Origin of the sequence: Neisseria sp. HMSC061B04 (assembly GCF_001836705.1) — a bacterium.
Classification (GTDB): Bacteria; Pseudomonadota; Gammaproteobacteria; order Burkholderiales; family Neisseriaceae; genus Neisseria.
Map to the genome: position 1 here is coordinate 1 of NZ_KV830178.1, position 57,671 is coordinate 57,671.

Annotated in this window: 47 protein-coding genes and 1 other RNA gene; 33 read left to right on the plus strand and 15 right to left on the minus strand. The window is 48.2% G+C overall.

Going from position 1 to position 57,671, the window contains the following annotated elements; translation table 11 throughout:
* Positions 1-303 precede the first annotated feature (303 nt).
* Entirely contained in the window at positions 304-1,089 is a 786-nt protein-coding gene (gene ygiD / locus HMPREF2661_RS02350; RefSeq protein WP_049323256.1) for a 4,5-DOPA-extradiol-dioxygenase, read from the minus strand.
* A 243-nt stretch (positions 1,090-1,332) separates the two neighbouring features.
* Between ygiD and HMPREF2661_RS02355 the strand changes: the two genes are divergently transcribed.
* The 4 genes from HMPREF2661_RS02355 (at position 1,333) to HMPREF2661_RS02370 (ending at position 3,779) form a co-directional block, all read left to right on the plus strand.
* A complete protein-coding gene (locus HMPREF2661_RS02355) occupies positions 1,333-1,851 on the plus strand; it encodes a GbsR/MarR family transcriptional regulator (RefSeq protein ID WP_049323254.1) in 519 nt (172 codons plus the stop codon).
* Positions 1,852-2,030: 179 nt separating this feature from the next.
* A complete protein-coding gene (locus HMPREF2661_RS02360; RefSeq protein ID WP_070822250.1) occupies positions 2,031-2,420 on the plus strand; it encodes a DoxX-like family protein in 390 nt (129 codons plus the stop codon).
* Positions 2,417-2,899 carry a DUF2269 family protein gene (locus HMPREF2661_RS02365; protein WP_070822251.1) on the plus strand — a complete coding sequence of 161 codons (483 nt, stop codon included), beginning with the start codon at positions 2,417-2,419 and terminating at the stop codon, positions 2,897-2,899. Before HMPREF2661_RS02360 ends, HMPREF2661_RS02365 begins: the two co-directional genes overlap by 4 nt.
* Before the next feature lie 40 nt (positions 2,900-2,939).
* Positions 2,940-3,779, plus strand: coding sequence for an NAD-dependent epimerase/dehydratase family protein (locus HMPREF2661_RS02370; RefSeq protein ID WP_070822252.1), 840 nt, complete (start codon positions 2,940-2,942; stop codon positions 3,777-3,779).
* A 257-nt stretch (positions 3,780-4,036) separates the two neighbouring features.
* Here HMPREF2661_RS02370 and HMPREF2661_RS02375 read toward each other — a convergent pair whose 3' ends face one another.
* The gene (locus HMPREF2661_RS02375; RefSeq protein ID WP_070822253.1) at positions 4,037-4,615 is read right to left on the minus strand and encodes an NAD(P)H-dependent oxidoreductase; all 579 of its coding nucleotides are present in this window, start codon (positions 4,613-4,615) and stop codon (positions 4,037-4,039) included.
* A gap of 382 nt (positions 4,616-4,997) precedes the next feature.
* Entirely contained in the window at positions 4,998-5,579 is a 582-nt protein-coding gene (mobA, locus tag HMPREF2661_RS02380; RefSeq protein WP_049323245.1) for a molybdenum cofactor guanylyltransferase MobA, read from the minus strand.
* Between the two features lie 259 nt (positions 5,580-5,838).
* Between mobA and HMPREF2661_RS02385 the strand changes: the two genes are divergently transcribed.
* From HMPREF2661_RS02385 to trmB, 3 genes are all read left to right on the plus strand, one after another.
* Positions 5,839-7,599 carry a histidine kinase gene (locus HMPREF2661_RS02385; protein ID WP_070822254.1) on the plus strand — a complete coding sequence of 587 codons (1,761 nt, stop codon included), beginning with the start codon at positions 5,839-5,841 and terminating at the stop codon, positions 7,597-7,599.
* Positions 7,596-8,252, plus strand: a complete 657-nt coding sequence (locus HMPREF2661_RS02390; protein ID WP_003746785.1) for a response regulator — start codon at positions 7,596-7,598, stop codon at positions 8,250-8,252. Before HMPREF2661_RS02385 ends, HMPREF2661_RS02390 begins: the two co-directional genes overlap by 4 nt.
* A gap of 142 nt (positions 8,253-8,394) precedes the next feature.
* Positions 8,395-9,111 (plus strand): tRNA (guanosine(46)-N7)-methyltransferase TrmB, encoded by a 717-nt coding sequence (gene trmB / locus HMPREF2661_RS02395; RefSeq protein ID WP_070822255.1) that lies wholly within the window; start codon positions 8,395-8,397, stop codon positions 9,109-9,111.
* Positions 9,112-9,169: 58 nt separating this feature from the next.
* Here trmB and ilvA read toward each other — a convergent pair whose 3' ends face one another.
* On the minus strand, positions 9,170-10,693 hold the full coding sequence (gene ilvA, locus HMPREF2661_RS02400) for a threonine ammonia-lyase, biosynthetic (RefSeq protein ID WP_070822276.1): 1,524 nt from the start codon (positions 10,691-10,693) through the stop codon (positions 9,170-9,172).
* Between the two features lie 203 nt (positions 10,694-10,896).
* Here ilvA and HMPREF2661_RS02405 point away from each other — a divergent pair, with 203 nt between their 5' ends.
* Positions 10,897-12,114: a D-alanyl-D-alanine carboxypeptidase family protein gene (locus HMPREF2661_RS02405; protein WP_049323240.1), complete on the plus strand. Its 1,218-nt coding sequence runs from the start codon at positions 10,897-10,899 to the stop codon at positions 12,112-12,114.
* A gap of 104 nt (positions 12,115-12,218) precedes the next feature.
* Here the strand turns inward: HMPREF2661_RS02405 and HMPREF2661_RS02410 are convergent, their stop codons facing one another.
* Together HMPREF2661_RS02410 and HMPREF2661_RS02415 are read right to left on the minus strand one after the other, a co-directional pair.
* A complete protein-coding gene (locus HMPREF2661_RS02410; protein ID WP_070822256.1) occupies positions 12,219-14,684 on the minus strand; it encodes a calcium-binding protein in 2,466 nt (821 codons plus the stop codon).
* 183 nt (positions 14,685-14,867) lie between these two features.
* Positions 14,868-16,496 carry an ABC-F family ATPase gene (locus HMPREF2661_RS02415; RefSeq protein WP_049323238.1) on the minus strand — a complete coding sequence of 543 codons (1,629 nt, stop codon included), beginning with the start codon at positions 16,494-16,496 and terminating at the stop codon, positions 14,868-14,870.
* A 186-nt stretch (positions 16,497-16,682) separates the two neighbouring features.
* Here HMPREF2661_RS02415 and HMPREF2661_RS02420 point away from each other — a divergent pair, with 186 nt between their 5' ends.
* From HMPREF2661_RS02420 to HMPREF2661_RS02440, 5 genes are all read left to right on the plus strand, one after another.
* Complete coding sequence (locus tag HMPREF2661_RS02420; protein WP_049323277.1) at positions 16,683-16,877, plus strand: hypothetical protein; 195 nt, start codon at positions 16,683-16,685, stop codon at positions 16,875-16,877.
* 13 nt (positions 16,878-16,890) lie between these two features.
* Positions 16,891-17,340 (plus strand): DUF4124 domain-containing protein, encoded by a 450-nt coding sequence (locus HMPREF2661_RS02425; RefSeq protein ID WP_049323237.1) that lies wholly within the window; start codon positions 16,891-16,893, stop codon positions 17,338-17,340.
* A 160-nt stretch (positions 17,341-17,500) separates the two neighbouring features.
* Positions 17,501-18,337 carry a sulfate ABC transporter permease subunit CysT gene (gene cysT, locus HMPREF2661_RS02430; RefSeq protein WP_049323236.1) on the plus strand — a complete coding sequence of 279 codons (837 nt, stop codon included), beginning with the start codon at positions 17,501-17,503 and terminating at the stop codon, positions 18,335-18,337.
* 84 nt (positions 18,338-18,421) lie between these two features.
* On the plus strand, positions 18,422-19,282 hold the full coding sequence (gene cysW, locus HMPREF2661_RS02435) for a sulfate ABC transporter permease subunit CysW (protein ID WP_049323234.1): 861 nt from the start codon (positions 18,422-18,424) through the stop codon (positions 19,280-19,282).
* Entirely contained in the window at positions 19,279-20,352 is a 1,074-nt protein-coding gene (locus HMPREF2661_RS02440; RefSeq protein ID WP_049323233.1) for a sulfate/molybdate ABC transporter ATP-binding protein, read from the plus strand. The genes cysW and HMPREF2661_RS02440 overlap by 4 nt, the downstream gene beginning before the upstream one ends.
* A gap of 54 nt (positions 20,353-20,406) precedes the next feature.
* On the opposite strand, the gene ung is transcribed toward HMPREF2661_RS02440, so the two are convergent.
* Positions 20,407-21,066 carry a uracil-DNA glycosylase gene (gene ung / locus HMPREF2661_RS02445; protein WP_049323232.1) on the minus strand — a complete coding sequence of 220 codons (660 nt, stop codon included), beginning with the start codon at positions 21,064-21,066 and terminating at the stop codon, positions 20,407-20,409.
* A 207-nt stretch (positions 21,067-21,273) separates the two neighbouring features.
* Here ung and HMPREF2661_RS02450 point away from each other — a divergent pair, with 207 nt between their 5' ends.
* The 4 genes from HMPREF2661_RS02450 to HMPREF2661_RS02465 all read left to right on the plus strand — a co-directional run bounded on the left by HMPREF2661_RS02450 (position 21,274) and on the right by HMPREF2661_RS02465 (position 24,898).
* The gene (locus tag HMPREF2661_RS02450; protein WP_049323276.1) at positions 21,274-22,521 is read left to right on the plus strand and encodes a multifunctional CCA addition/repair protein; all 1,248 of its coding nucleotides are present in this window, start codon (positions 21,274-21,276) and stop codon (positions 22,519-22,521) included.
* A complete protein-coding gene (locus tag HMPREF2661_RS02455) occupies positions 22,521-23,138 on the plus strand; it encodes a hypothetical protein (protein ID WP_049323231.1) in 618 nt (205 codons plus the stop codon). Before HMPREF2661_RS02450 ends, HMPREF2661_RS02455 begins: the two co-directional genes overlap by 1 nt.
* A gap of 63 nt (positions 23,139-23,201) precedes the next feature.
* Positions 23,202-23,513: a hypothetical protein gene (locus tag HMPREF2661_RS02460; RefSeq protein ID WP_049323230.1), complete on the plus strand. Its 312-nt coding sequence runs from the start codon at positions 23,202-23,204 to the stop codon at positions 23,511-23,513.
* 167 nt (positions 23,514-23,680) lie between these two features.
* A complete protein-coding gene (locus HMPREF2661_RS02465; protein ID WP_049323229.1) occupies positions 23,681-24,898 on the plus strand; it encodes a uracil-xanthine permease family protein in 1,218 nt (405 codons plus the stop codon).
* Between the two features lie 120 nt (positions 24,899-25,018).
* On the opposite strand, the gene ffs is transcribed toward HMPREF2661_RS02465, so the two are convergent.
* Positions 25,019-25,115, minus strand: an RNA gene (gene ffs / locus HMPREF2661_RS02470) — signal recognition particle sRNA small type.
* 260 nt (positions 25,116-25,375) lie between these two features.
* Here ffs and HMPREF2661_RS02475 point away from each other — a divergent pair.
* Positions 25,376-29,209, plus strand: coding sequence for a DUF3683 domain-containing protein (locus HMPREF2661_RS02475; RefSeq protein ID WP_070822257.1), 3,834 nt, complete (start codon positions 25,376-25,378; stop codon positions 29,207-29,209).
* A 163-nt stretch (positions 29,210-29,372) separates the two neighbouring features.
* Here HMPREF2661_RS02475 and HMPREF2661_RS02480 read toward each other — a convergent pair whose 3' ends face one another.
* From HMPREF2661_RS02480 to HMPREF2661_RS02490, 3 genes are read right to left on the minus strand one after another with little or no spacing between them, the layout of a single operon-like run.
* Positions 29,373-30,827: a LutB/LldF family L-lactate oxidation iron-sulfur protein gene (locus HMPREF2661_RS02480; RefSeq protein WP_070822258.1), complete on the minus strand. Its 1,455-nt coding sequence runs from the start codon at positions 30,825-30,827 to the stop codon at positions 29,373-29,375.
* Complete coding sequence (locus HMPREF2661_RS02485; RefSeq protein WP_070822259.1) at positions 30,824-31,525, minus strand: LutC/YkgG family protein; 702 nt, start codon at positions 31,523-31,525, stop codon at positions 30,824-30,826. The genes HMPREF2661_RS02480 and HMPREF2661_RS02485 overlap by 4 nt, the downstream gene beginning before the upstream one ends.
* Positions 31,522-32,301, minus strand: coding sequence for a (Fe-S)-binding protein (locus HMPREF2661_RS02490; protein ID WP_070822260.1), 780 nt, complete (start codon positions 32,299-32,301; stop codon positions 31,522-31,524). Before HMPREF2661_RS02490 ends, HMPREF2661_RS02485 begins: the two co-directional genes overlap by 4 nt.
* 665 nt (positions 32,302-32,966) lie before the next feature.
* Between HMPREF2661_RS02490 and HMPREF2661_RS02495 the strand changes: the two genes are divergently transcribed.
* The 10 genes from HMPREF2661_RS02495 to clpP all read left to right on the plus strand — a co-directional run bounded on the left by HMPREF2661_RS02495 (position 32,967) and on the right by clpP (position 45,264).
* Entirely contained in the window at positions 32,967-34,877 is a 1,911-nt protein-coding gene (locus tag HMPREF2661_RS02495) for an alpha-amylase family protein (protein ID WP_049349784.1), read from the plus strand.
* A gap of 155 nt (positions 34,878-35,032) precedes the next feature.
* Positions 35,033-35,857 carry an amino acid ABC transporter substrate-binding protein gene (locus HMPREF2661_RS02500; RefSeq protein ID WP_049323223.1) on the plus strand — a complete coding sequence of 275 codons (825 nt, stop codon included), beginning with the start codon at positions 35,033-35,035 and terminating at the stop codon, positions 35,855-35,857.
* Positions 35,847-36,563 (plus strand): amino acid ABC transporter permease, encoded by a 717-nt coding sequence (locus tag HMPREF2661_RS02505; RefSeq protein WP_049323221.1) that lies wholly within the window; start codon positions 35,847-35,849, stop codon positions 36,561-36,563. Before HMPREF2661_RS02500 ends, HMPREF2661_RS02505 begins: the two co-directional genes overlap by 11 nt.
* A 9-nt stretch (positions 36,564-36,572) precedes the next feature.
* The gene (locus HMPREF2661_RS02510) at positions 36,573-37,334 is read left to right on the plus strand and encodes an amino acid ABC transporter ATP-binding protein (RefSeq protein ID WP_036490792.1); all 762 of its coding nucleotides are present in this window, start codon (positions 36,573-36,575) and stop codon (positions 37,332-37,334) included.
* Positions 37,335-37,510: 176 nt separating this feature from the next.
* On the plus strand, positions 37,511-39,430 hold the full coding sequence (locus tag HMPREF2661_RS02515) for an ATP-binding cassette domain-containing protein (RefSeq protein ID WP_049359069.1): 1,920 nt from the start codon (positions 37,511-37,513) through the stop codon (positions 39,428-39,430).
* 47 nt (positions 39,431-39,477) lie between these two features.
* Positions 39,478-39,831 carry a hypothetical protein gene (locus tag HMPREF2661_RS02520; RefSeq protein WP_049323219.1) on the plus strand — a complete coding sequence of 118 codons (354 nt, stop codon included), beginning with the start codon at positions 39,478-39,480 and terminating at the stop codon, positions 39,829-39,831.
* Positions 39,832-39,867: 36 nt separating this feature from the next.
* Positions 39,868-40,419, plus strand: coding sequence for a hypothetical protein (locus HMPREF2661_RS02525; RefSeq protein WP_049323218.1), 552 nt, complete (start codon positions 39,868-39,870; stop codon positions 40,417-40,419).
* Positions 40,420-40,607: 188 nt separating this feature from the next.
* The gene (locus tag HMPREF2661_RS02530; protein ID WP_070822261.1) at positions 40,608-43,052 is read left to right on the plus strand and encodes a DNA translocase FtsK; all 2,445 of its coding nucleotides are present in this window, start codon (positions 40,608-40,610) and stop codon (positions 43,050-43,052) included.
* 191 nt (positions 43,053-43,243) lie between these two features.
* Entirely contained in the window at positions 43,244-44,554 is a 1,311-nt protein-coding gene (gene tig / locus HMPREF2661_RS02535; RefSeq protein WP_070822262.1) for a trigger factor, read from the plus strand.
* A gap of 89 nt (positions 44,555-44,643) precedes the next feature.
* Positions 44,644-45,264 (plus strand): ATP-dependent Clp endopeptidase proteolytic subunit ClpP, encoded by a 621-nt coding sequence (gene clpP, locus HMPREF2661_RS02540; protein ID WP_003683589.1) that lies wholly within the window; start codon positions 44,644-44,646, stop codon positions 45,262-45,264.
* Between the two features lie 65 nt (positions 45,265-45,329).
* Here the strand turns inward: clpP and HMPREF2661_RS02545 are convergent, their stop codons facing one another.
* A complete protein-coding gene (locus HMPREF2661_RS02545) occupies positions 45,330-47,315 on the minus strand; it encodes a site-specific recombinase (protein WP_049323214.1) in 1,986 nt (661 codons plus the stop codon).
* A 226-nt stretch (positions 47,316-47,541) separates the two neighbouring features.
* On the minus strand, positions 47,542-50,115 hold the full coding sequence (clpB, locus tag HMPREF2661_RS02550; RefSeq protein ID WP_070822263.1) for an ATP-dependent chaperone ClpB: 2,574 nt from the start codon (positions 50,113-50,115) through the stop codon (positions 47,542-47,544).
* A 259-nt stretch (positions 50,116-50,374) separates the two neighbouring features.
* Between clpB and trpS the strand changes: the two genes are divergently transcribed.
* From trpS to tpx, 3 genes are all read left to right on the plus strand, one after another.
* Positions 50,375-51,385, plus strand: a complete 1,011-nt coding sequence (trpS, locus tag HMPREF2661_RS02555; RefSeq protein ID WP_004520609.1) for a tryptophan--tRNA ligase — start codon at positions 50,375-50,377, stop codon at positions 51,383-51,385.
* An 84-nt stretch (positions 51,386-51,469) separates the two neighbouring features.
* On the plus strand, positions 51,470-52,009 hold the full coding sequence (locus tag HMPREF2661_RS02560) for a hypothetical protein (protein ID WP_070822264.1): 540 nt from the start codon (positions 51,470-51,472) through the stop codon (positions 52,007-52,009).
* A gap of 43 nt (positions 52,010-52,052) precedes the next feature.
* Entirely contained in the window at positions 52,053-52,547 is a 495-nt protein-coding gene (tpx, locus tag HMPREF2661_RS02565) for a thiol peroxidase (protein ID WP_049323208.1), read from the plus strand.
* 103 nt (positions 52,548-52,650) lie between these two features.
* Here tpx and ftsH read toward each other — a convergent pair whose 3' ends face one another.
* Positions 52,651-54,612 carry an ATP-dependent zinc metalloprotease FtsH gene (gene ftsH / locus HMPREF2661_RS02570; RefSeq protein ID WP_049323207.1) on the minus strand — a complete coding sequence of 654 codons (1,962 nt, stop codon included), beginning with the start codon at positions 54,610-54,612 and terminating at the stop codon, positions 52,651-52,653.
* Between the two features lie 70 nt (positions 54,613-54,682).
* Positions 54,683-55,303 carry a 23S rRNA (uridine(2552)-2'-O)-methyltransferase RlmE gene (gene rlmE, locus HMPREF2661_RS02575; RefSeq protein ID WP_049323206.1) on the minus strand — a complete coding sequence of 207 codons (621 nt, stop codon included), beginning with the start codon at positions 55,301-55,303 and terminating at the stop codon, positions 54,683-54,685.
* A gap of 112 nt (positions 55,304-55,415) precedes the next feature.
* Between rlmE and yhbY the strand changes: the two genes are divergently transcribed.
* Both yhbY and HMPREF2661_RS02585 read left to right on the plus strand, forming a co-directional pair.
* Complete coding sequence (gene yhbY, locus HMPREF2661_RS02580; protein ID WP_049323205.1) at positions 55,416-55,703, plus strand: ribosome assembly RNA-binding protein YhbY; 288 nt, start codon at positions 55,416-55,418, stop codon at positions 55,701-55,703.
* 219 nt (positions 55,704-55,922) lie between these two features.
* A complete protein-coding gene (locus tag HMPREF2661_RS02585) occupies positions 55,923-57,350 on the plus strand; it encodes a tetratricopeptide repeat protein (protein ID WP_049323204.1) in 1,428 nt (475 codons plus the stop codon).
* Positions 57,351-57,671 lie beyond the last annotated feature (321 nt).

Genomic DNA, 57,671 nt, shown 5'->3' on the forward strand with positions numbered 1-57,671 from the left:
AAAAATGTCCGGTTTCCAATAATCAGGATGTTTCTAAAATGATTAATACATTGGTAAGATAATTACTTTATATTTTAAAGGCCGTCTGTTATTCAGACGGCCTTTTCTCTTACAAAGAGATTTTGTAAGTTACCTTCAAACCTACTCCCTATTTTGCTCAATTATTTACATTCAAAACTTACAGGCTTAATCTGATCTTTGTCGATATCAAGGCTTTTATGTAGATATAAAATGCCGTCTGAAACAACTTGGCACCATCTGCAAAGTGGATCGAACAAATGCTTTGTTCTGATTTTTCTCTTTTTACCCCACCAAAACCGACGTCATACTAAGCGAGCCTGCAATCAGCTTATCGTTGAAAAACGTAATGTCATCTTGCGGTTCGCGCAATGCCATGATGTACAGCAAGGGCAAGTAATGATCCGGTGTTGGCACGGAAAGCTCGGCTTTTTCTCCTAGCTGCTGATAATGCACCAAGGTTTCATCATCTCGTGTTGCAATCGCTTGATTGACCGTTTCTCGAAATGCAAACGCCCATTCATACCCCGCACCGATTTGATCGATATGTTCCCAGCTTATCGCCCTTAGATTATGCACAATATTGCCGCTGCCGATAATCAGCACACCTTGTTCGCGCAAGGCAGATAATTTTTTCGCCAAATTGAAATGCCATTCTGCCGACTGCAAACGGTTAAGGCTAAGTTGCACCACAGGAATATCGGCATTGGGATAAAGAAATTTCAATACTGCCCAAGCGCCATGATCAAAGCCACGCGTTGGGTTCAACTCGACCTTTTCCGGCTGTAATAACGACCGCACTTGCGCCGCCAGCTCAGGCGAACCGGGCGCAGGATATTGCACTTGACTGAGTTCATCTGGAAAGCCGTAGAAATCGTAAATCATTTTAGGATGCGCGCCTGAAGTTACCTGCAAACGGCTGCTGTACCAATGCGCTGAAATCATCAAAATAGCTTTTGGTTTGGCAAACCTTTGCGTAATTAGGCTGAAATTCTGATTGAACAGGTTTTCTTTATCCAACACATTCATCGGGCTGCCATGCCCGACAAACAATACAGGCATTTTTTTCATGATTTACTCCTCGCTATCTAATACGGCAGATTGTACGGATAAATTTTTATTCAAAAAATACCGGTTTACGAACAACATCTTTTCCTCATAAGAAATCATGACTGATAAGGTCTAGAGATTCTGAGAGGATATATAGAAAAAAGGTTGATTCAAAAGGCCGTCTGAACATTTTTACTTCATACGCTAAAATTTCTTTATTTCTGTATTGACAGAAATAAAAGATAAAAATAGAATACCATCACTATGAAACTAAATCCGACCACTGAAAAATTTATCCTCCATTGGGGCGAAATGGGTACCAAATGGGGGGTCAACCGTACCGTTGCGCAAATCCATGCCCTGCTCTATATCTTGGGCAGGCCGATGAATGCCGAGGAAATTACCGAAACGCTCGGCGTAGCGCGCTCCAATGTCAGCAACAGTATTAAAGAGTTGCAAAACCTGAGACTGGTACATACCGTGCATATCTTGGGCGATAGGCGCGATCATTTTGAAACTTCGGATGATGTCTGGACTTTGTTCCGCACCATTGCTGAAGTGCGTATGCAGCGCGAAATCGAACCGACGCGGCAATTTTTGCAAAGCCTGATCGACAGCCCTGAATTTAGCCAGGAAAATGAAACCGCCAAGCAGCGAATCCGACAAACCCATGATTTCATCAATACGCTGACCATATGGGCAAATGAAATGCTGAAGCTATCCACTTCAACCATGGTAAAAATCTTGAAAGTCGGCGCAGGAATACAAAAATTTTTCCGTTGATGGTGATGGGCATCTGCTCAAAAAATACTGCCTATGCTATTTAGAAATATGAAAACATGCTCATGTCAGTTTTACATGGGCATGTATAAATAAAATTTTTTACCCTACTATTTCTCTTTTGACAGAAATTTTAGAAATAAAAGATTAAATAGGCTTAACTGATGAAATAGGAACTCGGTATGCTCGATAACATTAAACGCCCTCCTCCTGCCTACTTGTCTTACTCGATGGGGCTGCTATGGCTCTGGAGTGGTACCCAGCCTCTGTTTTTCATGCCTGAAATGTCATTGGATTTGCTGCGTTCGGTCGGTATTTCCGATCCGTTGCTGTGGCCGACATTGATTTCTGCTTCACTGTTGGACATCGGTTTTGCCTTTTTATGCTTCAGCCGCTTTCGCTTCCGTTCCTCAGTATGGCTGCTGCAATTGATAACCGTCGCGGCATACAGCCTGATTATTGCCTTCAGGCTGCCTGAAATGTGGGCGCATCCGTTTGCACCCTTGGTAAAAAACCTGCCGATTATGGCTACTTTATTTTTCCTGTATCAATCCGTAGGAGATAAAAAATGAACACTTATTTAATCGTTAAAACCTTGCACATCATCTCAGCTACCTTAATGGTCGGCACCGGTTTTGGTACAGCGTTTTACCTCTTTTGGGCAAACCGCAGCGGTTCGGTCGCCGCGCAGTCGGTGGTCTCGCATTGGGTCATCAAAGCGGATTGGTGGTTTACAACACCTGCCGTCATTTTCCAACCCTTGTCCGGTTTATGGATGCTGTACGAACGCGGCTATACCGTTTCCACCATACTGGAACAAAATTGGGTATGGATGACGCTCGGTTTATACATTCTTGCAGGCATTTGCTGGCTGCCCGTTGTCTGGCTGCAAATCCGTATGGCAAAGATTGCCGAACAAGCGCATAAAGAAAACGCAGACACCATTCCGGAACCCTATTGGCGTTACGCCAGACGCTGGGAATTGCTCGGCTATCCCGCCTTTTGCGCCACTATCGTGATTTACTTCCTGATGGTGATGAAACCGATTTAAAGATTTTCAGACGACCTCAGCAACACCATAAAGAAAAACCATGAACATCATCATTTTCGGAGGCAGCGGCTTCATCGGCAGCCGTACCGCCCAAATCTTAAAAGAACAAGGTCACCAAGTTTACACGCCCGACCGCCGCGCCTTCGATTTTCTTCATCCCGACGAAATCGCCGCACGCCGTTTATTAGAGGGGCAAGACGTCCTCATCAACTGTATCGGCATCATGAGCCGTCATGCCGAAATACTCGAAACTGTACACCATCACACGCCTAAACAGCTCGCCACATGGGCAAAAGCAGCAGACATAAAACGCTGGGTGCAACTATCCGCACTGGGTGCCGATCCATCTCAATCCATCAACTTTGTCAGCAGCAAAGGACGTGGAGATGATGCCGTCGCCCAAAGCGGCATCCCGATTGCCATAGCCCGACCATCCGTCGTTTACGGGCGAGGGGGAACCAGCTGCGAACTGTTCATCAAATTAGCCCGCCTCCCTTTACTTCCCCTGCCGGAAGGCGGCCGCTTTCATTTACAGCCCGTCCATCTTGCCGATGTTGCCGAAGGTTTGGCAAAACTTGCCGTCCAAACCAACACCAGCCACAGCATTATCAATATGACCGGCAGCCAAACGCTGACCTTGGCGGAATACCTGACCACCCTCCGCCAAACCCTGCACCACAAACCGCCACAACATATCCTACCTGTTCCCCTGCGCCTGATTGACCCTGTGCTGCCGTTGGCAAACCTCCTCAGCAACGGCATTATCAGCCGTGACAGCTTTGCCCTGCTCAAACAAGGTTCATGCGCCGATTATTCTGATTTTGAAGCTTTATTGGGTAGAAAACCTTTAACGGCTGAAGACTTTGCCGGCTGCCTATAAATCGGCTGATAACTGTTTAACCTTAAAATCAAGAAAGAAAGGCTGTCTGTTGTTCAGACGGCCTATTCAGACGTTGCTATTGACAGGTTCTAGCATCAATAAAGGTATGTTATAAGTTTCCATTTAGGAATTTAGCACATCGGCAAAAACGCTATGCCGTTTCGTGCAAACTTGCTTGTCTTTAGACACACAGTAAGCATAAACAAAAAATGAAAAAAGGTGGGCAAATGCCCACCTTCCAAACCCATATTCTGCAATTAGCCAAACACTTTTTCCAAGTGTGCTTGGTAATCAGTTAAGTATTTTTCTACTTGTGGATTTTTAATCACATCGTTACATAAGAATGTCGGTAGACGGGTCAGACCGATGAACTCGTTGAGCTTGTGGAAATGCATGTATAACACATCCACGCCTTTTCCTTCGAAGAAGTCGCCTTCGCGGGTGAACGCTTCAATCGGCGCATTCCAAGTAAGTGAAAGCATGTGTTTTTTGCCTTGTAACAAACCGCCAGTGCCATAGCCTTCGGTTGGATTGACACGATGACGACCATCACTATGGTAAAGCTTACCGTGTCCGGCGGTTAATACTTCGTCTATGTATTTTTTTACTGTCCAAGGTTCGTGCATCCACCAGCCTGGCATTTGCCAAATCACGACATCCATCCATAAGAATTTTTCGATTTCTACCTCGACATCATAGCCGGCATCAATCACGGTTTCTTGAACATTGTGTCCTAGCGCGGTCAACACTTCTTTCGCTTTTTTGTGAAGCGTATGATTCAACTTGCCATGCGAATGTCCGAAATCTTTACCACCGTCTAATAATAAAATATTCATTTCACTCTCCTAAACCAGGCAATTCTAACAAAAGGAGGCTGCTATTATACCGTTTTAGCCTTTATTTTGAAAGTATGGCCGTCTGCACATCTTAAGCCATGCAACGCAAAATCAGAATATCCCATGATTTTTTCGGTCAACTGTCTTACGAGAATTTGTTCGTAGATAATTTGAACTTAGGCAGACTAAATGACCTAAAAGAAACAGCCGATAGGGAAAAGCCAAAGTTTATTTTAACGAAGAACGTATATTTTATTTAAATATACGGATTGATGAATTTCTAAGGGAACTAATTACAAGATAGTTATTACCTATTGAAAGATTTTTAAGCATCATCAAATGGCGTATTCCTATCTGAATATTAGTCCCCTTACTGACCCAACTACAAAGGCTGAGCCAAATCGTTTTCCGTGTTGTAGCTGATAAAATCCTGCTCATGAGGGAAAGGAACGACCCGTGCGCGTTGCTGCTGCAACCAGCCGCGTATGCTGCGCATTCCTGAATAAAGGTATGGCACGGTACTTTGCAGGATTTGCGGACGGATAAACATCACGCTGTAATGCGGTCTGGCCGGGGTTTCAACGTAAAATGCATTGCACAACGGCGTGCGTTTAGCAATGGTCTCAAACTGGGAAACCAAGTTTTCAGGCAGGCGGGGCATATCGCAGGAGACGATAAGCAGCCAGTCTGCAGTAGCAATTTGCAAATCGTTGGCGGCGGTACACAAGGCGGCTAAAGGGCCGTAATGTTGCCATTGGCGCGCATCGGAGAAAACGTGTGCGCTACGTTGGGCGTAGGATTCGAGATTGCGGTTGGCACTGATGGCGATATGGCTGACTTGCGGGCGGATTTTTTCGATAACGTGGTCTATCAAGGCTTTGTTGTGCCACTGCACCAACCCTTTATCGACACCTCCCATCCGGCTTCCCTGCCCGCCGGCCAATATCAGTGCAAAAATTTTCATTTTGGTAGTCCTTTGCAAAGCAGAGTGTGTAAGTGTTATTCGCGATGTTATATTTATGGAATAAGTTTTAAGGCTTCAGGCCGTCTGAAACCTGATTTTGTGATTTAATTCACTTAAGATGAATTTTATCATAACATGATTTTACATTAAACCCCTGTTTTTTCTTATCATAACCATACAATTATTTTAGACAGGTTGTTTATAGGCCGAAAGAATGATATTTTTATAAGATTATCGGATTAGTCTTCCTGCGTGCTTTATGCGTTTATTCTCCGGATCTTCAGACGGCCTGAGCCTGTCCTCGCGTTTAAAACTACTGACTGTGTTATGGGTCGGCTCGGCTTTTTTATCGATTGCCTTTACCCTGTTGCTTTCTTGGCGTTTGGAAAGCGCGGCCAAAACGATTGAAGATGCGGGCAGCTTGAAAATGCAGGTGTATCGCTTGGCTTATATGGCAAGCGTCCGTACGCCCAATGCGCAAATTGACAACCAAATCAAAGAATTTGAACGTACGCTGGCTAATGTAACGCAAAGCGATGCCATTCATCCGCTGATTCCGTCACAAATGCCGCTGGCTTACGATTTGATCCAATCGATGCTGTTGATCGATTGGGAATCCAACATCAAGCCTTCTTTGCAACATTACGAGCGGCCAACCCAAATCGGTCTGTACCGTTTTGCCGGCAATATCGAGCTGTTTTTACAGGCGATGGAAAACGCCAACGAGCAAAATACTTTGTGGCTGCGCCGTTTTCAAATGGCGATGATGCTGATGATTTTAGTAGCTGCCGGCTTGATGATTGTTTGGCATTATTCGTGGATCATCCGGCCGCTGGAAAAACTGCGCGACGGGGTGGAAACCATCAGCGAAGGCCGTTTCGGGGTGCAAATCGATACAGACCAAATTCGTGAATTCGCCCAAGTCAGCAAGGGTTTCAACCAAATGAGCCGCCGTCTGAAAACGCTTTATACGGATTTGGAAGGACAGGTTGCCCAACAAACCCAAGACTTGGCGCGGCAAAACCGTGACTTGACCCTGCTCTACCAGACTACGCGCAACCTGCACCAAACCTTTACGCCGCAACAGGCCGCAGAAGAATTCTTGGCTCAGATTCTGCCGGCGTTTTCCGCCTTGGGCGGTACGGTATATCTTTCCGATGAAGAACGCAAACGCTCTGACTTGGCGGCAAGTGTCGGTGAAACCGAAGAGGGAAATCGTGTAGAATTCCCAATCGTTTACCAAGACGAACAGCTCGGCGTATTGGCCCTGTATTTTTCAGACGGCCATATGCCTAATGAACAAGATGAAAAATTGTTGCAGACTTTAAGCGGGCAGCTGGGGATTTCCATCGCCAACAACCGCATGGAACAAGAACGCCGCCTGCTTGCCGTCTTGCAGGAACGAAACTTAATTGCACAAGGTTTGCATGACAGCATTGCACAAGCCCTGACCTTTTTGAATTTGCAGGTGCAAATGCTGGAAAGCGCGTTTGCTTCAAACCAACGAGAGCAGGCTGAAGAAAACATCAGCTTCATTAAAGACGGCGTGCAGGAATGCTATGAAGACGTCCGCGAGCTGCTGATGAATTTCCGCACCAAAATCAGCAATAAAGATTTTCCTGAAGCGGTAGAATCGCTGCTGGCGCGTTTTGAACGGCAAACCGGTATCCCGGTTGATTTAAAATGGCAGGACGACGGCCAGGCATTGAATTATGATGAACACTTGCAAATCATCTTCATCTTGCAGGAAAGCCTGTCCAACATCCGGAAACACGCGCGTGCGCAGCATGTCAGCGTCGAAATTGCCAACCACGGCGATTTTGTCATGAAGATTCAGGACGACGGCGCAGGCTTTAATCAAGAACACTTATCAAACCGGCCTTCAGGCGAACATGTCGGTTTGGGCATTATGCAGGAACGTGCCCAACGGATTAACGCACAATTGGCCATTACATCGCAGATTGGGCAAGGTACGGCGGTTATGCTGACTTTGCCGCAACAAATGAGAACAGCATCATGACGATTAAAATTACCCTTATTGACGACCACACCTTGTTTCGCAGCGGCATCAAAGCCCTACTCTCCCGCCAGCCCGATTTTGAAGTCGTCGGCGAAGCTTCAGACGGCCTGGCCGGCGTAAAAATGGTCGAACAGCTCAAGCCTGACGTAGTTTTGCTGGACTTGGATATGCCGGTTATGAACGGCCGCGAAGCACTGGCTCAAATTCTGAGCATCAATCCGCAACTGACCGTCATCATGCTGACTGTTTCCGAAGACAGCGACGACTTGACCGAATGTATGCGTATGGGTGCAAAAGGCTTTTTGCTGAAAAACATCAACGCCGACTTCCTCTTGGAAAGCATCCGCAAAGCCGTTGATGGCGACAATGTCTTCTCTCCAGAAATGACCAGCCGCCTGGTGCAATCGCTGATTTCCCCTTCTCCTTCACGCTCCGACCACCTGCTGGCGCAGCTGACCCCGCGCGAAATGGAAATCTTAGGCTACCTTGCCGCCGGACACAGCAACAAAATCATTGCCCGCCATTTAAACTTGGCTGAGTCTACCGTCAAAGTGCATGTGCAGAATCTGTTGCGCAAGCTGAATCTAAGCAGCCGCGTTCAAGCTGCGGTTTATGCGGTGCAACACAAAGTACCGCAACCGGAATTGTCTTAAAAAGGCCGTCTGAACCTGAAACCTTGTTGTTGAAAGGTTTCAGGGAAAGCGTTTATTCGCTATAATCACGGCGATTTGTACGCAGGGTTGTCTGATTTTTCAGACGGCCTTTTTATTTGATTTTTCACTGATTTAAAACGATATGTCCGAAAACATTCCAGAAAATACGCCCGAAAATACCGTTCCTGAAGAACATAAACGCAGTATCCGCAGTTTCGTCTTGCGCCAAGGCCATATGACCGCGGCCCAACAGCGCGCCATCGATACGATGTGGCCACAATTCGGTGTGGACTTCCAAGAAGCTCCTTTGGACTTGAACCGCGCTTTTGGACGGGACAATCCTAAAGTATTGGAAATCGGTTTCGGTATGGGCGTTGCGACAGTGGAAATCGCCAAACGTCTGCCTGATACCGACTTTTTAGCGATTGATGTTCACGGCCCGGGCGTCGGCAATATCTTGAAGCTGATTGAGGAAGAACACATTTCCAATATCCGCGTGATGCGTCATGATGCGGTGGAAGTAGTGGAAAAGATGCTGGAAGACAGTTCTTTAGACGGCATTCATATTTTCTTCCCTGACCCTTGGCACAAAAAACGCCACAACAAACGCCGCTTGATACAAGTGCCATTTGTTGAAAAGCTGTTGCCCAAACTCAAAAGCGGCGGCTATGTCCATATGGCGACCGACTGGGAAGAATACGCCGTGCAAATGCTGGAGGTTTTGAGCAGTTTCGACTCTTTGCAAAACACGGCTGCCGATTACGCCCCTACGCCTGATTATCGTCCTGAAACCAAGTTTGAAGCCCGAGGCAAGCGATTGGGTCATGGCGTTTGGGACTTGGTGTTCCGCAAAAAATAATTCAAAACTTAAAACACAAGGCCGTCTGAAAAATTTCAGACGGCCTTTTATCTACTGATTAAGCCAGGAAAAGTTTGTAGGCCGGATTGTCGGTTTCCTCTTTATAGACATAACCCAAGCTATCCAAGAAGTCAGCAAAAGCCTCATTGTCGCTTTCCGGCACATCGATACCGACCAAAATACGGCCATAGTCTGCACCATGGTTGCGGTAATGGAACAAAGTAATATTCCACTCGGCACGCATATGGTTCAAGAAACGGGACAACGCACCTGGGCGCTCAGGAAACTCAAAGCTGACCAAACGTTCGTTGGCTACTTTTTCCGTACGGCCGCCGACCATGTAACGGATATGGATTTTGGCGATTTCATCATTGGTCAAATCGACATTGGGCAGGCCTGCTTCAGTCAGTTGTTTGCTGATGACGGCCAAGTCTTGCGCACCGGCGGTTTGCAAGCCGACAAAAATATGCGCATTTTTATCGCTGCCGTAGCGATAGTTGAACTCAGTAATGTTCCGGCTTCCCAACAAATTGATAAACTTCAGGAAGCTGCCCTTTTCTTCGGGAATGGTAACGGCGAAAATGCCTTCGTTGCCCTCACCCAGCTCACTGCGCTCCGAAACGTGGCGTAAGCGGTGGAAGTTCATATTGGCGCCGCTGGTGACGGCAACTAGGTTTTGACCTTGGATATTGTTTTTCGCAACGTAAGCCTTCAGGCCGGCAAGTGCCAATGCGCCAGCAGGTTCGGTAATGCTGCGCGTATCGTCAAAAATATCTTTAATTGCGCCGCACAACATATCCGTATTGACCGTAATAATCTCGTCCAACAGCTCTTTACACAGGCGGAAGGTTTCATCACCGACAACCTTGACCGCCGTGCCGTCTGAAAACAGGCCGACATCTTTCAAATGTACGATTTCCCCTGCTTCTACCGATTGCTTCATACAGCAAGAGTCATCGGTTTGCACGCCAATCACTTTAATCTCAGGGCAAACCTGTTTGATAAATGCCGCTACGCCTGCTGCCAAACCGCCGCCGCCAATCGGAACAAAAATTGCATTGATATTGCGGTATTGACGGAGGATTTCCATACCGATGGTTCCCTGGCCGGCAATCACATCCGGATCATCAAACGGCGCGATATAAGTCAGCTTTTCCTTTTCAGCCAACTCCATCGCATAATCATAGGCATCATTGTAAGACACGCCTTTCAATACCACTTCGCCACCGCGGCTCTTGACCGCGTCAATTTTAATTTTGGGCGTTGTTTCCGGCATCACGATGACGGCGCGGCAACCTAAATATTGCGCCGACAAAGCCACACCCTGCGCATGGTTGCCCGCGCTGGCAGCAATCACGCCGCAATCCAAGGCTTCTTTAGGCAGCTTCGCCATTTTGTTGTACGCACCACGGATTTTGAACGAAAACACCGGCTGCAAATCTTCGCGCTTGAGCAAAACCTGATTGTTCAGACGGCCTGACAGACTGCGCGCCAAGTCCAAAGGCGTTTCTATGGCTACATCATAAACGGAAGCGGTCAAAATACGGGTCAGATAATCGGAAAGAGGAAGAGGATGGTTCATGGTATTCAGTGTTTGAAAATAAATTGTCATTCGGCCGAATCGGCCTAAGGAAAAAGTTAAAACCATACCCCTGAGGCCGTCTGAAGGCAAGAAAAATCTTAGCAAATCCTGAATGAAACGGTATAATGTCCGCTTACTATCTATTTAGTATGCCAAACTGTTTACTCAATAACAGTATCCACCCATATTCAAATCTACAAACAATGATGAAAAAAACGCTACTTAGCTTAATTTTTGCTGCCCTCCTGAATACCCACGCCCTTGCCGCCGACCCGGTTGCCTCCGCACCTGCCGTACAAGGCGAGGCACAGCCGCAGCCATTGTTGCACAGCATCAACAGTCCGACAACGCCTCCGGAAATCGCGGCGACTGCCTACATCGTTACCGACCTGCACAGCAAGCAAACCTTGGCATCCAACAATGCTGACGCGCCTATCGAACCTGCCGCGTTGACGCAAATGATGACTGCCTACCTTGCCTTTAAAGCATTAGAAAACGGTACACTTGAAGCAAGCCAAATGCTGACAGTTTCAAACGTCGGCTGGAAAGTCGAAGGTTCGCGCATGTTCCTCGATCCTAAAGTTCCTGTCAGCGTCAGCTCCTTGATTAAGGGTACAACCATCCAATCGGCCAACGATGCCGCCATTACTCTTGCCGAAGCCATTGGCAACGGCTCTATCGACGAATTCGTCAAACAAATGAACGAAGAAGCCAAACGCTTGGGCATGAAGCACACCCACTTCAACAATCCGACCGGCATTTCTTCTAACGGCCATGTTTCAACCGTTGGCGACCTAGCCATTTTGGCAGCCGCACTGATCAACGACTATCCGAAATACTATCCTTTGTTTGCAAACAAATCTTTCAAATACAATAATATCGAGCAGCCTAACCGCAATCTTCTGCTCTATCGCGACAGCAGTATCGACGGTTTGAAAACCGGCTATTCTGAAGGCGCAGGCTATCACCTTGCCGCTTCCAGCAAACGCAACAACCGCCGCATCGTTTCCATCCTTGCCGGTGCCGAATCCACCGAAGCGCGCGCCAGTGAAAGCAGCAAACTGCTCAACTGGGCGTTGCAGGCATTTGATACGCCCAAACTTTATAACGGCGGAGAAGTAATTTCCCAAGTCAAAGTTTACAAAGGCAGCACCAAAGCCGTAGACATCGGCTTCTTGGACGATGTTTACATTACCATCCCCCACGATACCGGCAAAAACGTCAAACCAATCTTAGAAACACTTCAGCCCGTCCTCGCCCCAATTGAAAAAGGCCAAGTATTGGGCAAACTGAAAGTCATGAAAGACGGCAAAGTCATTGCCGAAAAAGACGTCGTCGCCCTGACCGGCGTGGAAGAAGGCAGCTGGTTGCGCCGTATGTGGGACGCGATTGTGTTGTGGTTTAAAGGTTTATTCAGTTAATCCTTCCTAAACAATCAACCATAACAAGATAAGCCACAAAAAGGCCGTCTGAAATCTGTTTTCCAGTTTTCAGACGGCCTTTATTTAGCCTAAAAAACAGCTAATTAAATGATTCCAGCGTTGGCGACAGATGCTGCGTCATCGTGAACATCAGCCGTATTGACAGACGAGTAGCTCATGCGCTCAGTGTGCGTATTGACAGCTGACAAATTACTGATATTGCCGTTGCCTGACAATCTACCCATCAAATCTTGCAGGCTCAATGTACCTTCATCGAAACGGAAGGTGTCAATCACAGCATCAGTTTTACCGGAAACGAATTGGTCATTGATGGTAATGCTGTCCCCTTCTGATCCCTTGATGGTAATTTTCCAATCAGTATTGCCTCGAACATCGGTGGTAACATCAATGTGCAGGTCATTAACAGAGATATTTTGGCCGAATTGCAACGCATTATGTTCGCCCACATTATCGACAATCGTATCCTTACCTTCTCCAAGGCTGAAAACATAAGTATCGGCACCCTTGCCACCTACCAAGTAATCGGTTCCTTGTCCGCCGAATAAAACATCGTCGCCATCACCCCCATTCAAACGGTCATCGCCACTTTCTCCCCATAAGGTATCGTTGCCATTACCTCCATGTACAGAATCATTGCCCATACCACCATTAAGACGATCGTCTCCATCATAGCCGAAAATGACATCATCACCTGAATCACCGTTAATCGTATCATGGCCCAAACCGCCTCTGATCCGGTCATTACCATCGCCGCCGCTGACAAGAGCATGGCTGCTGTCCGTAATGGTTATGATGTTATCCTCCCCTAAATGAAGCGAGGCTTGGGTATGACTGTGATCATCTACTTCCGCTACATTTTTTGCAGAATTATTTTCTGCTACCGAAAGGCTGTGATTATTTTCGATGGTCAATGTAGTCTCGTTTACAGACTCCGGAATATTACCTTCTTTAGGATTACGGGTTTTGGTAATTTCTTGCTCGGAAAGATTATTCACAATAGTGTTATTTTCAATTTTGATATTGTTGAGTTCTCCCAAAATATCTTTTTTGGGAGTAGCATAATCCCTACCTTCTTCCAAATCGATAGAACCTTTAACACGGCCATATGTGTCGGCATTAGTCCCGTTGTTTACCAGTAAGTTATCGTGAACGGAAATACCCGTATCATTGAAATCAAAATTATGGCTGTTTTTGAATACAGTGTTTAAGCGTACGCCACCCCAATTGGCATTATCTTTGATAAGGTTATTGGCTACTTCATGACCTTTACCGCCAAAGATACCAATACCGGCCGCACGCCAGCCTAATTCAACGGTATTATTCAAAAAGCGGTTATTTTCAGCAACATGGGCATTGGTATTCTCATGATGACTTGACCATGTTGCTAAGCCATCATCACCATTACCGCGGATATTGGAATTGATAACAGTGGAATTGCTGGTACCTTGTGCAAAGTTAACGCCGTCTGCAAAGTTATTGCGAATAGTAGCATTGGAGATAGTCAAACCATCAGTGTAATTTAAAGGTTTGTTTTTAGAATAATCCCCAATCCATACGCCAGCTTCAAAATGTTCGATTTTGATATCGTGAATAGAAGAGCCAGTACCTAAAGTGCCGGATATCCCTTTATAATTGGCTTTCTCATCATGTCTTGAATTTAGATTTGAATCCATAGAGAGATTGCCCAAATCTATATCTTTACTACCAGGTTCAAAAGTAATACCACCGCCACCGCTCGCATAACCCTTATCATCGTATTTAGCAGCTTCTGTATTCAAAAAATGTAACTTAGTGTGCCATTGCCCTGCACCGGTAATCTTAATGCCATCAGGAACATAAAGAGAAATCGGTCGTGAAAAATCAAATTGACCTTCAGGAATGTAAACAGATTTTTTAGACGCTTTTGCAGATTCAATCGCAGCCATAAATGCTTGGTAATCATCCGAGCCGTCATTGGCGACTGCGCCGAAATCAGTAATGCTGACACTGTTTTCAGGCTGTCTAATGGCGTCCGGTGCCTTTTCCAAGTCAACCAAGTCAATGCCTACAGGCGTGCTGTCGATATTAGTGATGGTAACCTTATCCCCTACCTTGATATTGGCCTCTTTAAATAATTGGCTGACTTCGTCAAATTGGAAGCGGGCAAGCCTATCTGCCGCGGGTGTATCATGAACTTTAATATCGTCATTCGGATGATATGTATAGTTATCCAAATATTGCCAGTTAGATTTGGAAGACAAATCCAAAGTACCGATCACTGTATTATTGACTTTAACTTCTACTTTACCGCTTTCACCGTCAGGAACGGTATAACGGACGGTTACGGCATTGGCATCTGCTTGTGCAATAAATGAAACAGATGCATTAGTCGGCAAATCAACATATGCCTGACCGCTTGCTTCACGGGCAGTTGCGTGTTCTGCCTCTGAAGAAGGGGCATTTTTAACAACACCGTTTTTCAGTTCACCTTGTTCTGCCTCATAAGTCGTATAGCCAAGTTTGGCACCATATTGAGAGACATCGGGTACTGCTGTTTTAATGTTTACCATTTAATATATTCCTTCAAAAATATCGTAATATTGAGTTATTCTTTTGCAAAAAGCTTTTATTAGTCATAATTTTGGCATAAAAGTTCAATATACTATTGTTTAATTTTGAAAAGAAAATGCCGTCTGAAAATATAGAAATTTTCAGACGGCATCTCAATACCTTATTAGATTGTGGGTAAAGATTTAAGCCAAACCTTTTTTCTCCAGATAGCTTTCGTAATCGCCCAAGTAGTGTTCATATCCGCCTTTGCCATCCAATTCAATGATTTGGGTAGCCAGCGAAGATACAAACTGACGGTCGTGCGATACGAAAATCAGCGTGCCGTTGTATTTTTCCAGCGCCATGTTCAAGGATTCGATGCTTTCCATGTCCATGTGGTTGGTCGGTTCGTCCATAACTAAGACATTGGGTTTCAACAGCAACAGTTTGCCATAAAGCATACGGCCTTTTTCGCCACCGGAGAGAACCTTCACTTTTTTCACGACATCGTTGCTGCCGAAGAGCAAGCGGCCCAAAGTGCCGCGGATGACTTGTTCGTCATCGCCTTCCTGGCCCCATTGACGCATCCATTCAGTCAAATCCATATCAACGTCGAAGTCGTTTTCATGGTCTTGCGGATAGTAGCCGACACTGGCTTTTTCCGCCCATTTGATGGTGCCTTCGTCCGGCAACAGGCCGTCTGAATATTCGGGGTTGTACGCGCCGGCCAAGAGTTTCAGCAGAGTAGATTTACCTGCGCCGTTCGGGCCGATGATGGCAAGACGTTGGCCTGCTTCAAGGATGAAGTTCAGGTTTTTAAACAACTGGGTTTCAAAACGTTTGGCCAGTTTTTCAACTTCCACTGCCTGACGGTGCAACTTGGCTTTTTCATCGGCTTCAAAACGGATATATGGGTTTTGACGGGTAGAAGGCTTGACTTCGACCATCTCCGATTTGATTTTGTCTGCCTGTTTCAGACGGCTGGTTGCCTGACGGGCTTTGGATTTGTTGGCGGAGAAGCGTGCGACGAACTCTTGCAGCTCTTGCAATTTCTCTTTGGCTTTGGCGTTGTCTTTCAGGGCGCGCTCACGCGATTGGGCGGAAGCGAGCATATAGTCGTCGTAGTTGCCCGGATAGATGGTGATGGTGTTGTAGTCCAAATCCGCCATGTGCGTGCAGACTTCGTTCAAGAAGTGACGGTCGTGCGAGATGATAATCATGGTGGAGTCGTATTGGTTCAACACGCCTTCCAGCCAGCGGATGGTATTGATGTCCAAGTTGTTGGTCGGCTCGTCAAGCAAGAGAACATCAGGTTTGGAGAACAGGGCTTGCGCCAGCAATACGCGCAGCTTGAAGCCTGGAGCGACTTCCGCCATGGTCGCATTGTGCAAATCTTCGGAAATACCCACGCCGCTCAACAATTCGGCAGCGCGCGCTTCGGCGGTGTAGCCGTCGTATTCGGCGAACTTGGCTTCCAGTTCGGCGGCTTTCATGTAGTCGTCTTCGGTAGCTTCGGGATTGGCGTAAATCGCATCGCGCTCGGTCATCGCCGCCCACATTTCCGTATGACCCATCATCACCACGTCCAGCACGCGCATGTCTTCGTAGGCAAACTGGTCTTGGCGCAATTTACCCAAACGCACGCCGTTTTCAATCGCGACTTCGCCGGCAGTCTGTTCCAAATCGCCACCGAGGATTTTCATGAAGGTGGATTTGCCTGAGCCGTTGGCGCCGATCAAGCCGTAACGGTTGCCTTCGCCGAATTTGACGGATACGTTTTCAAACAGCGGCTTTGCGCCGAACTGCATGGTGATGCCGTTGGTAGAAATCATTATTCGTAAAACCTTTATAAATAGAATGTTATAATCGGACGCGATTGTAGCATATTTTTGCAAAGACCTCAGGATTGAGGCCATGGCAAATGTGCCCAATACCCGATGCAAGATGAAAACAGGCAACGCTTCACGCAAAAATGCGTTGTAGGCAGCCTTTCAGGCCGTCTGAAACGGAGAAACGATATGGAAACGCACAAAATCTATTACGCCGTGATTATTTTGGTATGCGCCGCCTCCATGCTGCTCAGCCCGTTTTTCTATATCCGCCGCACGCGTTCTGGCACTGAATTGCGGCGCGCGCCCAGACAGTGGAAACCCATACTCTTCGCCAACATCCTCATGATTGCAGCTTTGTTTGTTTGGTGGAAATGGTTTTAAGGAAAAATAAAAAATGAACAAAATTTGGATCAGCACATTACTGCTCGCTTTGACAACTGCGGTTTCTGCCGCGCCTATTTTTGAATGTACCGATTCTGCCGGCCGCAAAGTCTATACCCAAGCCGGCGGCAAAAACTGCAAAGCCAGCAATATCGGCAAACCGTCCGTATATACTTCTGCGCCTGTTTCAACACCGGCAACGCCGACTTCCCCAAGCGAAGCCGAGCAGGCGGAAGAAGCTGTCGCCCCGGTCAATCCGGCTGATGTCGGTGCGGCCAAGCGTGCTTTGGATACCGCCAAGAAAAATTTGGAAGAAGGCAAAAAAGTGCGTTATGGCAATGAACGCAACTATGCCCGCTATCTCGAACGGATCAAGGGTTTGGAAAAAGCCGTCCGCTCGGCTCAGGAAAACTATGACGCAGCACAACGCCAGCCTGCATATCAAGATCCTGTTGCCTATTGATATTTACTACACCAGCAAGGCCGTCTGAAATTTGGTTTTCAGACGGCCTTTTCATCTTTTCAATATAACAAAATCGTCTTTATACCTAACAAAGCATTCTTTCCAGTTTTCAGACGGCCTTGTTAAAGTAAGCGTGTATTAAATTCTGACGGTTGCCATTATGTTGTTACTCAAAACGCCTTCTGTATTGCCAGGTTTCAAACTCAGCCTGGGTTTGACGGTTTTATGCCTGTCGCTTTTGGTGGTTTTGCCGTTTGCCATGATGGCGGCCAAAGCGGCAGAAATCGGCTGGAGCGGATTTTGGAACACGATTACCGAACCCAATGTCTTGGCGGCCGTCTGGCTGAGCTTGCGGATGTCGTTTTATGCAATGTTGACCAATATCGTGTTCGGTACATTGGTTGCTTGGGTATTGGTGCGCTATGAATTTCCGGGCAAAGGGTTGGTAAACGCTTTGGTCGATTTGCCGTTTGCGCTGCCAACAGCGGTAACAGGCATTGCGTTGGCAACCCTATATGCGCCCAATGGCTGGATAGGTCGTTTTTTCGAGCCTTTGGGCATCAAAATCGCCTTTACGCCTACCGGCATCTGGATTGCGCTGATCGTCGTCAGCCTGCCCTTTATCGTCCGCGCCGTGCAGCCGGTATTGGAAGAATTGTCGGGCGAGTATGAAGAAGCGGCGGCAACTTTGGGCGCAAGCCGTTGGACTACGTTCCGCCGCGTCCTTTTGCCTGAAATCACACCGGCCCTGTTGACCGGTGCAGGCATGATGTTTGCCCGCTCTACCGGCGAATACGGCTCGGTCATCTTTATCGCAGGCAATATTCCGATGGTGTCTGAAATCCTGCCCTTGATTATTACCGGCAAACTGGAGCAATACGATGCTCAGGGCGCGTCTGCCGTTGCTCTGTTTATGCTGATGATTTCGTTTGTCATCCTGCTGATTTTAAACATTATACAATGGACTTTAAGCCGCCGCGCCGGAGCGAGGGTTTAACAAACAACAGGCCGTCAGAAACATCAAGCAAACATTTTTCAGACGGCCAAAACAGATACAAGAATAAATCGAGACTACCCTACCATGAAAACCCATTCCACCAATCCAAACTTGAGCGAACCGCGTTGGCTGCGCGCATTGCTGACCGCTACCGCCTTGGGCTTTCTGCTGCTGATGCTGGTCGTGCCTTTGGTTGCCGTATTCTATGAAGCCTTAAAAGGCGGTTGGGATTTATACCTGCAATCTCTGACCGATCCCGAAGCATGGTCTGCCATCAAATTAACGCTGATTACCGCGCTGATTGTCGTTCCCGTCAATGCCGTATTGGGCGTGGCGATGGCGTGGCTGCTGACCCGTTTCGACTTCCGCGGTAAGCAGTTGCTGACCACCCTGCTCGATTTGCCGTTTTCCGTATCGCCCGTGGTGGCCGGTTTGATGTTCGTCTTATTGTTCGGTGCGCACACGGCATTGGGCGGCTGGCTCGAAGCGCAAGGCATACAGATTATCTTCGCCATTCCCGGCATTATTTTGGCGACGTTGTTCGTTACCTTCCCCTTTGTTGCGCGCGAAATCATTCCGTTAATGCAGGCGCAGGGCGACAGTGAAGAACAGGCTGCCTTGATACTCGGCGCAAACGGCTGGCAGATGTTTTGGCGCGTTACCCTGCCCAACATTAAATGGGCGCTGCTCTACGGCATCATCCTCACCAACGCCCGCGCGATGGGCGAGTTTGGCGCGGTCAGCGTGGTATCGGGGCACATTCGCGGCGAAACCAACACCATCCCGCTTTTGGTCGAAATCTTCTACAACGAATACAACTTCACCGGCGCATTCGCCCTCTCCGGCGTATTGGCACTTTTAGCCTTGGCCACCTTGCTGGTGCAAAACATCATTACCAAATTACAAGATAAAAAACTCGCCGCCGCCGAAAGGAACGCAGCATGAGCATCACTATTCAAAACTTAAACAAACACTTCGGCAGTTTCCACGCGCTGAAAAACATCAACCTCAACGTCCCCACCGGCAAACTCGTTTCCCTGCTCGGCCCTTCCGGCTGCGGCAAAACCACGCTCCTGCGCATCATCGCCGGACTGGAAAACGCCGATGACGGCAACATCCTCTTTGACGGCCAAGACGTCACCGCCAAGCATGTGCGCGAGCGCAAAGTCGGTTTCGTGTTCCAACACTACGCCCTCTTCCGCCACATGAACGTGTTTGACAACGTCGCCTTCGGTTTGACCGTATTGCCCAAGTCCGAACGTCCGTCCAAAGAACAAATCCGCACCAAAGTCGAAGAATTGCTCAAACTCGTGCAGCTCTCCCACCTCGCCAAATCCTATCCGCACCAGCTCTCCGGCGGCCAACGCCAACGCATCGCCCTCGCCCGCGCCCTTGCGGTCGAACCCAAACTCCTGCTCTTGGACGAACCCTTCGGTGCGCTGGATGCCAAAGTGCGCAAAGAATTGCGTACCTGGCTGCGCGACATTCATCACAACTTAGGCGTAACCAGCATTCTGGTGACGCACGACCAAGAAGAAGCCCTCGAAGTTTCCGATGAAATCGTCGTCATGAACCACGGCCAAATCGAACAAACCGGCAGCGCCGAAGCCATTTACCGCAAACCAGAAAACGCCTTTGTTACCGAGTTCCTCGGCGAAACCGATGCATTTGAAGGACGCATCGAAAAAGGCATTTGGCATTACCACGGTTTCGAATGGAAATTGGACGCACAATACAAATGGCAGGAACAAACCGCCATCGGCTATATCCGCCCGCACGAATGGCAGCTTGCCGCCGAAAACGAAACGCCGATGATTCGTGCCAAAATCGAAAAAATCCACGCCGTCGGGGCATTGACGCATATTCTGGTGAAACACGACAAACAAGACGTGCATATCACGCTGGCAGGCAGCGATGCCGCGCATTACCAAATCGCCGAAGGCAAAGAATTAAATCTGATTCCGAAACAGGTTTATGTCTTTTCTCAAAACGAGCTGATTGAATATTCGATTTGAGACCAAATCATAAGGCCGTCTGAAAATCTGCTTTCAGACGGCCTTTCAGCTTATTTAAACCTGCCAATCAATCGGCTCTAAACCATTTGCCTGCAAATAAGCGTTTGCCTGCGAAAAATGTTTGCAGCCAAAAAAGCCGCGATATGCCGACAAGGGCGAAGGATGCGGCGCGGTCAGCACCAAATGACGGTTGCGGTCGATAAACGCGCCTTTCTTCTGCGCATGGCTGCCCCACAGCATAAAGACCAAATGCTCGCGCTCCTTATCCAATTGTCGGATGACTTCATCGGTAAATGCCTCCCAACCGAAGGTCGCATGAGAATGCGCCACACCGGCACGGACAGTCAACACCGTGTTCAACAGCAACACGCCCTGTTCCGCCCAATGCTGCAAATAGCCGTGTTGCGGAATCTGAAAACCTTCAATATCCGTCGCCAGCTCTTTATAAATATTGACCAGCGACGGCGGCACCGCAATTTCAGGCTGGACGGAAAACGCCAAACCATGCGCCTGCCCCGCGCCGTGATACGGGTCTTGCCCCAAAATCACTACTTTTACATTTCCGAATTCAGTCGTCCGAAAGGCATTGAATACATCACGCTCAGGCGGATAAACGGTTATCCCCGCCTGCCTTTCATGGCGCACCTTCTCCAAAATCGTTTGAAAATACGCCTTTTCTTTTTCCGCACCAATCGCCTCGTGCCAAGTTTGCATTATTTGCCGCTCCGTATTTGAATGGGCTTATTATAAAGGATATGCCGCATAACGATATGGTTTGTTGCCGCCACCGGACTGAAGATTATCGACAGCAACAAGCCTAAAGCGTCATAATAGCATTCTGAATCAGGCCGTCTGAAAACCCAATACGGCTTTTCAGACGGCCTTTTTATATCGTTCGATTTTTATATGAATACACAAACCATCCAAACCTATCTTGTCGGCGGCGCCGTCCGCGACCATCTTTTAGGCCTGCCCGTCAAAGACCGCGATTGGGTAGTCGTCGGTGCAGATGCGCAAACCATGTTGGCTCAAGGCTATCAACCTGTCGGCAAGGATTTTCCCGTCTTTCTCCATCCAGACAGCCATGAAGAATACGCCCTCGCCCGTACCGAGCGCAAAACCGCCAAAGGCTATGCCGGATTCAGTTTTCATGCCGATAAAGACGTTACGCTGGAACAAGACCTGATGCGCCGCGACCTGACCATCAATGCCATGGCTCAGGATTCAGACGGCACGATCATCGATCCCTTTGGCGGACAACAAGACTTGGCGGCCGGTATCCTGCGCCACGTTTCGCCTGCCTTTGCCGAAGACCCCGTGCGGATTTTGCGTATTGCCCGTTTTGCTGCGCGTTATGGTTTTCAAATTGCCGATGAAACCATGTCGCTGATGCGGAAAATGGTAGAAAATGGCGAAGCGGATGCCTTGATTGCCGAACGCGTCTGGCAGGAATTGGCCAAAGGTTTAATGGAGAAAAACCCGCGCAAAATGATTGAAGTTTTGCGCGAATGCGGCGCACTCAAAGTCTTGCTGCCCGAGCTTGACGCCCTTTTCGGCGTACCGCAACGCGCCGACTATCATCCCGAAATCGACAGCGGTATCCATACGCTGATGGTTGTACAACGGGCCGCCGAAATGAATCTGTCCCTCGCCGAACGCTATGCCGCCCTATTACACGACTTGGGCAAGGCAAAAACACCGGCCGATATCCTGCCGAAACACTACGAACACGACATCAACGGCGTCGAACCCGTCCGCGAAGTCAATCAACGCCTGCGCGCGCCCAAACACTGCGCCGAGCTTGCCGAACTCGTCTGCCGCTGGCACATCATGTTCCACCAAGTCGGGCAGTTCAAAAGCAAAACCATTTTGAATGTTTTGAAAAAAACCGACGCATTCCGCCGCCCCGAACGTTTTCAGACGGCCTTAAACGTCTGCGTGGCCGACAAACAAGGCCGTCTGAATCTTGAAGATACCCCCTATCCGCAACGCGAACACTGGCTGGCTTTACTTGAGGCCGCCAGCAAAGTAGATGCAGGCAAAATTGCCGCCGAGTGCCGCGCGCAAGGAAAAGCGCACCTTATCGCCGAACAAATTGATCATGCCCGCTTAGCGCAAATTACACCGCTGCAAAAAGCGTATCAGGCTGAAAAAATAGGAAGCTATTGATGGTATCTTCGCGTTATAAAATCAAACAAACACCAAGTAAAATTACCTTGTTAGCAAAAATTATACGAAACCGACTCAAACTTCTATTAACTTGTAGAGACCTTGTAATCTTACTATTGATATTGGCAAACATTCCAAATTTAAACTTTGAATCAGCATTTAATATCATACTCCTTATATTTTTGGGTCTGCTTTTTTGCCAAGGTGTTTATGACTTACTGTGGCAACTTTTTGGACAAGAACATATTCATGTTCATGTTCAAAATGGGATACTTTCACATCAATTCACGCTATTTGGATTGGGAAAAGGTAAAAAATTTTCACTCGTAGAAATATCGCAATGGCAGCCACATGAGAACTATGCAAATACAGAAAACACTAAAATCACACTACGTAATTATTTGAGCCAGAGAAGAAATAAATCCACCATCTCCAGCCCCTTACGAAAACCAAATAGCAAACAAGGTGCATGGTCATTTGTTTATCATGGAGAAACCATACACATCGGTGAATTTTTTTATAGCGAAGACTACCAAGCAATTAACTCGAAATTAAACAGCTTAATGCCAAAAAAAGCCAAAACAGAGACACTTTTCAAACCAGAAAACGACCTTTAAAACAATCACCACAATATCCGCTATAATCCTCATCTTGACCATCTTATTTCAACAATAAAAATCATGACCATCCAGACCGATTTACTTCACAAAAAAATCAGCAATGAAGATTATCAACGCCTCATTGTCAAACACAGCGAATCTTTCAGCGACGGCGAAATCCGCCTATTGAATGAGATTTTGGAGAAATTTGAATTCGATGTCGTACAGGAACAAGCATTGGCGCAAGCGGTGATGCAGCAGGTGCGCTTTGACCCCAACGCCTACCATATCGACAGCGACGACGAAGACACCACAGGCATCTGCCCCCACTGCATCAATCCGCCCATGCCGCCCCTGCGCGATTATCTGGTTTGGCGCGAAACACGCGGCTAAAAATTTTCCTAATCGATTTTGATAAGTTACTAACCATTCGCTATCGAATAAGGCCGTCTGAACAGGTGTCATCGTTACATCTGTTCAGACGGCCTTTTGTAAATAAATGTTCACAATTAGGATAAATCAGTATAATCTGCGCCGTTTGAATTTTCTTCGGAGCTTTTATGAATCAGCTTAAAACGGCGGTAGCCGGTGCGCAGATTTTGTTTGTCGCATTCGGTGCTATGGTGCTTGTGCCGCTTCTGACGGGACTGAACCCGGCTTTGGCGTTATTGGGTGCAGGCTTGGGCACTTTGTTGTTCCAATTGGTTACCAAACGTAAAGTGCCGATTTTCCTCGGCTCTTCTTTTGCCTTTATTGCACCGATTATCTACTCCATCGGCGAATGGGGCCTGCCTTCTACCATGTTCGGCCTGTTTGCGGCCGGCTTCATGTACTTCGTCTTTGCCGCGCTGATTAGATGGCGCGGTCTGGATGCGGTACACAAGCTGTTGCCACCCGTGGTTATCGGCCCGGTGATTATGGTAATCGGCTTGTCCGTGGCCGCCGCAGCCAGCAGCATGGCAATGGGTCAATCAGGCGGCAAGCAGATCATCGACTATATCGATTCGCTGATTCTGTCCGGCTTTACCTTTGCGGTAACCGTCATCGTTTCTGTCTTCGGCAGCAAAATGATGAAGCTGATTCCGATTCTGATCGGCGTGGCTTCCGGCTATGTGTTGGCTTTAATCATGGGCTTGGTCGATACCGGCGCCATCATCAACGCTCCTTGGTTTGCCGTCCCTCATTTTGAAACGCCTCAAGTCAACTGGCAGGCTGCCTTGTTTATGCTGCCCGTTGCTATCGCCCCAGCCATCGAACACATCGGCGGCATCATGGCCATCGGCAATGTAACTGGCAAAAACTACACCAAAGACCCGGGCTTAGATAAAACCCTCGCCGGCGACGGCTTGGGCGTATGCGTGGCCGGTTTGATCGGCGGCCCTCCTGTAACCACTTACGGCGAAGTAACCGGCGCGGTGATGATTACCAAAAACAGCAACCCCGTCATCATGACTTGGGCGGCAATTTTTGCGATTTGCATGGCGTTTTTCGGTAAATTCAACGCGTTTTTGGCTTCGATCCCCATGCCGGTTATGGGCGGTATTATGTTGCTGCTGTTCGGTACTATCGCTTCTTTGGGCATCAAAACATTGATTGATGCGAAAGTCGATTTGATGCAGCCGAAAAACCTGGTTATCGTCAGCTCCGTATTGACGACTGGCATCGGCGGCATGATTATCAAAGTAGGTACTTTGAGCTTCGCCGGTGTAGGTTTATGCGCCGTATTGGCCATTATCCTGAACTGTGTTTTGCCCAATACAAAATCAGAAGAAGCATAAATAGTTTGCTCATAAACTCAAAGGCCGTCTGAAAATGAGATTTCAGACGGCCTTTTGATCATTACGCTTTATACAATGAAAAATGCCGGAGACTCAATCATCTCCGGCATTTTTGAATAAGGTGGCGAGCCGAACCCCCGGCACTGGCTCATCAGAGTGGGCTGCTGGCTTCCGCCCCTGACCCGGTGTTCCGAATTACCATGCGGGGAGACCCGCCATAGAAGAAACGCATTATAGCGGTTTTACAGAAAAACTCAAGCGATAAAATCTGTCAGGCCGTCTGAAAACCAGTTACACGTCAAGATTGTAAACAATATGTTTCAATTAGAAATCATTCCCATTGAAATGTTTATTGTCTTTTGCATTGAAAAATATCGAAAATTACACTACATTAACACTTCATGCCATCAAGAAGAAATCGTATTTTTCAGACGGCCTTTAATATAAAAACATTATACCTATCAACGGAACTCAACCATGACCACGACTACCGCCCCGCAGCGTATTCGGGAAATTCCCTACAACTATACTTCCTACACCGACCGCGAAATCATCATCCGACTTTTAGGCAACGAAGCATGGCAAATTTTACAAGACCTGCGAGGCCAACGTAAAACAGGACGTTCGGCGCGGATGTTGTTTGAAGTGTTGGGCGATATTTGGGTGGTCGTGCGCAATCCGTATCTGGTCGATGATTTGCTGGAGCACCCGAAACGCCGCGCCGCGCTGGTGCGGGAAATGCGCCACCGGTTGAACGAAATCCGCAAACGCCGCGACGACAATCCGCAAGTCGATGTCTTGGTGGCGGAGGCGGAAAAGGCGGTCGAGCGTTTTGACGGCAGCTTTGACGAAACACGCCAAAAGCGGCGGCAGATTTTGGAACGTTTGAGCAAAATCACCAAGCCGCACAATATTATGTTTGACGGATTGGCTCGCGTAACGCACGTTACCGATGCGACCGACTGGCGCGTGGAGTATCCGTTTGTCGTCGTCAATCCTGATACCGAGGCAGAAATTGCGTCTTTGGTGCGCGCCTTAATCGAGCTGGATTTGGTCATTATCCCGCGCGGCGGCGGCACGGGTTATACCGGCGGCGCCGTACCTCTGGATGCAAACAGCGCGGTCATCAATACGGAAAAACTGGACAAGCATCGCGGCGTGGAATTTGTCGAACTAGCGGGTTTAAACGGCAAACATCCGATTATCCATTGCGGCGCGGGCGTGGTAACGCGGCGGGTGGAAGAAACCGCGCATCAGGCGGGTTTGGTGTTCGCCGTCGATCCGACTTCGGCCGATGCGTCCTGCGTGGGCGGCAATGTGGCGATGAACGCGGGCGGCAAAAAAGCCGTGCTGTGGGGGACGGCGCTGGACAACCTTGCCTACTGGCAGATGGTCAACCCGCAGGGCGAATGGCTGCGCATCGAGCGCGTGCGCCACAATTTTGGCAAAATCCACGACGAAGAAACTGCCGTATTCGACGTGCACACGTTAGATTCAGACGGCCTCAATATCGTTAAAACCGAACGCTTGGAAATCCCCGGCCACAAATTCCGTAAAGTCGGTTTGGGCAAAGACGTTACCGACAAATTCTTGAGCGGCCTGCCCGGCGTGCAGAAAGAAGGCACGGACGGCATCATCACCAGCGTCGCCTTCGTGTTGCATAAAATGCCGAAATACACGCGCACCGTGTGTATGGAGTTTTTCGGCACGGTCGCCACCGCTACACCTTCTATCGTTGAAATCCGCGATTTCCTGCTCGCCCACGACAGCGTGCGGCTGGCGGGTTTGGAGCATCTGGACTGGCGTTATGTCCGCGCCGTCGGTTACGCCACCAAAGCGGCGGGCAAAGGGCGGCCGAAAATGGTCTTGCTGGCGGACGTGGTTTCAGACGACGAAGCCGCCGTAGAGGCAGCCGCCGAACACATCTGCGAACTTGCCCGCGCCCGCGACGGCGAAGGCTTTATCGCCGTGTCGCCCGAAGCGCGCAAAACCTTCTGGCTCGACCGCAGCCGCACCGCCGCCATCGCCAAACACACCAACGCCTTTAAAATCAACGAAGACGTGGTGATTCCGCTGGAGCTGCTGGGCGAGTATTCGGACGGTATCGAACGCATCAACATCGAGCTTTCCATCCAAAACAAACTCACCCTGTGCGCCGCATTGGAGCAATATCTTTCCGGCAAACTCCCCATCGACAAGATGGGTACGGACCTGCCGACCGCCGAACTTTTGGGCGAACGCGGCAAACACGCCCTTGCCCACGTTTCCGCTGTCAAAGAACGTTGGGACTGGTTGCTCGCCCATCTGGACACGCCGCTTGCCGACTACAAAGCCCGCTACGGCGCAACCGTCCATGCCGCGCCCGAAGCCAAAGACGACGAGAGCTGTTTCACCGCATTCCGCGACTTCCGCCTGCGCGTGTCCGTCAAAGAAGACGTAATGAAACCGCTCGCCGAAATCTTCAGCGGCAAAACCGACACCAAAATCATCGAAGGCTTGGGCAAGATCCACGCCAAAACCGTGCGCGGGCGTGTCTTCGTCGCCCTGCACATGCACGCCGGCGACGGCAACGTCCACACCAACATCCCCGTCAATTCAGACGACGCCCAAATGCTTCAGACGGCCTACCGTTCGGTCGAACGCATTATGAAGCTCGCCCGCTCGCTCGGCGGCGTGATTTCCGGCGAACACGGCATCGGCATCACCAAGCTCGAATTTCTGACCGATGAGGATTTGCAGCCGTTTTGGAACTACAAAAACCAAGTCGACCCCAAACACACCTTCAACCGTCACAAACTGATGAAAGGTTCGGACTTACGCAACGCCTACACGCCGTCTTTCGAGCTGTTGGGCGCGGAATCGCTGATTATGGAGAAATCAGACCTCGGCACCATCGCCGATTCCGTCAAAGACTGCCTGCGCTGCGGCAAATGCAAACCCGTCTGCTCCACCCACGTTCCGCGTGCCAACCTGCTGTACAGCCCGCGCAACAAAATCCTCGGCGTGGGGCTCTTGACCGAAGCCTTCTTATACGAAGAGCAAACCCGCCGCGGCGTTTCCATCAAACACTTTGAAGAACTCATGGACATCGGCGACCACTGCACCGTGTGCCACCGCTGTGTCAAACCCTGCCCCGTCAACATCGACTTCGGCGACGTAACCGTAGCCATCCGCAATTACCTTGCCGATTCCGGCCACAAACGCTTCTCACCCGCCGCATCGATGGGCATGGCATTTTTGAACGCCACCGGTCCCAAAACCATCAAAGCCCTGCGCGCCGCCATGATACAGACCGGTTTCCCCGCGCAGAACTTTGCCTACAAAATCGGCAAGCTTCTTCCGATCGGCACTAAAAAGCAAAAAGCCGAACCCAAAGCCACCATCGGTACCGCCTCAATCAAAGAACAGGTTATCCATTTCATCAACCGCCCTTTGCCCAAAAGCGTACCTGCCAAAACTCCGCGCTCCATGCTGGGCATAGAAGATGACAAGAGCATCCCCATCATCCGCAATCCAGCTGCGCCGGAAGATGCCGAAGCCGTGTTCTACTTCCCAGGTTGCGGCTCTGAGCGCCTGTTCAGCCAAATCGGACTCGCCGTCCAAGCCATGCTTTGGCATGTCGGTGTACAAACCGTCCTGCCGCCGGGCTATATGTGTTGCGGCTATCCGCAGGATGCGGGTGGTAACAAGGCAAAAGCCGAGCAGATGAGCACCAACAACCGCGTCGCCTTCCACCGCATGGCGAACACCCTCAACTACCTCGACATCAAAACTGTCGTCGTCAGTTGCGGCACCTGCTACGACCAGCTCGAAAAATACCGCTTCGAAGAAATCTTCCCCGGCTGCCGCATCATCGACATCCACGAATACCTGCTCGAAAAAGGTGTGAAACTGAACGGCGTGAAAGGTCAGCAATACCTCTACCACGACCCCTGTCACACGCCCATCAAAACCATGAACGCCACCCAAATGGCAAGCAGCCTCATGGGGCAGAAAATCGTCTTAAGCGACCGCTGCTGCGGCGAATCCGGCATGTTCGCCGTCAAACGACCCGACATCGCCACCCAAGTCAAATTCCGCAAACAGGAAGAAATCGAGAAAAACCTCAAAGAGCTGCCGCAGGGCGAACCCGTCAAAATGCTCACCTCCTGCCCCGCCTGCCTGCAAGGCTTGAGCCGCTACGCCGACGATAACGATATGCCCGCCGACTATATCGTCATCGAAATGGCGAAACACATCCTCGGCGAAAACTGGCTGGACGAGTTTGTAAAAAAAGCCAATAACGGTGGCGTGGAGAAAGTGTTGCTTTAAACTTTGTGCTGCAATAAAGGCCGTCTGAAATTCATTTTCAGACGGCCTCTTATTTAATAGAAATAAGCTAATGAAATTAATTACTATCAGTCATTCAACACCAGTAATATTCAATAAAAAATAAAACCTGAGGCTTTTATCCCCCAGGTTTTATTTTCAAGCCTTATGCTTTTTCTTGCTGACGTTTTCTTTCTGCCATCATCTCATGCAATGTTTGCTTGGCAGGTTTCATCGGAACATGGTTATTGGTCCAGCTTAACTGCTTGCTTGGCGTCAATGCACGGAATTTGGTAGCCGCCCAGCCGAATGCTCGATAAGCCTTACTACCGCTGAAAATGCCGTTAAAGGTTCGCCATGCCATTTGCTCGCCGAAGGTATGTGATGCACCTTGACCGCGGATGGGATGAGGAACGGTTTCTGTTGGCGAACGTTGTGCTTCAACGCGCAGACGTTGCATTTGTTCGGTAATCGGAATGCGTACCGGGCAAACTTCGACACAAGCGCCGCACATGGTACATGCAGTCGGCAGATCGCGTGTCGCATCCAAGCCCAACAAATGCGGAGAGATAATCTCGCCAATCGGACCGGGATAAGTCGTGCCGTAAGCCGCGCCACCGATACGGGTGTAAACCGGACAATGGTTCATACACGCGCCACAACGGATACATTGCAAGGTACGGCGCATTTGATCTTCTGCATACGCTTGGCTACGGCCGTTATCAAGCAATACCAAGTGCATTTCTTGAGGACCGTCCAATTCTTCGCTGCGGCGAGGTCCGGTAATCATATTGAAATAAGTGGTAATGTTCTGACCGATGGCAGAGCGTGGCAACAGGCTGTACAAAGGCGGCACATCCGACAGTTTCGCAACCACTTTTTCAATACCGGTAATGGCGATGTGCACAGGCGGCACAGTGGTACTCAAGCGGCCGTTACCTTCGTTTTCCACCAGACACAGCGTACCTGTTTCTGCAACGGCAAAGTTCACACCACTCAAACCGACATCGGCAGTGCTGTAAATATCACGCAAGGCTTTACGCGCAAATCCGGTCAGTTGGTCCACGTCGTCTGTTAATGGAGTACCAAGATTTTGATGGAAAAGTTCGCTCACCTGCTCTTTGGTCTTGTGAATGGCAGGCATCACAATATGGGTTGGTTTCTCGCCGGCCATTTGGACGATAAACTCGCCCAAGTCGCTCTCAATCGCTTTGATGCCCCGGTCTTGCAGATAATGGTTCAGCTCAATCTCTTCGCTGACCATAGATTTGCCTTTCACCATTAGCTTACCGTTTTTATCGGTAATGATGTTGTGAATGATTTGGCAGGCTTCGGCCGGTGTTTCCGCCCAGTGGACTTTAACGCCCAACTTGGTCAGGTTTGCTTCTAATTGTTCCAATAATGCAGGCAATTTGGACAACGAACGTTGACGGACGTGTTCACACAAATCCCGCAGGCTTTGCAGCTCTTCTTCATCTGTCAAAACGGCTTTACGCTTGGTCATCAGCATATCCATCGCCGTACGCAAGCTTTTACGCAAAGGCTTGTCTTGCAAAGAAATCGCAGCGTTTTGCTTGAACGTTTCCGGCTTCATATGGAATTTAATGGTTTGGGAACTCATGCTTTTTCCTCCAAATCGGCAGGGGAAATATGATCAGGCAGGACGGCCAAAACCACCAAATCACGCGGGCCGTGTGCACCATAGGCCAAAGTCAATTGAATATCGGCAGTCTTAGACGGGCCGGAAATCAAAATAACGTTGGTAGGCATACCTTTTTCTACCAGTTTTTCGCCTTCAACAGCATTATGGAATTCGTTGTACATTTTGCTGGTGTCAAACAGGCAGAAATGCACAGGCGGTACCAAACTCAAACTACGCGGCTCCAGAGGACTGGATTCCAGCATAATCGTACCGGTACGGGCAATACCGCATTTAGAGCCGCTAAATCCGGCCTCAATATCGGCAAAGAATTCGTTTTTCCAGTCGTCGATTTTTCGCTCAAAACCGCGCGGTTCGATATCGGTATCAGCCAAAGCTGCACGAGCCAGCTGGCCGTGTTCTGTTTCCAATGGCAGCAGAATGTTTTTCAAACCTTTGCCTTCGGCTGCTTGGCGGAATACTTGCGGCCAATTGGTTTTGGTAACCCAATAGATTTCCGTTTTGACGGCACGCATGGCAGTCGCCCAATGTTTCAAGCGTTCAACATCGTTTGCCCAAGATACGCCCATTTCACGGTAATAATCGAAAACCGGCGGCTCTTCCATCGGCAAGGCATCGGCTTTTTTCAATTTCGCCAAAATATTTTCGCGCGCGCTCATGCTTTACCTCCGGTGCGTTCCAACAGGAAAGATGCAATATGTTTCGGACGTGGCATATTCGGTTCGTCTTTAGCGATTTTGCCGCCGATATTCATCATGCAGCCGCAGTCTGCACTAATGATTTCGGTCGCGCCGGTTTCTTTCAGGGCTGCGACTTTGTCGGTTACCATCGCGCCGGAAATATCGGCCTGTTTCACAGAGAATGTACCGCCAAAACCGCAACACTCGCTTTCATGGTCGTGAACGATACGCTCGACATTTTCCATGCCGTCAATCAGCTGCCAGCCTGACAGATGGACATTCATTTCACGACGCGCCGCGCAAGAAGTATGAACGGCCACCTTAACCGGCTCGCCTTTATCTTCAGGTTTGTAGCCGATGGCCAGCAGGAAGTGGGTAAATTCAATGATACGGTTGGCGCAATCAATGGCTTTTTGCTCGTACTCGGTACCTTTAAACAAAGTCGGCCAGTGATGTTTCATCATGCCGCCGCAAGAACCGGACGGTACGACAATCGGCCAATTTTCCGGGAATAAATCCAATTGGGCTTTGGCCACATCAAAAGCTTCTTTCGGATGGCCGGACGAATAGGCTGGTTGACCGCAGCAGCTCTGCTCCATTGGATAATGGACGCGGATGCCTTGTTGTTCGATTAAGGTAATGGCATCCATACCCGCTTCCGGCATAAAGATGTCGAGAACGCAAGTACCGAAGAAATAAACATCGGTCGGCTTGCTGTCGTATGCAGTGATTTGTGGTGGTTTGATTACGCTCATTTTTTTTGGAACGGGACAACCCGTTTTCTTGTGTAAAAGTTAAGATGGGTACTTTAAGTAATTGCTTGTAATGGGTCAAGTCTAATTTTAAAAAATAATATTAAACAAGCATGACAAATCAGACAGAGGGCTTTCCCTTATTAACTTGATAATCTACATAATAACCACTATCAATAAGATAAATCATGGATTCATTCAATAATAAACAAGTATCTTCTTGAGTTTCTTCTTTGCAATAAGATACCCTGCCAACCATACAATCTTGATTTACATCAGAAGTCATGAAAATAATCGATATTTTCCAAATTTCGAGAAGACAGATGACCCTCTATGCCGTGCTTATGTTTCAGACGGCCATATGAGAACAAAGGATATCTAAGGCAATAAAAATAAAAGTTTTTCTTAAAAGTTCAGGCCGTCTGAAACATGACTGCGGCAAAAGGCCATATTCTTTTTATTCAACCTTACTTTCAATCAAAATCAAACACTTGAAAAATCCTGTTCAATAACCTTGAAAACCCTATGCACACTCAAGCACTTCCAGTATCATTGAGTCAGTTCTTGACGCAAAATTACAGTCTTGGCCGCCCACAATCGGCATGGATTTGCAAAAGAAGTGAAACCAAGCTTCAAAACAATTTCACCTTAATTTCGGAGTAGGCATTATGTTGACCCAGACTCAACAGGTTGATTTGACCTTGCATCATCTTAAAGAACGCACCCTATCGATATACACTCCCGAACAGCGTGCAAGCATCGAGGCATCTGAAGACTGGAAACAGTTTGACAGACGGCTTGAAGAACACTTTCCAAAACTGATGCACGAGCTGGACAACGTCTACAACAACAACGAAGCCGTCCTCCCCATGCTGGAGCAACTGATTGCCCAAGCATGGCAAAGCTATTCCCAACGCAACTCATCTTTAAAAGATATCGATATCGCGCGCGAAAACGATCCTGACTGGATTTTGTCCAACAAACAGGTTGGCGGCGCGTGCTATGTCGATTTGTTTGCAGGCGATCTGCAAGGCTTGAAAGCCAAAATCCCTTATTTCCAAGAGTTGGGCCTGACCTATCTGCACCTGATGCCCCTGTTTAAATGCCCTGAAGGCAAAAGCGACGGTGGCTATGCAGTCAGCAGCTACCGCGATGTCAATCCGGCACTGGGTACAATAGATGACTTGCGCGATGTTATTGCCGCGCTGCACGAAGCAGGCATTTCCGCCGTTGTCGATTTCATCTTCAATCACACTTCTAACGAACACGAATGGGCAAAAGGTTGCGCCGCCGGTGATCCGCTCTACGACAACTTCTACTACATCTTCCCTGACCGCTGGATGCCCGACCAATACGACCGCACCCTGCGTGAAATCTTCCCCGACCAACATCCGGGCGGCTTCTCCCAACTGGAAGACGGACGCTGGGTATGGACAACGTTCAATTCCTTCCAATGGGACTTGAATTACAGCAACCCATGGGTATTCCGCGCTATGGCAGGCGAAATGATGTTCCTTGCCAACTTGGGCGTTGATATTCTGCGCATGGATGCCGTTGCCTTTATTTGGAAACAAATGGGCACAAGCTGCGAAAACCTGCCACAGGCACACGCTCTGATTCGTGCATTTAACTCTGTGATGCGTATTGCCGCCCCGGCCGTATTCTTCAAATCCGAAGCCATCGTCCACCCTGACCAAGTTGTCCAATACATCAGCCAAGACGAATGCCAAATCGGCTACAACCCATTGCAAATGGCATTGTTGTGGAACACCCTTGCCACGCGCGAAGTCAACCTGCTCCATCAAGCACTGACCTACCGCCACAACCTGCCCGACCACACTGCATGGGTCAACTACGTCCGCAGCCATGACGACATCGGCTGGACATTTGCCGATGAGGACGCATGGCAGTTCGGCATCCACGGCTACGACCACCGACAATTCCTCAACCGCTTCTTCGTCAACCATTTTGACGGCAGCTTCGCGCGCGGTGTACCGTTCCAATACAACCCCAACACTGGCGACTGCCGTGTCAGCGGTACAGCCGCAGCATTGGTTGGTTTGGCTCAAAATGACCCGTACGCCGTTGACCGCATCAAACTTTTGTACAGTATCGCCCTGAGTACCGGCGGTCTGCCGCTAATTTACTTGGGTGACGAAGTGGGTACGCTCAATGATGACGACTGGTCGCAAGACAGCAATAAGAGCGACGACAGCCGCTGGGCACACCGTCCTCGTTATAATGAAGAGTTGTACAACCAACGCCATGACAGCTCGACCACTGCCGGTCAAATCTTCCAAGGTTTGCGCCATATGATTGCCATCCGCCAAAGCAATCCGCGCTTTGACGGCGGCAAGTTGGTTACCTTCAATACCAACAATAAACACATCATCGGCTATATGCGCAACAACGCGCTATTGGCATTCGGCAACTTCAGCGAACATCCGCAAACCATCAGTGCGCATACGCTGCAAGCGATGCCGTTTAAAGCGCACGATTTGATCAGCGGTCAAACCGTTTCCCTGAATCAGGACTTGGTATTGCAACCCTATCAAGTCATGTGGCTTGAAATTGCATAAGCCGAAATTTTGATACACCACTCAAGGCCGTCTGAACAAATCAGCGTTCAGACGGCCTTTTAAGAAACTAAGATGTATTTTGTATTTTGGGCAGTTTCGCTTAGAATGCATGCTTTAATACCAGATGACACACTAAAAATCAGGAGTAAAAATCCATGTTGAAAAAATTCGTACTCGGCACCATCGCTGCAGTAGTTTTGGCTGCTTGCGGTGGCGAAGGCAGCAATTCAGCTTCTTCTGCACCGGCCCAATCCGGCGCAGCCTCCGGCTCACTGATTGAGCGTATCAACAACAAAGGTACCATCACTGTCGGTACGGAAGGCACTTACGCACCCTTCACCTACCATGATAAAGACGGCAAATTGACCGGCTACGATGTCGAAGTTACCCGCGCCGTTGCCGACAAACTGGGCGTAAAAGTCGAATTTAAAGAAACACAATGGGACTCCATGATGGCGGGTTTGAAAGCCGGCCGTTTCGACGTGGTTGCCAACCAAGTCGGCCTGACCAGCCCTGAACGTCAAGCAACTTTTGACAAATCCGAGCCTTACAGCTGGAGCGGTGCTGTATTAGTTGCGCGCAAAGACAGCAACATCAAATCCATCGACGACATCAAAGGCGTGAAAACCGCACAATCCCTGACCAGCAACTATGGCGAAAAAGCCAAAGCTGCAGGCGCAGAACTCGTACCGGTAGACGGCTTGGCTCAATCCCTGACCTTGATTGAACAAAAACGTGCCGATGCAACCCTGAACGACGAATTGGCGGTATTGGACTATCTGAAGAAAAATCCGAACGCCGGTGTAAAAATCGTTTGGTCTGCCCCGGCTGATGAAAAAGTCGGCTCCGGCTTGATTGTCAATAAAGGCAACGATGAAGCATTGGCTAAATTCAGCACAGCCATGAACGAACTGAAAGCCGACGGCACGCTGAAAAAACTGGGCGAACAATTCTTCGGAAAAGACATCAGTGTTAAATAATTTCCTTGCCTCTCTGCCGTTTATGACGGAAACACGCGCTGATATGCTCATCAGCGCGTTTTGGCCCATGGTCAAAGCCGGCTTCGCAGTGTCTTTGCCTTTGGCGATCGCTTCTTTCGTTATCGGCATGATTATTGCCGTAGCCGTTGCTTTGGTGCGAATCATGCCCTCCGGCGGTATTTTCCAAAAATGCTTGCTGAAGCTGGTGGAATTTTATATTTCGGTCATTCGCGGTACGCCGCTTTTGGTGCAGTTGGTCATCGTATTCTACGGTTTACCTTCCGTCGGCATCTATATCGACCCGATTCCTGCCGCCATCATCGGCTTTTCGCTCAATGTCGGCGCATACGCTTCCGAAACCATACGCGCGGCAATCTTGTCCGTACCTAAAGGCCAATGGGAAGCCGGTTTCTCCATCGGTATGACCTATATGCAGACGTTCCGCCGCATTATCGCGCCACAGGCATTCCGCGTTGCCGTACCGCCTTTGAGCAACGAGTTTATCGGCTTGTTCAAAAATACCTCGCTTGCCGCCGTAGTGACGGTAACAGAGCTTTTCCGTGTTGCCCAAGAGACAGCAAACCGTACTTATGACTTTTTGCCCGTTTATATCGAAGCCGCTTTGGTTTATTGGTGTTTCTGCAAAGTGCTGTTTTTGATTCAGGCGCGCTTGGAAAAACGCTTTGACCGATATGTCGCCAAATAAGGAGTTGTCATGATTAAAATCCGCAATATCCATAAGACCTTTGGCGAAAATACCATTTTGCGCGGCATCGATTTGGATGTCGGCAAAGGACAAGTGGTCGTTATCCTAGGCCCTTCCGGCTCGGGCAAAACCACTTTTTTACGCTGTTTAAACGCTTTGGAAATGCCTGAACAAGGTCAGATCGAGTTTGACAACGCGCAGCCGTTAAGCATCGATTTTTCCAAAAAACCAAGCAAACACGATATTTTGGCACTGCGCCGCAAATCCGGCATGGTGTTCCAACAATACAACCTCTTTCCGCATAAAACTGCGTTGGAAAACGTCATGGAAGGACCGGTTGCCGTACAAGGCAAGCCTGTCGCCCAAGCGCGTGAAGAGGCTGTCAAATTGCTTAAAAAAGTCGGTTTGGGCGACAAGATCGACCTCTATCCCTACCAACTTTCCGGCGGTCAACAGCAGCGCGTCGGTATTGCCCGAGCATTGGCGATTCAGCCTGAACTGATGCTGTTTGACGAACCGACTTCCGCGCTCGATCCTGAATTGGTGCAAGATGTTTTGGATACCATGAAGGAATTGGCACAAGAAGGCTGGACCATGGTTGTCGTTACGCATGAAATCAAATTTGCCTTGGAAGTGGCAACCACCGTCGTCGTGATGGACGGCGGCGTTATTGTCGAACAAGGCAGCCCGCAAGATTTGTTCAATCATCCCAAACATGAGCGGACACAAAAATTCCTGCGCCAGATCCGTGCGGACAATGCCGACCTTTAAATTTAATTGAAACGACAGAAAATTTGAAAGCATTTCCGACTGTCATTTCATAAAGGCCGTCTGAATAAGTGAAATAGAAATCGCTGATTTCATTTTCATACTTGTTCAGACGGCCTTTTATATGTCTTTTCAGGTAAAATAACGCCTTTCGTTTTACTTATCCCCTACCCGCCATCATGATAGAAATCAAAAAACTCACCCTGCAACGCGGTTTGAAAGTCCTGCTCGACAAAGCCGATGCCGTAATCAACCCCGGCCAACGCGTTGGTTTAATCGGTAAAAACGGTACGGGAAAATCCAGCCTGTTTGCGCTGATAAAAGGTGAAATCACTCAAGATGGCGGCGAAATTCTGATTCCCAAAACATGGCGCCTGGCTTCCGTCTCTCAAGAAACGCCCGATTTAGATATCTCCGCTTTAGACTACGTTTTGCAAGGCGATGCCGAATTGCAGGCTTTTCAGACGGCCTTAGCCCAAGCAGAAGCGCAAAACGACGGCATGAAACAAGCCGAATATCACGCCAAACTTGAAGAAATCGATGCCTATACCGCTCCGGCACGCGCTGCCAAACTGCTTAACGGCTTGGGTTTTGCACAAGAAGAACATATCCGCCCCGTCAAATCCTTCTCCGGCGGCTGGCGTATGCGTCTCAACCTTGCCCAAGCACTGATTTGCCGTGCCGATTTGCTGCTTTTGGACGAACCGACCAACCACTTGGATTTAGAAACCGTATTGTGGCTGGAAAACCATCTCGCCTCCCTGCCCTGTACGCAAATCATCATTTCCCATGACCGCGACTTCTTAAATGCCACTACAACACAAACCATCGAACTGTCGCAACAAAAACTGACCCAATACGGCGGCAATTACGATTTCTACCAAGCGGAGCGTGCCCAACGTCTGGCGCAACAACAAGCCGCCTACGTCAAACAGCAGGCGCAAATCAAACATCTGCAATCCTTTATCGACCGTTTCAAAGCCAAAGCCACAAAGGCCGTACAAGCCCAAAGCCGCATGAAGGCATTAGCCAAGCTCGAGCGCATCGCTCCTGCGCATTTGGATAGCGAATTTTCCTTTGAGTTTGCCAATCCGACCCACCTACCCAATCCATTATTGAAACTCGACCATGCCGACTTAGGTTATGGCGACAATACCGTTTTGCACGATATCACCTTGTCTTTGGAAAGCGGCGCACGTTACGGCCTGTTGGGCGTTAACGGTAGCGGTAAATCCACATTTATCAAAGCATTGGCAGGAAAAATCGATTTACTTTCCGGCAGCATCGTACGCTCTGAAAAGCTTAATATCGGCTATTTTGCCCAACACCAACTGGACACATTGCGCGCAGACCAAAGTCCGGTTTGGCATATCCAGCAGCTTTCGCCCGAAGTCCGAGAACAGGAAATCCGCAACTTTTTAGGCGGTTTCAACTTTGTCGGCGATATGGCGGTTCAAAAGACCGAGCCGTTCTCCGGAGGGGAAAAAGCGCGGCTCGCCCTTGCCATGATTATCTGGCAAAAACCTAATCTGCTGCTGCTTGACGAACCGACCAACCACCTAGACTTGGATATGCGCCACGCCCTAACACTTGCCCTGCAAAGTTTCCAAGGCGCATTGATTGTCGTTTCGCATGACCGCAGCCTGCTTGAAGCGACTACCGACAGCTTCCTCCTTATCGACAAAGGCCGTCTGAACAACTTCGACGGCGATTTAAACGACTACCGTCAATGGCGGTTGGCACAAGAAAACGCCGCAGCGGCCCCCGCCGCATCTGCACAAAGCCAAAGTCGCAAAGACACCAAGCGCATAGAAGCACAAATCCGTCAGGAAAAAGCCAAACGCAGCAAACCGATTCAGCAGAAGATCGACAAAGCCGAAAAAGAAATCGCACGATTGACTGATATTCAGACGGCCTGTGAAGCATTTTTGGCACAAGAATCTGCTTATTCAGAAGAAAATAAACCCAAATTGCAAGAGACACTCGCACAATTAACAGAAACTAAAGTAAAATTAACGCAACTGGAAGAAAACTGGCTGCAATGGCAGGAAGAGCTTGAGCAAATCCAAGTTGATGTCGAAGCCGAGTTTTCCCAATAAAAATAGAGCCATCAGGCCGTCTGAAATAAAACACAATACGGAAAAACATGACTTCAACCATCAAACAAGCCGGATACTTCCTCGTATCCTCTTTCGTCTTGGGCATTTCTCTTCACGCAGCCGCCGCAGTTTATTCCTGCGGCAACGGCAGCTATACTTCCGAACCCAAATCCTCCTGCGCACAGGCCGAATTGCCTAAAATCAGCGGCCATCAAGGCAGCGGTTACCACCTCAACATCCGCAGCCTCAATGCCTCTGATGAACGCGCAAGTGCAAAGCCTAAGAAAAAGGCACGCGCGGAAAAATCCGATAAACAAGAGAAAAAAGCCGACAAACCGAGCAAAAACAAAAACGGTGCAAAAGCTAAGAAACAGCAGCCCATGCCGTCTGAACAAGAATAAAATGCTCAACTGCAACGAATCAGCCCTACCTAAATCATGAAAAAATATCTACTTACCCTATCCCTGCTGCCGCTTGCCGTTTTCAATAGCCAAGCCCACGCCGCAAAAATCTACACCTGTGAAGTCAACGGCTCGATTGTCTATACCTCGCGTCCAAGCGGCAACTGCCAAGCCGTTAACGATTTGCCGATTGTCGGTAAATACAGCAGCAGCCGATACGATGCCCCGGTCAGCGATGCGCCTACACTCAACGCGCCGACATCACAAACGGCTCCGGCAAAAAGCAAAAACACAGTGGCAAAATCCAACCATAAGGCAACGCCCAAACCTGCCCCTGTCCGCACCGCTTCTGAAACAGCTCCTCCTCCGGTTCCCAAGTCCTCCGGCGTCAACAGCCGCCGCTCTATTTTAGAAACCGAGTTATCCAATGAACGCGCGGCTTTGGCCGATGCCAAAAAGCAACTGAGCCAAGCGCGGACAGCCAAAGGTGGCAGCGTCAATCAACAGGCCATCAGTACGCTGCAAGGTGCGGTTCTGGATAGAGAGAAAAACATTCAAGCCCTACAACGCGAACTGGGCAGAATGTAAGTCCAAATCAATCAAAACATCAGGCCGTCTGAATAGGTGGAAACGAAATCCAAAATTTTCGTCACGCCAAACAGACGGCCTGAATCCCATAATGATTACGCCCGTTTCAATTTCTTGTGCCTAGTAAATACGGTATAATTTGCTCTTTACGCACATTACCTCCGGTCTTTTCAGACGGCCTTTATCTCATGACTGCAAAATCTTCTAAAACCCAAACAAAAAAACGCGTCTCTACCAAACCGGCAGCCAAACCGACCACACGCAAATCCACCAAAGCACAAACTCAAGCCGACAATAAGGTCTCCCAACGCCTGAAAGCCGCCAAAGAGCTGCAAAGAAATGAAGAAAAAAAAGCGCGTCCCGAGCATGTCGTCAACTTAATTAATGATGCTTTATGGCTGTTTGGCTTGGTTATCACCATTTATCTGGCCATTTCCCTGGCCAGCTTCAGCATGGACGACCCTGCATGGTCGCGCAGCGTTCCCAAAAGCAACGATGTTGCCAACCTCGGCGGCCTCTTTGGCTCCTATCTTTCCGATGTCGGATATTATTTGTTCGGCCTATCGTTTTGGTGGTGGATAGCCGCCTCTTGCGTTTTCCTCTACAAAAATTTCCGCCCCATGAAAAAGCAGGAAAACCATAAACCTTACAATCACGGCGTAGCCGCTTTGGCATTATTCCTCCTGCTGGTGTGCAGCCCGATTATCGAACATTTCCTGTTTGACAACGCATTGAGCGAATCCCTTCCCGTTGGTGCAGGCGGCTTAGTCGGCTTGTTAGCGGGTTCAGGCTTGGCTTGGCTGTTGGGTAAGTCGGGCAGCCTGTTGATTATGCTGGTGATGTTGCTGTTGTCCATTTCCCTGCTGGCTCAGGTGTCATGGTTGGAAGTCATGGCCAAATCCGGCAGCCATATGGGCGGCCTGTTTGGCAGCTTGATGAAAAAACTGTCTCAATTCCAAAATAAAAAAGAAGATGTCCATACCGAAGCTTTGGAAACCCAAAATACGCGCCGCATGGTTAAAGAAGCCAAAACCATTACCGCTACTCCGGTTGCTCCGTTGGCAGGCAGCAGCAGCAACCGTAAAACCGTTGCCGTATCTGTTGCGCCGCCTCCTAAAATCCAAACTTCCCTGTTTGACGATACTGAACCTAAAAGCAACGGCGAATACCACAAACCCAACATGAACTTGTTGCGTATGCCGTCTGAAGAACCGGTTGCCGTCAATCCGGATGAATTGCAACAGACCGCAGAATTGATCGAAGCCAAGCTGGCTGAATTTGGCATCGGCGTACAGGTTGTTTCCGCCACTTCCGGCCCTGTGATTACCCGCTACGAAATCGAACCGGCACAAGGTGTCAAAGGCAGCCAAATTGTCGCCTTGTCCAAAGATTTGGCGCGCTCGATGTCTCTGCAAGCCGTACGCATTGTCGAGACCATTGCCGGTAAAAACACCATGGGCATTGAATTACCCAATGAGAAACGCCAAGACGTGATGTTGAGTGAAATCCTCTCTTCGCCCGTGTTTACCGATGCCAAGTCCAAACTGACCGTTGCTTTGGGTAAAGATATTGCAGGTACGCCCGTTGTCGGCGACTTGGCAAAAATGCCTCATCTTTTGGTCGCAGGTATGACCGGATCGGGTAAATCCGTCGGCGTGAACGGCATGATTATGTCCATGCTCTTCAAAGCCTCGCCCGACGAAGTCCGCTTCATTATGATTGACCCGAAAATGCTGGAATTGAGCATTTACGACGGCATCCCGCACCTGCTCTGCCCGGTTGTGACCGATATGCGCGAGGCTGGACAAGCGTTGAACTGGTGTGTTGCCGAAATGGAAAAACGCTATCGCCTGCTTTCCCATGCCGGCGTGCGCAATCTGGACGGCTTCAACCAAAAAGTCGAGCAGGCCAAAGCAGCAGGCAAACCATTACTCAATCCGTTCAGCCTGAATCCCGATGATCCCGAACCTCTGGAAAAACTGCCGTTGATTGTGGTCGTTATCGACGAGTTGGCTGACTTGATGATGACAGAACGCAAATCCGTTGAGCAGCAAATCGCACGCCTTGCCCAAAAAGCGCGTGCTGCAGGCATTCACATGATTGTCGCCACCCAACGCCCGAGTGTCGACGTGGTTACCGGCCTGATTAAAGCCAACATTCCGACACGCATGGCCTTTACCGTACAAAGCAAAATCGACAGCCGCACCATTCTTGACCAAATGGGTGCAGACGAATTGCTCAAATACGGCGACTCATTATTCCTGCAACCGGGCAGCGCAGAACCGACACGCCTGCAAGGTGCGTTTGTTTCCGATGATGAAGTGCATCAGGTCGTCAATTTCGTCAAAGAACAGGCTCCGACCAATTATGTGGAAGGTCTGCTCAGTGGCGAAGCAGCCATCGAAACCACCAATATTGTCAATCCGAACGCAAACAGCGATGAGTTATTCGATCAAGCCGTTGCCTTCGTATTGGAAAGCCGGAAAACTTCCATTTCCGCACTGCAACGCCAATTACGCATCGGCTACAACCGCGCCGCCAATTTAGTAGATGCGCTTGAAAATGCCGGTGTGCTTTCTCCGGCAGACATCAACGGCAGCCGACGGATTCTGGCGCAAAAAGACCAGCTGTAAAAACAACAATATCGAAACGCAAAGGCCGTCTGAAAAGAATTTCCCACTTTTCAGACGGCCTTTTTATGTTATTCGTGAAACATTGTGTTATACTAAGCAGCTAAATTTTGACCTTATGCACGCTTCCGAAATTCTTCGGGATACTGAGCAGAAGGATAACCGTTTAAACACAACAAATTTAAGGGCTTACGATGAGCGTAACTGTTGAAACTTTAGAAAATCTGGAACGCAAAGTAGTATTGTCTCTGCCTTGGTCCAAAATCAACGCAGAAACTGAGAAAAAACTGAAACAAACCCAACGCCGCGCAAAAATTGACGGCTTCCGTCCGGGTAAAGCACCGTTCAAAATGATTGCCCAAATGTACGGTGCAAGCGCACAAAACGACGTTATCAACGAATTGGTACAACGCGAATTCTACGATGTTGCCGTTGCCCAAGAATTGAAAGTTGCCGGTTACCCACGCTTTGAAGGCGTTGAAGAACAAGACGATCAAGAGTCTTTCAAAGTTGCCGCTATTTTTGAAGTCTTCCCTGAAGTAACTATTGGTGACCTGTCTGCCCAAGAAGTAGAAAAAGTTACTGCGACTGTTGGCGATGCCGAAGTTGACCAAACTGTAGAAATCCTACGTAAACAACGCACCCGCTTCAACCATGTTGACCGCGAAGCTCAAAACGGCGACCGCGTCATCATTGACTTTGAAGGCAAAATCGACGGCGAGCCTTTCGCTGGCGGCGCGTCTAAAAACTACGCTTTCGTATTGGGTGCAGGTCAAATGCTGCCTGAATTCGAAGCCGGTGTTGTCGGTATGAAAGCCGGTGAAAGCAAAGATGTTACCGTAAACTTCCCTGAAGACTACCACGGTAAAGATGTTGCCGGTAAATCTGCCGTATTCACCATCACGTTGAACAACGTTTCTGAAGCTACTTTGCCTGAAGTTGACGCTGACTTTGCTAAAGCTCTGGGTATTGAAGACGGCGACGTTGCCAAAATGCGTGAAGAAGTGAAGAAAAACGTTGGCCGCGAAGTTGAGCGCCGCATCGGTGAACAAACCAAAGAATCTGTAATGAACGCCCTGCTCAAAGCAGCCGATTTGCAAGTTCCTGTTGCTTTGGTCAACGAAGAAGCTGCTCGCTTAGCAAACGAAATGAAACAAAACTTCGTTAACCAAGGTATGGCTGACGCTGCCAACTTGGATCTGCCTTTGGATATGTTCAAAGAACAAGCAGAACGCCGCGTTTCTTTGGGTCTGATTTTGGCTAAACTGGTTGAAGAAAACAAACTTGAGCCAACTGAAGACCAAATCAAAGCCGTTGTTGCTAACTTCGCTGAAAGCTACGAAGATCCTCAAGAAGTTATCGACTGGTACTACGCAGAGCCTTCCCGCCTGCAAGGCCCGACTTCTTTGGCAGTAGAAAGCAACGTTGTTGATTTCGTTCTGAGCAAAGCTAAAGTAACTGAAAAAGCGCTGTCTTTTGACGAAGTAATGGGCGCACAAGCTTAATTGCTCCAAGGCCGTCTGAAACAGACAATCAAAAGCACCGAAGCGCTTTAAATGCTTTGGTGCTTTTCCATCATTAACAGGAGACAAAAATGTCCTTCGATTTCAATAATTACCTTGTCCCTACCGTTATCGAACAAAGCGGTCGCGGCGAGCGCGCATTCGACATCTACTCACGCCTTTTGAAAGAGCGCATCGTTTTCTTGATCGGCCCGGTGACAGACGAATCTGCCAATCTGGTTGTTGCGCAATTACTGTTCTTGGAAAGCGAAAACCCAGATAAAGATATCTTCTTCTATATCAACTCTCCAGGCGGTTCAGTTACTGCCGGTATGTCGATTTACGATACCATGAACTTCATCAAGCCTCATGTTTCTACTTTATGCTTGGGCCAAGCGGCAAGTATGGGCGCATTCCTGTTGTCCGCAGGCGAAAAAGGCAAACGCTTTGCCCTGCCAAACAGCCGCATCATGATTCACCAACCGCTCATCAGCGGCGGCTTGGCCGGTCAGGCTTCCGATATTGAAATTCACGCTAAAGAGCTGCTGAAAATCAAAGAGAAACTGAACCGCTTGCTCGCTAAACATTGTGATCGCGATTTGGCCGACTTGGAACGCGATACCGACCGCGACAATTATATGTCTGCCGATGAAGCTAAAGAATATGGTTTGATTGACCAAGTTTTGGAAAACCGCGCCTCTCTGCAAGCCTAATCTTTATAGTTTTTAAATCAAAAGGCCGTCTGAAAAGTATATATTCAGACGGCCTTTCTTCAATCTTACTTCGTGTTTTCTTTGTTATTCACTTGAACCGGATACAGTAAAATCAAAGGATTGGCTTTCACTTGACTCCAGAAGCTTTTCAGCAAATTACGCATACTGCCCAAACGCGTGCCGCGAGAACGGAGTGCAACGGCCAAAGCTAAAGAAAAGCTGACCACCAGATTCACCATGCCGATTGCCAATACACTTGCCAAGCCAAGCATAAAAGTGAATATATCTGCATGACCGCTAATCGCAGCATAACCCAAATTTGCCGAAGAAAACGCCACATGTCGAATATCCAGCGGCAAGCCGAAAAGATGGCCAAAATAGCCTGTCATGCCTAAAAGCATACCGAAAATAAAATTACCCATAAGCGAACCATAATGCTTATGAATATAAGCGGCCAACCGGCGGCGCGGCTCCGGAGGCATGATTTTTCGTAAAAACGGATTAAACGGCAGGCGCTGACGCAGGTTCAGATAATCGGAACGGTTGTCAAAAAAGCCGGCAATAATACCCGAACAAAACAACCATACGCCGGCAATAGCGGCATACCATAAGGTCGGCTGGGTAAAAATCTCAATGGATTTGAACTGATAGGCCGTAACTGCCTCATTCAGCAAAGGCTGACCATGCGTATGGGCATAGCCAAAAGCAATCCCTGCCGCCAACAATACCGCAATCGATACATTGCCAAACACGGCGACACTTTGCGAACGGCACACGTCAATCAGCAGTTTAGCCAATTTATTGTCCACCGCTTTGCTGCCTTCATTCGAGTCCACCTGTTCGGCAAAGCTCGCTGCCGTCATAGCAGGCTGTTTGGTTGCAACAGTGCAATGCAGCATATGAATCAACATAAAGCCCAAACCATAATTGAGCCCGGCTAAGAATGCAGTAGTAAATTCGCCGAACCCCAAAGACGCAATATGGATTTTATTCAATGCCATCAAAGCAATAATTACGCCGCCGCCTGCTGCGGAATAAAACATTTTGAAATATTCGCTACGGTTGCGCGTAATGTAATGCTCACCATGATGACTTTTGTTTTCCGTAATACTGCGTGCCAGCATTCGGATACTGCTTTTACGCAAGTGGCCGGTGCTGTATTGCTCCACCGCCGCATAAATCATCGCATTCATTAGATTGACGGTTAATCGGGTGCGGCTGGTTTCGATTTGAATATTGGTCAACAATTTCAGGCGGTCTATGGTTTGTTGCAGGCGTTCGAGCAAGTGTGCAACTTTTACTGACGAACCAGACCCGGCTCCCGTACCACGACGGCGCAAATAGTCAATTTGCTTTTCACACTGGTCAAACATAACCTCCAGGTGCGCCGTGTCATAAGTTTCTTCACTATGGCGATAGTGTTCCACCATCTTCGCAACTTCGCGCTGTAAAGCGACAAATGCAGAATCCGCTTCCAACAAACGGGGGGCAATCCGTATTAAATCCGGCTCAATCGCTTCGGAAGCAATCCAGATGGACAACATTTCTACCGCACGCAAACGTGCATCTGTCAATTGTCGGCTGGCCGTCTGAAGCAAAGCGGGATCCGCCTTGGCCAACAACAATTCATACATACCCAGCCATTGTCGCAAACTCAGTGTTTGCAACCATTTATCATCGTTTTCAGAATGAAAAAGATATAAAAACACTTCGCGCAAGTTGGAAAAATCTTTATAAGACGGACTGAACCGCTCATAAATCCGTATGCCCATTTCCCGGGTAAAACTATGGCGAGAGAAAATACCCAGCTTAATCAGCGCAGGATAAATGTGAACTTTAGACAGCCAAGTATAAAAGCGCAGGCTGAATTGACGGCATAAAGCATCGTCTTGTTTTAACGTAGATAAAATCAAATCAAAACGTTCGGAAGCCTGTTTTTTGCCTCCTCGGCGCAGAAATTTGATTAAGGCGTTGAGGATAAGAACAAAGTCGGTATCGTTTAAGCGCTCCGACAAAATAATGTGAAGATTTTGATTAGTCAGTTTTTGCATTGTAGTATTATTACATTAAATCAGATATTTAGCAAGAACCTTGGTAAACAAGTTAAATTATATCGCATTCTTTATCAAACTAAGGCATAAGATTTTGATCAATTTCCCTAAAATTCAAAGAATAATCAGATTACATAACAATTATATAATATGAATCAATAATCAAGAAAGGCCGTCTGAATTTTTCAGACGGCCTTTTACAACAACATACTACATTGTTTTAACTTTATGCAAACAAGAGTTTACCACCCTCTTCTTTAACATGGATTGTGCTATCGGGCGCATATTTGCCTTCAAGCAAGGCTTTTGCCAGCGGGTTTTCGATTTCCGACTGGATGGCGCGTTTGAGCGGACGGGCACCATACACAGGGTCGAAACCGGCTTTGGCAATCAGATCCAAGGCAGCATCATCGACTTTCAGATGCAGATGTTGCGCTTCCAAACGTTTTTCCAAACCTTTAAGCTGGATTTTCGCAATGCTGCGGATATTGGCCTGATCCAAACCGTGGAATACGACGACTTCGTCAATACGGTTGATCATTTCAGGACGGAAATGTTCTTTCACATCCTCCATCACGACTTCTTTTACTGCTTCGTAGTCCTGAGTACCCATTTGTTGGATATGTTGGCTACCGATATTGGAAGTCATGACGATAACAGTATTTTTAAAGTCCACTGTACGACCTTGTCCGTCGGTCAAACGGCCGTCATCCAAAACTTGCAGCAAGATGTTGAACACGTCTGGATGAGCTTTTTCCACTTCGTCCAACAGAATCACGCTGTACGGTTTGCGGCGGACTTGTTCGGTCAGGTAGCCGCCTTCTTCGTAGCCGACATAGCCCGGAGGCGCGCCGATCAGGCGGGCAACGGCGTGTTTTTCCATGTATTCGGACATGTCGATACGAATCAGATGATCTTCGCTGTCAAACAAGAAGCCTGCCAAGGCTTTGCACAACTCGGTTTTACCCACGCCGGTCGGACCTAAGAACAAGAAGCTGCCGTAGGGTTTGTTCGGATCGGCAAGGCCGGAGCGGCTGCGGCGGATGGCATCGGACACGGCGCGCACGGCTTCGTCCTGTCCGACCACGCGGCGGTGCAATACTTCTTCCATTTTCAGCAGCTTGTCACGTTCGCCTTCCATCATTTTGGACACAGGGATGCCGGTCATGCGCGATACGATTTCGGCTACTTCGTCTGCGCCGACTTCGGTACGGAAGAGTTTGTTTTGTTTTTTGCCCTCAGGATTGCTTTCTGCTGCTTGCAACTGTGCACCCAATTTCGGCAACTCACCGTATTCGAGTTCGGACGCGCGGGCGAAATCGCCTTGACGTTTGGCCTGCTCGATTTTGACTTTGATGTCGTCCATCTGTTTCTTGATGTCGGCGGTGCTGGAAGACGCGGCTTTTTCGGCTTTCCAGATTTCGTCCAAATCAGCGTATTCTTTTTGCAAGCCGTCGATTTCTTCGTCTATCAGTTCCAAACGTTTTTTGCTGGCCTCGTCGCTTTCTTTAGCAACGTGCATTTTTTCCATTTTGAGCTGGATGATGCGGCGGTCGAGTTTATCCATCTGCTCGGGTTTGCTGTCCAACTCCATTTTGATACGGCTGGCAGCTTCGTCAATCAAATCAATCGCCTTATCAGGCAGGAAGCGGTCGGTGATGTAGCGGTCGCTCAACTCCGCTGCGGCAACGATAGCAGGGTCAGTAATATCGATGCCGTGGTGGATTTCGTAACGCTCTTGCAAACCACGCAAGATGGCGATGGTGTCTTCCACGCTGGGCTCGCCGACCAATACTTTTTGGAAGCGGCGTTCGAGTGCTGCGTCTTTTTCGATGTATTGGCGGTATTCGTCCAAAGTAGTCGCGCCGATGCAGTGCAATTCGCCGCGCGCTAAAGCCGGTTTCAGCATATTGCCCGCGTCCATCGCGCCGTCGGTTTTGCCCGCACCGACCAAAGTATGGATTTCGTCGATGAAAATCAGGGTGTTGCCGTCGTCTTTCGCCAAATCGTTCAACACGCCTTTCAAGCGTTCTTCAAATTCGCCACGGTATTTTGCGCCGGCAATCAATGCTGCCAAATCCAAAACCAGTAGGCGTTTGTTGCGCAGGGATTCGGGCACTTCGCCGTTAACAATACGCTGCGCCAAGCCTTCAACGATGGCGGTTTTACCCACACCCGGCTCACCAATCAGCACAGGGTTGTTTTTGGTACGGCGTTGCAATACCTGAATCGCACGGCGGATTTCATCATCACGACCGATAACAGGATCGAGCTTGCCGTCTCGGGCGCGTTGAGTCAGGTCGAGTGTGTATTTTTTCAAAGCATCGCGTTGGTCTTCAGCATTCGCATCGTTCACGTTTTGTCCTCCTCGTACCGCATCGATCGCGGCATTGATATTTTGTTCGGTCGCACCGGCTTCTTTCAAAATTTTGCCGGTTGCATCATTCTGCTGAACCAAAGCCAGCAGGAAAAGTTCGCTGGCGATATAGGCATCGCCACGTTTGGTTGCCGCTTTGTCCATCAAGTTCAATACAGCTTGCAGCTCACGGCTAGGCATAATATCGCCACCTTGACCGGATACTTTTGGCAAGCTGCTCAAATGTTGCTGCAAACGTTGTTTCACTTGAGGCACATTCACACCTGCATGAGCCAGCAACGCAGCAGCACCACTGTTTTGATCGTCAAGCAACGCTTTTAAGATAAAGCCGGCCTCGAGATAGCTGCTGTCCGCAGCCAAAGCCAGGCTTTGACCTTCTTGCAGAGCTTGCTGAAATTTAGCAGTCAATTTATCAAATCTCATTTTACGTTCCTCTACAAATATATTTCTGTTGAAGCCTATATAGGCGCAAATGTGGATAACTCAAGAGTTATTTTTTCATTAAATAGTAAATTTTATTTATGTTATTGTTTTATATTGATTTATTTTTATGATTTTATGTGTATAACTTTTCTTTTCCATTTACCCCATACGTAAAAGGCCGTCTGAAAAATCAAGAATAATCAGGTATAATCGGCACCATATTTATTTTCAGACGGCCTTTATGCCGAAGGATACTTTCATGAGCAAAAAACGAGTTTTAACAGGCGTTACCACAACAGGTATTCCACACTTGGGCAACTATGTCGGTGCCATCCGCCCGGCTATTCGCGCGGCGCAAGATTCCAATACCGAATCATTCCTCTTTTTGGCCGACTATCACGGCATCATCAAATGTCATGAGCCGGAAATGATTCATCAATCTACTCAAGCTGTTGCCGCCACATGGCTCGCCTGCGGGCTCAATCCGGAACAGACCACTTTCTACCGTCAAAGCGATATTCCCGAAGTCATGGAGTTGAACTGGATTCTGACCTGTATTACTGCAAAGGGTCTGATGAACCGCGCACACGCTTACAAAGCCGCAGTACAGGCAAATACCGAAAACGGTCAGGAAGATCCGGATCATGGCGTGGAAATGGGCCTATACAGCTACCCCATCCTCATGACTGCTGACATCCTTATGTTCAATGCCCATGAAGTACCTGTCGGTCGCGACCAAATCCAACACGTCGAAATGGCGCGCGATATTGCCGGACGCTTCAACCATCGCTTCCAAGAGCTCTTTACCCTGCCCGAAGTGAAGATTGATGAAAATGTCGAACTCTTGGTCGGCTTGGACGGACGTAAAATGTCCAAATCCTACGGCAATACCATTCCGCTTTGGGAAAACGACAAGAAAACCCAAAAATCGGTTAACAAAATCATCACCAACATGAAAGAGCCCGGTGAACCAAAACAGCCTGATGAAAGTCCTCTGTTTGAAATCTACAAAGCCTTCTCCACGCCTTCTGAAACTGCCGAGTTCACACAAATGCTGGCCGAAGGCCTTGCTTGGGGCGAAGCCAAGAAACTCTTGGGTGCAAAAATCAATGCCGAGCTCGCAGAACCGCGTGAGCGTTACAATGAGTTGACAGCCAAACCCTCTCAAATTGAAGATATTTTGCAGGCCGGCGCACAAAAAGCGCGTAAAGAAGCACGCGAATTATTGGATAAAGTCCGCGATGCAGTAGGTATTCGTCCGTTGAAATAATAATAGTAAGGCCGTCTGAAAATTTCAGACGGCCATAATATCGTTTATTATTTGAAATATAATCATTTTTCTAGGGTTTCTCATATGAAAAAAACCTTTCCTCTTATCTTGCTCAGCCTTTCATTGGTTGCCTGCGGCGGCAAGTCTGAAGATACTGCCGCCAATGATGCTGCTTCAGGCAAAGCGCCTAAACCTACCTTCAAAGTCAAATACATCGATGAACAAGCCATAGCCGGTTTGGATTTAGGTACAGCTCAAGAAGGCGAAACTAAAGAAGGTAAAAAACAACGCACCTATCCGATTAACGGCATAGAGGGCGGCGTTATCAATCTGATTGGCAAGCACCCTAACGACTTAGAAGTCATCAGCGGCCAATGCATGGAAAAAAATGAAAAAGGCGTTTCAGCCGGATGGTCAGCCAACGGCGTTTGCCACACTGCCTTTGCAAAAATGGTGGACAATATTGCCCAAGACGGCAGCAAACTGACCGACTATCTGATTTCACACGCTGCTTTACAGCCTTATACCGAAGGCAAAAGCGGTTATGCCGCCGTCCAAAACGGCCGCTATATTTTAGAACTTGACAGCGAAGGCATGTTCTATTTCCGTCGCCGTCATTACTAAAATCCTGCCCATCCTATTTTACCCCTGACACAAGGACTGAATCATGGCTCAAGTTACTTTCCAAGGCTCTCCTATTTCCACAAACGGCAATTTGCCTGCCATCGGCCAAGTTGCACCTGATTTCACATTGGTAGCAGCAGACCTATCTGAGAAATCATTGGCTGACTTTGCAGGCAAACGCAAAGTGCTGAATATTTTCCCTAGCATTGACACCGGCGTATGTGCCCAGTCCGTCCGCACTTTCAACAAACGTGCCTCGTCTTTGGACAATACCGTCGTCTTGTGCATTTCTGCTGATTTACCGTTTGCACAAGCCCGCTTCTGTGGCTCAGAAGGTTTGGAAAACGTAGTAACACTTTCTACATTCCGCAGCAGCTTTTCTAACGATTACGGTGTTACACTGACAGAAAGCCCATTACGCGGCCTAACTGCCCGTGCAGTGGTGGTTTTGAATGAGCAAAACCAAGTTCTCCACGCTGAGTTGGTTTCTGAAATTGCGAATGAACCTGACTACGAAGCTGCTTTGGCCGTTTTGTAATTAACCAAATAAAATCAGGCCGTCTGAAAATTTTCAGACGGCCTTTAGCTTATCCTCAAAATAAAAACGGCAGCTTAAAAGCTACCGTTTTCTGTTTCAAACCTTATACAGATTTATCTGTTTTTTCTGCTTCTACTGATTCAGCAGTCTGAACCTCATGTTGCTCAACAGGTTCAGCAGCTTCAGCAACAGGCGCTTCAGGCTCTTCTACTTTGTCATCACGGACATTGTGGCTGTAATCTTTAGGCGGACTAGGCTGTTTACCGGCCATAATTTCCAAAACTTGGTCTCGATCGATGGTTTCCCAATCCATCAGTGCTTTGCACATGGTTTCCATCTTATCGCGATTTTCATCCAAGATTTTGTAAGCCACTTGATATTGCTCATCCAAAATACGGCGGATTTCCGCATCGATATCTTGTTGGGTTTTCTCGGAAATATTTTGAGAACGAGTCACGCTGCGACCCAAGAATACTTCACCTTCATTCTCAGCATAAACCATCACCCCCATTTTATCGCTCATACCATAACGCGTTACCATCTCGCGTGCCATTTGAGTTGCACGCTCAAAGTCGTTAGAGGCACCGGTAGAGATACGGCCAACAAAAATATCTTCAGCAATACGGCCGCCGAACAAAATTGAGATCTGACTCAACATTTGGTCTTTGTACATGCTGATGCGGTCACGCTCAGGCAGTTGCCAAGTTAAACCTAAGGCACGGCCGCGAGGCATAATGGTTACCTTGTGAACCGGATCGGTAAACGGAAGGCTTTCCGCTACGATTGCATGGCCTGCCTCATGATAGGCTGTCGCACGTTTTTCATCTTCATGCATCACCATGCTGCGGCGTTCAGGACCCATGTAGATTTTGTCTTTCGCATCTTCAAAGTCGCTTTGATCGACTTTAACTTTATTGCGACGACCGGCAAACAAAGCAGCTTCATTGACCAAGTTTGCCAAATCCGCACCTGAAAAACCAGGTGTACCACGAGCCAAAGAAGTCAAATCTACAGATGCATCCAAAGGCACTTTTTTAGCGTGAACTTTCAAGATTTGCTCACGGCCACGAATATCAGGCAACGGAACAACGACTTGACGGTCAAAACGGCCCGGACGCTGCAACGCAGGGTCAAGTACATCAGGACGGTTGGTTGCTGCAATCACAATAACGGTTTGATTACTTTCAAAACCATCCATTTCAACCAATAATTGGTTTAATGTTTGCTCACGCTCATCATTGCCACCGCCCAAACCGGCACCGCGCTGACGGCCGACCGCATCAATTTCATCGATAAAGATGATACATGGCGCGTTTTTCTTGGCCTGCTCGAACATATCGCGGACACGGCTCGCACCGACACCGACAAACATTTCTACAAAATCAGAACCTGAAATACTGAAGAATGGCACCCCTGCCTCACCGGCAATCGCTTTGGCCAGCAAAGTTTTACCCGTACCGGGGCTGCCTGCCAACAAAATACCGCGCGGCACACGACCACCTAAGCTTTGATAACGATTGGGGGCTTTTAAATAATCTACGATTTCTTGTACTTCTTCTTTTGCCTCATCACAACCGGCAACATCGGCAAAAGTCACTTTATTGGAATCTTTATCCAACAAACGCGCACGGCTTTTACCAAAAGAGAAGGCACCGCCTTTACCGCCACCACCGCTTTGCATGCGCATGAAGTAGAACCATGCACCAATCAACAACAAAACAGGCAGCAGGCTGTAAAACAGACTGGCCAGCATGCTTGGTTTTTCTTCCGGAGTTACTTTGACGCGTACTTTGTTGTCCAACAGTGTTTTAACCAAGTTGTCATCCAAAGGCGCATTGGTATAGAAGGCAGTTTTATCGGTGCGCTCACCTTTAATCAGATAGCCGCTGACAACAGATCCTTCAATATTGACATTGGATACTTCGCCACTATTAACTTGCTGAATAAATTGAGAATATTCGATTTGCTGTTTATCTTCCTGCTTATCGCTGAGTGCATTGAATGCTGCTAAAAGCATAGCACCACCCACTACCCAGACTAATATGTTTTTAATGGTATTCCCCACTGAACAGGCTCCATGGTTACAAAATAAATAAAATCAAGGGAAAGAATTTTAAAGCACCCACCCTACATTGTCAGCGTTTATTTTTGCCTAATAGGTAAATCTCACTGGAACGATTGCGGGAAGCATCCGGCTTTCGAGTTTGCACACTGGCAAAAATTTCGCGCATTGCCGCCGTATATTCCTGATAGCCCGCGCCTTGAAACACCTTCACTAAAAAACTGCCTCCGGGTTTCAAATGCTGAGAGGCAAAATCCAAAGCCAGTTCACACAGGTAAAAACTGCGTGCCTGGTCTGTTACGGCATTGCCTGACATATTGGGTGCCATATCACAGATTACAAGGTCTAACGGGCGATTATCCAATAAGGCTTCAAACTGCTCCAAAACAGCATCTTCTCGAAAATCACCCTGAATAAACGACACACCATCAATCGCATCCATCGGTAAAATATCCAAAGCAAACACCGCCCCTGTTTTACCGACCAGCTTGGCCGCCACCTGCGACCAACTACCCGGCGCACTACCCAAATCCGCCAAGACCGTACCCGGCTTGATCAATTTATCTTTCTGATTGATTTCTAATAATTTATAAGCCGCTCGGGCACGATATCCATCCTTCTGTGCCATATGGACATAATGATCGTTGACATGCTCATGCAGCCATGCTTTTGAAGATTTTGAGCGTACAGCCATCTTGGTTTGAAATGCTTAAGTTAAAAACCAGTATTGTACGTTATTTCCCCCGTAAATGTTCTAAATCGCGTACAATATAGCCATTATTCTTTTTAATTGGATACTTATCAAAATGAGCGACAACAAACTAAGCACCAAAGAAATTTTGGCCTTGAAAGCCCAAGCACACCACCTCCATCCTGTTGTTATGGTTGGCCAACAAGGTTTGACTGACTCTGTCATTAAAGAAACCGACGCCGCATTGACAGCACACGAATTGATTAAAGTCCGCGTTTTTGGCGATGACCGTGCAGAACGTATTGAAATTTGCAATGCCCTGTGTGAGACACTGGGTGCCCAACTGGTTCAACACATTGGTAAATTACTTGTTTTATGGCGTAAAAAACCGGACGAAGAGTAATTCAAACTGAACAAACAGCAGAAGTATTTTCTCAACCCACTTTATTCCACCTTCTGTTGTATTTATGCAGCATAAAGCAATTTATTCCATCATTCTAAGTATAAAAATACAAATACGGTTGCCTGTTTTTGTAAATAACCCCAAAATTACAAAATCATAACGGCCGCACCCTGTCGGCCGATTATTTTATCCTTGAATCCTTCATAAACATAAAAAACGATGAATGCTCAACAATATGAAGAATCTTTTCTTCTGGCAAAAAAATTAATTACTCAAGACCCGCCTGACTTTGCGCAAGCTATTCCATTGCTCTGCGAGGCCGCAGAGGCAGGACATATCGAGGCTGCATTTCAGCTGGCAGGATGCCTGTTCGAAAACCACGAAAACGAACAAGATTTGGCAATTGCAGTTGAATATTTAAAACAAGCGGCAAGAGCCGGTCATCCCTATGCCCGCTACAATCTTCTCCAATTACAAGAAAATAACGGCGCAGAAGTAGAAACGCTTATTTCAGCCTATCAAGAACTTGCCGAAGAAGGCTTGGTCCCGGCCCAGCTACGCCTGATGCGTTTATATGCAGATAGCGGCAATGAACAACAAGCAGTCAAATGGGCATTGAAAGCTGCCGAGCAACAAAACCCTCAGGCGCAATATTTCTTAGCCCAACACTACCAATACTCAAGCACCCCCGATTTAGAATATTCCCATACACTCTACCAGCAATCTGCCGCACAGGGATTTATTGCAGCACACTGGCAACTTGGTCTTCAATATAAATTGGGCCAAGGTGTCGCACAAAATCCTGAAAAAGCAATCGAACATTTACGCATTGCCGCCAATTACGACATTGTTCCGGCGCAAACTTCTCTTGCAGAACTCTTGTCGGCATCAAACCCTGCCGAGGCATTAGAATGGTTTGAAAAAGCGGCAGAACAAGGAGACAGCAATGCGCATGTAGCGCTTGCCGAAATCTATCTTTTAGGAAAAAACACCGAGCGAGACCCTCAAAAGGCCTATCAACACGCCAAGTCTGCTGCGGATCAAAATGATCCGGAAGGCTTGCGCCTTTTGGGAGATATCCATCGCTACGGATTGGGACGAGCAGTTGATGCAGACACCGCCCGTCAGTATTATCAACGCGCAGCCGACTTAGGTAATCTTGTCGCTTACCAAAAACTTCTATCTGACAGCGCGTTGAATAACCAGCAAAACTATGAGTTGACCAAAGAAATCGCCCTCCAACGTCAAGAAGCTGAACGTCTGTACAAGCTGGCATTTGCAGCGCACTATGGCCTAAAACGCCAACAAAATTATGCCGAAGCACTGGAGCTATACCTTCAGTCTGCAGAACGAGGACACAGCAAATCACAAACCAATCTTGGCATGATGTATTACAGCGGACAAGGCGTACCTGTCGATTATGCCCAAGCGGCGAAATGGTTTGAAGCGGCAGCCAAACAAAGGGATACAATGGCTCAATATAATCTTGCCTGTCTGTATTACCACGGCCTGGGTGTAGAGAAAGACATCAATAACGCATGTTTTTGGCTGCAAGAAGCCATCCAACATGGACATGAGCAGCAAGATGTTCTCAAAGAGCTTTTAGCTCAATGGAAGCAATTTGCTCAAAAATCCTCTGCAGTTTAAAGGCCGTCTGAAATTCTCAGACTACTAGATAAATGACATGCCCAGCTATTCAACTAGCCTGTGCATGTCATTTTTTTAATTTTCCCATCCTCAATCATCGTCTTCTTAGAATTTCACTCTTTCTTAACCTCTTTCAAAATCTTCAGACGGCCCATTCGCTTGTAAAAAATAACACAGTCTGAATTTTCTTTTCCAAACTCAAAGTCTAAATTTTATTTTCGATTTTAGACAAATTTTGAAAATTAATTTTCGTATCCGAATTTATTCATCTAAACAACAGGGACTTTTACCGTGTCTGTTTAATGTTCCAATTTTAAAACC

Coding starts and splice junctions, on each gene's coding strand:
- ygiD (WP_049323256.1), bottom strand. CDS start 1,089: ATGAAAAAAATGCCTGTATTGTTTGTCGGGCATGGCAGCCCGATGAAT.
- HMPREF2661_RS02355 (WP_049323254.1), top strand. CDS start 1,333: ATGAAACTAAATCCGACCACTGAAAAATTTATCCTCCATTGGGGCGAA.
- HMPREF2661_RS02360 (WP_070822250.1), top strand. CDS start 2,031: ATGCTCGATAACATTAAACGCCCTCCTCCTGCCTACTTGTCTTACTCG.
- HMPREF2661_RS02365 (WP_070822251.1), top strand. CDS start 2,417: ATGAACACTTATTTAATCGTTAAAACCTTGCACATCATCTCAGCTACC.
- HMPREF2661_RS02370 (WP_070822252.1), top strand. CDS start 2,940: ATGAACATCATCATTTTCGGAGGCAGCGGCTTCATCGGCAGCCGTACC.
- HMPREF2661_RS02375 (WP_070822253.1), bottom strand. CDS start 4,615: ATGAATATTTTATTATTAGACGGTGGTAAAGATTTCGGACATTCGCAT.
- mobA (WP_049323245.1), bottom strand. CDS start 5,579: ATGAAAATTTTTGCACTGATATTGGCCGGCGGGCAGGGAAGCCGGATG.
- HMPREF2661_RS02385 (WP_070822254.1), top strand. CDS start 5,839: ATGCGTTTATTCTCCGGATCTTCAGACGGCCTGAGCCTGTCCTCGCGT.
- HMPREF2661_RS02390 (WP_003746785.1), top strand. CDS start 7,596: ATGACGATTAAAATTACCCTTATTGACGACCACACCTTGTTTCGCAGC.
- trmB (WP_070822255.1), top strand. CDS start 8,395: ATGTCCGAAAACATTCCAGAAAATACGCCCGAAAATACCGTTCCTGAA.
- ilvA (WP_070822276.1), bottom strand. CDS start 10,693: ATGAACCATCCTCTTCCTCTTTCCGATTATCTGACCCGTATTTTGACC.
- HMPREF2661_RS02405 (WP_049323240.1), top strand. CDS start 10,897: ATGATGAAAAAAACGCTACTTAGCTTAATTTTTGCTGCCCTCCTGAAT.
- HMPREF2661_RS02410 (WP_070822256.1), bottom strand. CDS start 14,684: ATGGTAAACATTAAAACAGCAGTACCCGATGTCTCTCAATATGGTGCC.
- HMPREF2661_RS02415 (WP_049323238.1), bottom strand. CDS start 16,496: ATGATTTCTACCAACGGCATCACCATGCAGTTCGGCGCAAAGCCGCTG.
- HMPREF2661_RS02420 (WP_049323277.1), top strand. CDS start 16,683: ATGGAAACGCACAAAATCTATTACGCCGTGATTATTTTGGTATGCGCC.
- HMPREF2661_RS02425 (WP_049323237.1), top strand. CDS start 16,891: ATGAACAAAATTTGGATCAGCACATTACTGCTCGCTTTGACAACTGCG.
- cysT (WP_049323236.1), top strand. CDS start 17,501: ATGTTGTTACTCAAAACGCCTTCTGTATTGCCAGGTTTCAAACTCAGC.
- cysW (WP_049323234.1), top strand. CDS start 18,422: ATGAAAACCCATTCCACCAATCCAAACTTGAGCGAACCGCGTTGGCTG.
- HMPREF2661_RS02440 (WP_049323233.1), top strand. CDS start 19,279: ATGAGCATCACTATTCAAAACTTAAACAAACACTTCGGCAGTTTCCAC.
- ung (WP_049323232.1), bottom strand. CDS start 21,066: ATGCAAACTTGGCACGAGGCGATTGGTGCGGAAAAAGAAAAGGCGTAT.
- HMPREF2661_RS02455 (WP_049323231.1), top strand. CDS start 22,521: ATGGTATCTTCGCGTTATAAAATCAAACAAACACCAAGTAAAATTACC.
- HMPREF2661_RS02460 (WP_049323230.1), top strand. CDS start 23,202: ATGACCATCCAGACCGATTTACTTCACAAAAAAATCAGCAATGAAGAT.
- HMPREF2661_RS02465 (WP_049323229.1), top strand. CDS start 23,681: ATGAATCAGCTTAAAACGGCGGTAGCCGGTGCGCAGATTTTGTTTGTC.
- HMPREF2661_RS02475 (WP_070822257.1), top strand. CDS start 25,376: ATGACCACGACTACCGCCCCGCAGCGTATTCGGGAAATTCCCTACAAC.
- HMPREF2661_RS02480 (WP_070822258.1), bottom strand. CDS start 30,827: ATGAGTTCCCAAACCATTAAATTCCATATGAAGCCGGAAACGTTCAAG.
- HMPREF2661_RS02485 (WP_070822259.1), bottom strand. CDS start 31,525: ATGAGCGCGCGCGAAAATATTTTGGCGAAATTGAAAAAAGCCGATGCC.
- HMPREF2661_RS02490 (WP_070822260.1), bottom strand. CDS start 32,301: ATGAGCGTAATCAAACCACCACAAATCACTGCATACGACAGCAAGCCG.
- HMPREF2661_RS02495 (WP_049349784.1), top strand. CDS start 32,967: ATGTTGACCCAGACTCAACAGGTTGATTTGACCTTGCATCATCTTAAA.
- HMPREF2661_RS02500 (WP_049323223.1), top strand. CDS start 35,033: ATGTTGAAAAAATTCGTACTCGGCACCATCGCTGCAGTAGTTTTGGCT.
- HMPREF2661_RS02510 (WP_036490792.1), top strand. CDS start 36,573: ATGATTAAAATCCGCAATATCCATAAGACCTTTGGCGAAAATACCATT.
- HMPREF2661_RS02515 (WP_049359069.1), top strand. CDS start 37,511: ATGATAGAAATCAAAAAACTCACCCTGCAACGCGGTTTGAAAGTCCTG.
- HMPREF2661_RS02520 (WP_049323219.1), top strand. CDS start 39,478: ATGACTTCAACCATCAAACAAGCCGGATACTTCCTCGTATCCTCTTTC.
- HMPREF2661_RS02525 (WP_049323218.1), top strand. CDS start 39,868: ATGAAAAAATATCTACTTACCCTATCCCTGCTGCCGCTTGCCGTTTTC.
- HMPREF2661_RS02530 (WP_070822261.1), top strand. CDS start 40,608: ATGACTGCAAAATCTTCTAAAACCCAAACAAAAAAACGCGTCTCTACC.
- tig (WP_070822262.1), top strand. CDS start 43,244: ATGAGCGTAACTGTTGAAACTTTAGAAAATCTGGAACGCAAAGTAGTA.
- clpP (WP_003683589.1), top strand. CDS start 44,644: ATGTCCTTCGATTTCAATAATTACCTTGTCCCTACCGTTATCGAACAA.
- HMPREF2661_RS02545 (WP_049323214.1), bottom strand. CDS start 47,315: ATGCAAAAACTGACTAATCAAAATCTTCACATTATTTTGTCGGAGCGC.
- clpB (WP_070822263.1), bottom strand. CDS start 50,115: ATGAGATTTGATAAATTGACTGCTAAATTTCAGCAAGCTCTGCAAGAA.
- trpS (WP_004520609.1), top strand. CDS start 50,375: ATGAGCAAAAAACGAGTTTTAACAGGCGTTACCACAACAGGTATTCCA.
- HMPREF2661_RS02560 (WP_070822264.1), top strand. CDS start 51,470: ATGAAAAAAACCTTTCCTCTTATCTTGCTCAGCCTTTCATTGGTTGCC.
- tpx (WP_049323208.1), top strand. CDS start 52,053: ATGGCTCAAGTTACTTTCCAAGGCTCTCCTATTTCCACAAACGGCAAT.
- rlmE (WP_049323206.1), bottom strand. CDS start 55,303: ATGGCTGTACGCTCAAAATCTTCAAAAGCATGGCTGCATGAGCATGTC.
- yhbY (WP_049323205.1), top strand. CDS start 55,416: ATGAGCGACAACAAACTAAGCACCAAAGAAATTTTGGCCTTGAAAGCC.
- HMPREF2661_RS02585 (WP_049323204.1), top strand. CDS start 55,923: ATGAATGCTCAACAATATGAAGAATCTTTTCTTCTGGCAAAAAAATTA.